A 48,043-nucleotide genomic window follows, 5' to 3' on the forward strand; every position below is an offset into this window, starting at 1 on the left:
CGGCGGCGGGGGTGGGCGCGCGCGGGCGGCGGCGCGGTTGGCAGACCGGCGTCGGCGGCCGGGGCCGTCGCGCTCGGGGCGCGGTGCGCCGTGGGCGCCACGCCGGGGGCCTGCGTGCTCATCTGCGTCCTCCTGGTCCGGTTCACGTGGACCGGGGACGACGGGCCGGTCGACGGCGGAGCCGTCGCCGAGCCTCGGCACGCACCCAGGTGCGCGCCGCGTGCTTCCTCCCATCCGGACTTTCACCGTCGGTCCTGGAGTTCCACCAGGTCAACCGGCACCCGAGGGTGCGCGGCTCGCGGACTGTCACCGCCGGTTCGGACTTACACCGACCCCGGAGCACGTGCTTGCTACGCGGGCATAGTACCCCGCCGGGCGCGTGCCCCGCCCCGGCCGGCCGTCAGAGCTGGAAGAAGACCGTCTCGCGCTCGCCCTGGACGCGGATGTCGAAGCGGTAGCCGGTGCCGTCGCGCTGGGCGAGGAGCGTGTGGCGGCGGGCCGGGTCGACCGTCGCGAGCACCGCGTCGGTGGCGTTGAGGGGCTCGTCGGGGAAGTAGATGCGGGTGACGGTGCGGTCGAGCATGCCGCGGGCGAAGACGCTGACGTCGAGGTGCGGCGCCTCGCGGGGGCCGGCGGGGTCGTCGAGCTCGCCGGCGGGCAGCGGGCCCGGCCGGACGGTGTGGATCCGCCAGCGGTTGCCCTCCTCCCGGGTGTCGGAGCGGCCGAAGCCGGTGAAGCCCGGGATCGTGCTCGGCCGGGCCCCGCGAGGGTCGTCGGGGTGGTCGAACCGGCCGTCCGGGTCCGCCTGCCAGGTCTCGACCATGGCGTCGGCGATCGGCTCGCCGTCGCCGTCGAGGACGCGCCCGGTGATCCAGAACGCCCCGGGGGTGCCCTCGGGGACCACCAGGCGGCCCCAATACCCCCAGTCCAGGCCGATCTTGAGGTACGGGCCGACGGTCTGGGAGGGCGTCAGGCCGAGGCGCTCACGCATGGTCGGCCTCCTCGAAGACGCTGGCCCGCGGGCCGCGCAGGACGATGTCGAACTCGAACGCCAACGCCCAGTACTCCTCGGTGGCCTGGTAGTCGAACCGGGAGACCATCCGCCGGCGGGCCGTCTCGTCGCGCACGGCGTTGTAGATGGGGTCCTGGAAGAACAGCGGGTCGTCCGGGAAGTACATCTGCGTGACGAGGCGCTGGGTGAACGCCCGGCCGAGCAGCGAGAAGTGGATGTGGGCCGGGCGCCACGCGTTGGGGTGGTTCTTCCAGGGGTAGGCGCCGGGCTTGACGGTGAGGAACCGGTAGCGGCCGTCCGCGTCGGTCAGGGTGCGGCCGAGGCCCCGGAAGTTCGGGTCCAGCGGGGCGGGCCAGGTGTCCCACGCGTGCGCGTAGCGCCCGGCGGCGTTCGCCTGCCAGATCTCGATCAGGGTCCCCGGCACCGGGCGGCCGTCCTCCTCGAGCACCCGGCCGTGGACGATGATGCGCTGGCCGAGCGGCTCGCCCGGGCCGCCGTGCGCGCGGGTGAGGTCGTTCTCGCCGGCGTGCACCGTCACGCCGGCGAACACCGGTGCGGTGAGCTCGGTGAGCCGCTGCGGCAGCAGCACCAGCGGCTGCGTGGGGTGGCGCAGCGCCGTCGAGCGGTACTCGGGGCTGTCCAGCGGCGGGTGCACGCCGCGCGGGAGCGGGTACGTCGGCACCGCCACGCCGCCGCGGGTGATCGCCCCCGGCAGGCGGAGGTCCTGGAGTCCGTCCATCGCGCCCTCCCGTCCCGCGCCGCGGCGGACCTGGGCGGCGGCTCCCGGTCCGCGCCGCGGTGGGCGTGGGAGGGTCTCGCCGTCGGCCTCCCCCGCGCCGCTCGGACCGTAACCCCGCGCCGTCCGGGGCGTCAACGACACCGCCCGGGGCCGCGGGAGCCGGGTCCGGGCGCGCACCGTGCGACCGGAGAGCGCACGGGCGGTCGGACTGGTCAGCGCACGGGTGGTCCGACGGGTCGCCGCACGGGCGGTGCGGCAACAGTTCCATAACGGACCACGCCGTGCTTGACGTGTGACCTAGGTCCCTCTTAGGTTCTGCATGCGAACCACAGTTCCACATGAGAACACCGGATCGACGACGATCGGCCGGGTCCTGCAGCACCGTCGACGCAGGCCCCCGATCGACGGGTCAGCACCCCCGGCCCGTGACGTGCCCGCTTCACCGACGAGACGCACACGCCCGACACCGTAGACCAGCCCGACACCGCACCACGCAGAACCGCCCAGCGACGAGCAGCACCAGCGAACGCGGACGCCGTCCGCACGCGCACCGGGCACGGCGCCTCGCGGGGCGCGCCCGAGAGCGGCCCTCGCGTGACGGCGGCCCCGCCGTCGTCCCCGCCTCCCCCTCCCCTCTGACAGAAGGACGAACACATGAGAACCCGACGCCTCCCCCTCACGCTGGCCGTGGCCGGCGCGCTCATGCTCACCGCCGCCTGCGGCGGCGGCTCCGGCGACGGCGCCAGCCCCTCCGCCGGCGCGAGCGGCAGCAGCGCCGCGGGCGAGATGACGCCCGTCAAGGTCGGGGTGCTGCCCATCGTCGACACGGCCGCGATCTGGCTCGGCAAGGACAAGGGCATCTTCGAGCAGCACGGCCTGGACGTCACCCTCGAGGTGGCCCAGGGCGGCGCGGCCGTGGTGCCCGCCGTCGTCAGCGGGGACTACCAGTTCGGCTTCTCCAACGTCACCTCCCTCATCGTCGCGGCGAGCCAGGGGCTGCCACTGGAGATCGTGGCGCCGGGCAACTTCTCCACCGGCGACACCAAGGCCGACATCGGCGCCGTCGTCTCCAAGGACGCCAGCATCACCTCCCCGGCCGACCTGGCCGGCAAGACCGTCGCCGTCAACACGCTGAACAACATCGGCACCGTGACGGTCAGCGAGGTCGTCGAGAAGGCCGGCGGCGACCCCTCGACGATCAAGTTCGTCGAGATGGGCTTCCCGGACATGCCCGCCGCCATCTCCAGCGGCCAGGTCGACGCCGCCTGGGTGCTCGAGCCCTTCCTCACCATCGCCAAGAACCAGGGCGCGCACGTCGTCACCTCGAACTTCGCCGAGGTCGACCCCAACATGCAGATCGCGGCGTACTTCACCACCAAGCAGTACGCCCAGAAGGAGCCGGAGACCACCAAGGCGTTCAGCGACGCGATGAAGGAGTCGCTCGACTACGCCGAGGCCCACCCGGACGAGGCCCGCGCGATCCTCAGCAGCTACACCGAGATCGACCCCGAGGTGCAGAAGGCGATGACCATGCCGAAGTTCTCCAGCGAGAACAACACCGACAGCCTCCAGCAGATGGCCGACCTGGCCCTCAAGTACAAGGTCATCGACAAGAAGGTCGACACCTCGGAGCTGCTCCCGTGAGTGCCGTGACCGCTGCTGGTCCCGCAACCCGGGCGGCGGCTCCCGCCCGGCGGCGTCCGCGCCGCCGGGCCGGGAAGGCCCTGCTCGGCCTGGCGGGCATCGTCACGGTGGTGGTGCTCATCGAGCTGCTGCCGCGTCTGGGGGTGGTGGACCCGCGGTTCCTGCCCCCGTTCTCGGAGATGTTCTCCGCCCTGGTCGAGCGGGTGCAGACCCCGGAGTTTTGGACCGCGTTCCGCCAGACCCTGACCACGTGGGCCATCGGCCTGGCCATCGCCATGGTCGCCGGGGTGGTGGTGGGCATCGTGATCGGGTCGGTGCCGTTCCTGCGCGAAGCGACCGCCTCGACGATCGAGTTCCTCCGCCCGATCCCGTCGGTGGCGCTGATCCCGCTGGCGGTGCTGCTCTACGGCACCGGCATGCAGGCCACGCTGCTGCTGGTCGTCTACGCCTCGTTCTGGCAGGTGCTGGTCCAGGTGCTCTACGGCGTCCAGGACGTCGACCCGGTCGCCCGGGACACCGCCCGCTCCTACCGGTTCCGCACCCTGACCCAGGCGCGCACGGTGACCTGGCCGACCGCGCTGCCCTACGTCGTCACCGGCTTCCGCCTGGCCGCGACCGTGGCGCTGATCCTGACCATCACCGGCGAGCTGATCATCGGCACCCCGGGCCTGGGCAAGCTGCTCGCCGTGGCCCAGCAGTCCGGCGCGGTGGCCTCGATGTACGCCCTGGTCATCGTCACCGGCCTGCTCGGGGTCGCGGTGAACCTCTTCGCCCGCCTCGTCGAGCGGCGCATCCTGCGCTGGCACCCCTCCGTCCGTCGGGAGACCGCCTCATGACCGCCACCCCCGCGACCACGACCGCGCCGGCCGCCACCACCGCCCCGCGCCGCCGCCGCGGCGGCTCCCTGCTGCGCCGGTTCCTCATGGCCGTCGGCCTGCCGATCATCCTGCTCGCCATCTGGTGGGTGGCCTCGGCCGGCTCCGAGAGCTTCTTCTTCCCGCCGCTGCAGGAGATCCTGGCCACCTTCCCGACCACCTGGTTCGAGGGGCGGATCACCGCCGAGGTGCTCCCGTCCCTGTACCGCCTGGTCATCGGCTACCTCATCGCCCTGGTCCTGGGTGTCGGGGTGGGCACCGCGATCGGCCTGTCCCCGCGGCTGCGGGCCTTCGCCGAGCCGGCGCTGGAGTTCTTCCGGGCGATCCCGCCGCCGGTGATGATCCCGATCATCATGCTGTTCCTGGGCATCTTCACCACCATGAAGGTCTTCGTCATCGCCACCGGGGCGGTGTGGCCGATCCTGCTCAACACCGTCGAGGGGGTCCGCGGCGTCGACGACGTCCTGCGCGACACCTCATCCGTCTACCGGCTGCGCCCGGCCACCAAGCTGCGCACCCTGGTGCTGCGCGGGGCCTCCCCGCAGATCGTCACCGGCGCCCGCCAGGCGCTGTCCATCGCGATCATCCTCATGGTCATCTCCGAGATGTTCGCCGCGTCCAACGGCCTCGGCTTCACCATCGTGCAGTTCCAGCGGTCCTTCGCGATCCCCGAGATGTGGACCGGCATCATCCTGCTCGGCCTCGTCGGCGTGATCCTGTCCCTGATCTTCCGCGCCATCGAGCGCCCCGTGCTGGCCTGGTACACGGGCCTGCGCCAGTCCCAGCGAGGAGGCAACTGATGTCCACCGCCACCCCCACCAACCGGCCCGCCCCCGGGTCGACCATGCTCGACGTCGCCGGCCTGAAGAAGGTCTACGAGTCCGCCACCGGCTCCACCGAGGCCATCCGCGACCTGACCTTCCAGGTCCGCGCCGGGGAGATGGTCTGCATCGTCGGCCCCTCCGGCGCCGGCAAGACCACCCTGCTGCGCTGCATCTCCGGCCTGCTCCCGCCCACCTCGGGCACCGTCTCCCTGGAGGGGCAGAAGGTCTCCGGCCCGCCCAAGGGCATGGCCGTGGTCTTCCAGGAGTACGCCCGCTCCCTCTTCCCCTGGCTCACCGTCGAGCAGAACGTCGAGCTGCCGCTGAAGGAGAAGGGCATCGGCAAGGCCGAGCGCCGCCGCCTGGTCGACAACGCCCTGGAGGCCGTCGGCCTGGCCGACGTGCCCAGGTCCTACCCCTGGCAGCTGAGCGGCGGCATGCAGCAGCGCGTGGCCATCGCCCGCGCGGTCGCCTACGAGCCGCACATCCTCCTCATGGACGAGCCCTTCGCCGCCGTCGACGCCCAGACCCGCGCCGACCTCGAGGACCTCGTCCGGGCCCTGTGGCACCGCCTCGGGGTCACCGTCCTGTTCGTCACCCACGACATCGACGAGTCCATCTACCTCGGCCAGCGCGTCCTCGTCCTCTCTGGGCGCCCGACCGTCATCCTCGAGGACGTCGCCGTCAACCTCCCCGACACCCGCGACCAGCTCACCACCCGCAACGACCCCGAGTTCGCCCGCCTGCGCGCCCACGTCTACGACCTTGTCCAGAAGGCCAAGCGCGGCTACCGGCCCGAGGACGCCGTGGCACCGGCGGTGACGGGCGGCCGGGACCTGCCCCCCACCGCCGGCGACGGCCCGTGGGTGAACGCGGGGCTCTGATGATCGACGAGCGGACGCAGGTGGTAATCGTCGGCGCCGGCCCCGCCGGGCTGCTGCTCAGCCACCTGCTGCACCAGGAGGGCATCGGCACCATCCTCGTCGAGTCCCGCGACCGGGAGTACGTCCAGGCGCGGGTGCGCGCCGGCGTCATCGAGCACGGCGCGGCCGACATCCTGCGCCGGGCCGGCGTCGGGGAGCGGATGGACCGCGAGGGCCTGGTGCACGAGGGCATCGAGCTGCGCTTCGACGGCGTGGGCCACCGGATCCCCATGACGGAGCTGACCGGGCGGCACATCACCGTCTACGGCCAGCAGGAGGTGGTCCACGACCTGGCCGAGCGGCGCCTGGCCGACGGCGGGGACGTGCGGTTCGCGTGCGGGCCGGCGGCGATCCACGACATCGACTCGGCCGAGCCGTCGGTGACCTACACCGTCGACGGCGTCGAGCACCGGATCGTCGCGGACTTCGTCGTCGCCTGCGACGGCGCCCACGGGGCCGGGCGCCCGGCGCTGGGCGAGGCCGTCACCCCGTTCGAGAAGGTCTACCCGTTCGGGTGGCTGGGCATCCTCGCCCACGCCGCCCCGCGCATCCACGAGCTCATCTACGCCAACCACGCCCGCGGGTTCGCGCTGTACTCGATGCGCTCGGAGTCGGTGACCCGGCTGTACCTCCAGGTGCCGTCCACCGACCGGCTGGAGGACTGGCCGGACGACCGGATCTGGGAGGAGCTCGCGCTGCGGTTCAGCCTCGACGGCGAGCCGTGGGAGCCGACCCAGGGGGAGATCTTCGAGCGGTCCATCGCGCCGCTGCGCAGCTATGTCGGCGAGCCGATGCAGCGCGGGCGGCTGTTCCTGGCCGGCGACGCCGCCCACACGGTGCCCCCCACCGGCGCCAAGGGCATGAACCTGGCCATCCGTGACGTCGACCTCCTGGCCCGGGCGCTGACCGAGCAGGTCCGCACCGGCAACGAGGAGGCGCTGCGGCGGTACACCGACGACGCCCTGCGGGCGGTGTGGCGGGCGGAGTACTTCTCCTGGTGGATGACGACCATGCTGCACCGGTTCGACGGCGACACCCCGTTCGACCGGCGGGTCCAGACCGCGCAGCTGCGCAGCGTCGCCACCTCGCGGGCGCACGCGACCGCACTGTCAGAGAACTACGTGGGATGACGATGAACATGACGGCCCGGCGCCTGCAGGCCAGCCCCGACGACGCGGCCGACGAGACGCCCGAGCGCTCGACCGGGTACGTCCAGTCCCTCGACCGGGGCCTGGCGGTCATCCGGGCGTTCGACGCCGAGCACGCCCAGCTGACGCTGAGCGACGTGGCCCGGCGCACCGGGCTCACCCGGGCGGCCGCGCGGCGGTTCCTGCACACGCTGGTGGAGATCGGCTACGTCGAGGCCGACGGGCGCCTGTTCAGCCTGCGGCCGCGGGTGCTGGAGCTGGGGTATGCGTACCTGTCCTCCATCTCCCTGCCGGAGCTGTGCCGGATGCACCTGCAGCGCCTGGCCGCCGAGGTCGGGGAGTCCGTGTCGGTGTCGGTGCTCGACGGCACGGAGGTGGTGTACGTCGCGCGGGTGGCGAGCAACCGGATCATGAGCGTCGACCTCGGCGTCGGCGCCCGGCTGCCGGCCTACGCGACCTCGATGGGGCGGGTGCTGCTCGCCGGGCTGCCCGAGGATGAGGTGGACGCCCACCTCGGCGAGATGCGCCCGCTGACGCGCTACACGCTCATCGACCGCGAGGACCTCCTCGCCGAGCTGGCCCGGGTGCGCTCCCAGGGCTGGGCGCTGGTGGACGAGGAGCTCGAGGAGGGGCTGCGCTCGATCGCGGCCCCGATCCGGGACCGCTCGGGTCGCGTGGTGGCGGCCTGCAACATGTCGACGGCGGCCCGGCGCGGACCGGCCTCGGCGCTGGTCAGCGACCTGCTCCCGCACCTGCTCGCCACCGCCGCGGCCATCTCCGACGACCTGTCGGCGCTGCGGTGACCCGGCCCGGCGGCGGAGGGGGCGAGGCGGCGGGCGCCGCCGGGCGCGGCACGGCACCCGAGGGCGTGCCCGGACCCGGCGCCCCCGCCGGGGCCGGGCCATCCGCCCCCGCCGGGCCCGGGCCATCCGCTCCCGCCCCCGCCGGGCCCGGGCCATCCGCTCCCGCCCCCGCCGGGCTCGGGTTGCTCGTCGTCGCGACCGTGCTCATCGGGCTCAACCTGCGCGGCCCGATCGTCGGCATCCCGCCCCTCATCGACGAGATCAGCGCCGACCTGGGCCTGACCGCGACGACGGCGGGGCTGATCACGTCGCTACCTCTGGTGTGCTTCGCGGTCGGCTCACCGTTCGTGGCGCTGCTCGCGCGCCGCTTCGGCCTGGAGCGCACGCTGCTGGTGGCCCTCCTGCTGCTCGGGGCCGCGATCGCCCTGCGGCCGTGGGACGGGCTGGCCCCGCTGCTGACCGGCACGGTGGTCGTGGGTGCCGCGATCACGGTGGGCAACGTGCTGGTCCCCGTGCTCGTCCGCCGGGACGGCGGCCGGCACGTCAAGAGCATCATGGCCGCCTCGACCAGCTCGTACGGCGTCGGCGGGGCCCTCGCCGCCGCGGTGGCGGTCCCCATGGCCGCCCAGATCGGCTGGCGCGGGGCGACGGCGTCGCTGGCGGTCCTCGTCGCCGTCGCGCTGGTGGTGTGGCTGGTGCACATGCGCAGCCGGCGCACCCGCGCCCGGGCCCAGCCCCCCGTCCCAAGGGGCACGCCGCCGGCGCCCGCCGCGGGGACCGGGCCCGCGTCGTCGTCGGCCCACCGCCCCTCCGCGTGGACCCAGGCCAGCGCCTGGTGGCTCGCCGCGTTCTTCGGGCTGCAGGCGACCCTCTTCTACAGCGTCAGCGCGTGGCTGCCGCCGCTGCTGGTGCAGTCGGCGTCGACGAGCGCGGCCACCGGGGGCACCGCCGTATCCCTCTTCCACCTGCTCGGCATCGCCGGGACGCTGGCGGTGCCCGCCATGATCCGCTGGTTCACCGACGCCCGCCGGGTCGGCGTCGTCATCGCCATCGGCTGGCTGGTGCTGCTCGTCGGGGTCCTGGTCCTCCCCCACCTGTGGCTGCCGTGGGTCCTCGTGGGCGGCATCGCGCAAGGCGCGGGCATCGGCCTCGGCCTCACCCTCGTGGCGGAGCGGCCGGTGGACGCCGACTACGGCCGGTCCGTCTCTGCGATGGTGCAGGGCGCCGGGTACGCGCTCGCCGCGCTCGGCCCGATCGTCATCGGGTGGGCGCACAGCGCCACGGACAGCTGGGTGGTGCCGCTGACGATCCTTGTCGGGCTTGCGATCGGCCTGGGCGTGAGCGGCCTGCGTGCCGGCGAGGACCGGCCCATCGGCGGGCCCGCGCACGGCTGAGCCGCCGAGGGCCACGCACCTCCGAGGCCCGTGGTGCCCCGGCCGCTGCCGGGCACCACGGGCCCTGACGGTGGCCGCCCGCCTCAGGCGGTGACGGTGGCCGGCTCCTCACCCCGCGCGGCGGCGACGTGCTCGTCGAACTCCGCGGCGATCTCGGCGTCGTGGTGGTGCGTGCGGAGCGATACGACCACGGCCACGAGAAGGTTGAGGGCGAAGCCAGGCAGGATTTCGTAGACGTCGAAGATGCCACCGTGGAGGTTGACCCAGACGGGAACCGTGACCGCGCCCGCGATCATCCCGGCCAGCGCGCCGGCCGTGGTCAGGCGGCGCCAGTACAGCGCCAGCAGGATGGTCGGGCCAAAGGCGGCGCCGAAGCCCGCCCAGGCAAAGGACACGAGGCCGAGGATGGTGTCGTTCTGGGTCCAGGCCATGGCGCCCGCGATGACGGCGATGAGCAGCACGCCGGCCCGGCCGAGCAGCACCTGCTGACGGTCCGACACAGTGCGCCGGGTGATCATCGAGTACAGGTCCTCCACCAGCGCCGACGCGGTGACGAGCAGCTGGGAGGAGACGGTGCTCATGATCGCGGCCAGCACAGCGGCGAGGATGAACCCGGCGATCAGCGGGTGGAACAGGAGCTGGCCGAGCACGAGGAAGACGGTCTCGGGGTCGGCGAGGCTGAGCTCGGGGTGCTGGCGGAAGTACGCGGCGCCGACGAGCGCCGTGACGATCGCGCCGCCGACCGACAGGGCCATCCAGCCCATGGCGATGCGGCGTCCGGCCGTGGCCTCCCGCGGGGTGCGCAGTGCCATGAACCGCACGATGATGTGCGGCTGCCCGAAGTAGCCCAGCCCCCAGGCCAGCGCGGAGACGACGGTGAGGACGGTGACGCCCTCCCCCACCATGGAGAGCATGCCCGGGTCGATCTCCCGGACGGTGGCGGCGACCTCGCCCGGGCCGCCGGCGGCGAAGAGCCCAACGACTGGCACGGCCAGGAGCGCCAGGAACATCATCACGCCCTGGACGAAGTCGGTGTAGCTGACGGCCAGGAACCCGCCGAACAGGGTGTACAGGATCGTCACGGCCGCAATGAGGATCATGCCGCCGCGGTAGTCGGCGCCGAACGAGCTCGCCATGAACACCCCGCCGGAGACCATGCCGGCGGAGACGTAGAACGTGAAGAAGACCAGGATGATCAGGCCGGAGACGACGCGGATCGCGCGCGTCCGGTCGCGCAGGCGGCTCTCGAGGAAGCTCGGGATGGTGATGGAGTCGGTCGACACCTGGGAGTAGCTCCGCAGCCGCGGCGCGACGATCTTCCAGTTGACCCATGCGCCCACCGTGAGGCCGACGGCGATCCAGCCCTTGACTAGGCCAGCGGCGTAGATCGCGCCGGGGAGACCCATGAGAAGCCAACCGGACATGTCGGAGGCGCCCGCGCTCAGCGCGGCGACCGAGGGTGGCAGGCCTCGGCCGCCGAGCATGTAGTCCGAGAGATCCTTGGTCCGGGCGAAGAAGTACCAGCCGATCGCCAGCATGCCTACGAGGTAGACAAGCACCGCGATGAGGTGGAACGCCTGGTCAGACACTGCAGCAACCATCCTGTCGGGGGTGAGGGCGCCGCTGAAGGTATCCCGTCCACGACGGCGGCACCAGCCGACGTGAAGGCAGGGTTCAGCACTGCTAAAGGCGCCAGCGACAGTGCTGAAGCGTTGCTGAGTCGTGCACCACGGGCGGCGCCCCACGGGAGCGGCATCCTGGCGCGGATCTCCCGGTGCGGGCATCGACCGGAAGACGTGGGTGAGCCCGACGGTCTGTGATGTGGGCCGCATTTTGACGAACCGATGGTGACCTCTTGATCGCCAGATCAAGAAACGGACCCGCACGGGCCCTGCGCGATGCCGTCGCGGCGTCCTCGCGACGCCGTGAACAGTGCCCTCGCGACGTCGTCACGAATGCCCTCGCCCCGGCCCTGCGAGGCAGGGCCGGGGCGAGGCACAGACGCGGCGATCCGCCGGGGCGGTCAGTGCTTGTGCGCCTCCTGCGCCAGCTGCCGCAGCGCGGCGACCTCGGCGTCGGCGTCCTCGGCCTTGTACACCGCCGACCCGGCCACGAACACGTTGGCACCCGCCTCCGCGGCGCGCTCGATCGTCCCGCGGGACACCCCGCCGTCGACCTGGACCCACACGTCGAGGTTCGCCGCCGAGATCGCCTCCCGGGTGCGGGCGATCTTCGGGAGCGTGCCGTCGATGAAGGCCTGACCGCCGAAGCCGGGCTCGACGGTCATCACGAGGATCATGTCGAACTCGGGCAGCAGGTCCAGGAAGGGCTCGATCGGGGTCGCTGGCCGCAGCGCGATGCCGGCGCGTGCCCCCTTGGCCCGCAGCTCGCGCGCGAGCTTGACCGGAGCGGTGGCGGCCTCGGCGTGGAACGTGACGGAAGCGCACCCTGCCTCGGCGTAGGCCGGCGCCCATCGGTCCGGGTCCTCGATCATGAGGTGGGCGTCGACGGGGATCGGGGTGACCTTGAGGATGCCCTCCACCACCGGCAGCCCCATCGTGAGGTTCGGGACGAAGTGGTTGTCCATCACGTCCACGTGGGCGTAGTCCGCGCCGGCGATCTTGGCGAGCTCGCCACGCAGGTCGGAGAAGTCGGAGTTGAGGATGCTGGGCGAGATGACGATGCTCACCGGGCCAGGGTAACCGGACGTCGTTCACCTGCTCCGGCGCGCGACGGCGCCCGGCCGTGGCGCGCCTTCCCCTTCGGTGGCGCGGACGTGGTCCGCCTTCGCCTCGCAGGCGGCGCCACAGTCCGCCGGCTCGCACCACGTGCCATGACGCCCTCATCGCCTCCTGGCCACCGGATCTCGATCAAACCCGGCGCGGCACGCCTGGCACCGGAGCAACCACCACAGTGCAGCCCGTGCCCGCAATGGCCACCGCATCGGAGGGTGGCACGGGAGACAACCTGCCGGGTGGCGGACCGCTCAGGTCCGGCACGTTACCGGCGGCGCCGCCGGGTCCGTCGCCGACCACGAACTTCGACGGGCGAGCTCTCTCACCGCCCGTGCCAACCTCCGGCGACCCGCCGAGGCTGTGGGACATCGGGATCCCACCGGACCAGAGCGCCTCGCCACCGTTCTGACATCCGCCCCTTCACAGAGTCGACCGACCCACGACCGACGCCGACCGCCCTATCACCGAAGTGCGGCCCCTGTGACCTGACGGTCACGGGGCTGCGCAAGTTGGCAGCGGGTACGCCGAGCAGTGCCGCCGTCGACACCGGGTGCGCCATGCCTTGGCCGATGCCGATGCCGATGCGCCATCTGGGCACTCGGACCGTGGGGCAGCTGGGAGCCTCGGGCCTCAGCGGGTCTTGCGGAGCAGCGCGAGGAACATCGCGTCGGTGCCGTGCAGGTGGGGCCAGAGCTGGACGTAGGGCCCGTCGCCGAGCCCCGGCAGGGGCGTGGCCGTCACCGACTGCATCGTTGTCGTGGCGTCGAGGACCTCGATGTCGTCGCGGCGGCGGACCACGTCCTCCACGACGACGTGCGTCTCGGCCACGTGGGGGGAGCAGGTCACGTATGCGACCACTCCCCCGGTGCGCGTGGCGTCGAGCGCGGAGCTGAGCAGGTCGCGCTGCAGGTTGCCGAGCCCGGCCAGATCCTCGGGGGTGCGCCGCCAGCGGGACTCCGGGCGACGGCGCAGCGCCCCGAGCCCGGTGCACGGGGCGTCCACCATGACGCGGTCGAACCGGCCCGGATGGTCGGTGCCGAGGTCCCGGCCGTCGCCGGTGCGTACCTCGACGGTGCCACGGGGCACCGCCGCCACCGACCGGCGGACCAGCCGGGCTCGGTGCGGGGCCACCTCGTTGGCCAGCAGGTGGGCACCGCGCTCGTGGGCGAGCGCGCCGAGGAGGGCCGCCTTGCCTCCCGGGCCGGCACAGAGGTCGAGCCAGGACGCGTCGGCCGGGGCACCCTCGCCGTCCGGGGCAGCGCCCAGGGGCGCGGCCGCCAGGGCCAGAGCGACGAGCTGGGACCCCTCGTCCTGGGCGCCGGCGGCGGCCGCCCGCACGGCGGGCAGGTCGGCCGGGTCCCCTCCGCGAAGGACCAGCGCGCACGGGGACCAGCGCCCGGCACGCGGCGCCGTGCCGGTGTGCCGCTCCGTCTCGGCGACGAGCTCGTCGACGCTCACGAGGCCCGGGCGGGCGACGAGCGTGACGTGCGGAGCGGTGTTGTCGGCCGCGAGGAGCTCGCCGAGCTCGTCGGCCGGGCGGCCGTTGGCGACCAAGGACTGGCGCAGCGCCCGGGCGATCCACGCCGGGTGCGACTCGGTGGCGGCCAGCCGCGCAACCGCGTCCGCTCCGCGCGGGTCGGCGGCGTCGCCGATCGCCTCAAGCCACTCCTCGAGGGGGCGCCGGGCCACCGCACGCAGCACGGCGTTGACCAGGCCCGCCGGGCCGGGACCCGTCACCGCCCGGGCGAGGGCGACGCTCTCGGAGACGGCGGCATGGCTCGGGACCCGCATGCCGAGGATCTGGTGGGCGCCGAGCCGGAGCACGTCGAGCACCGGGGCGTCGAGGCTCTCCAGCGGGCGGCCGTTGGTGCACAGCGCGAGCACGGCGTCGTAGCGGCCGCGCAGGCGCAGCGTCCCGTAGGCGAGCTCAGTGGCGAAGGCGGCGTCCCGCCCGCTGATGCCGCGCTCGCGCAGCAACCCCGGCAGGACCAGGTTGGCGTAGGCATCGGACTCGGCGACCTGGCGCAGGACGTCGAAGGCGGCCTGACGAGCCGCGTCCGGGCCGCGGCGGCGCGGAGCACGGCCGGTGCTGCCGGTCGCCGGCCGCGGCTGGCGCGGGCCGCCGGCGGACCGGGCGTCCCGGCGCCCGCCGGCAGTGCCATCGCGGCGCTGCCCGCCGTCGGAGCCCGGCTCTCGACGCTGGCCGCCGCCGTCGGCGCTCCGCTCGCGGCGCTGCCCGCCACGGTCGGAGCCGCCGTCGCGGCGCTGTCCCCCGTCGGGGCGACGCTCGCTCATTCCGCCTGCCCCAGCCGCGCGCCGGGAGCCGGGTGGGCGCCGCGCGCCCAGGCCTCGGCCGGCATCCAGCTCTTGCCCGCGGGGGCCACCTCGCCGAGAGCGACGGCGTGGGAGCCGGTCCCGACGAGCACCTCGTGCTTGCCGGCCCGGATCTCGCCGGGTTGCAGGTCGACCACCTCCGGCCGCGACGTCACCGGCCGGAGCTTGAGCCGGGCGCCCGTCGGCGTCGTCGTCCACGCCCCCGGGGCGGGGGTGCAGCCGCGGACGAGCCGGTCCACCGCCAGCGCCGGGTCCGCCCAGCGCACGTGGGCGTCCTCCACCTCGAGCTTGGGGGCGAGGCTGACGCCGTCGGCGGGCTGTGCCTGGGGCCGGGCCGAGCCGTCGGCGATGGCGTCGAGCACCTGGAGCAGCAGCTGCGCGCCGGAGTCGGCGAGGCGGCCGAGCAGGTCACCCGCGGTGTCGCGCGGGCGCACCGTCTCGGTGAGGGTGCCGTAGACCGGGCCGGTGTCCAGGCCGGCCTCGAGCTGGAAGACGCTGGCCCCGGTGACCTCGTCGCCGGCGATCAGCGCGCGCTGGACCGGCGCGGCGCCGCGCCACGCCGGCAGCAGGGAGAAGTGCAGGTTGACCCACCCGTGCCGGGGGACGGCGAGCAGGTCGGCGGGCACGAGGCCGCCGTAGGCGACGATCGGGGCGGCGTCGATGGCGAGGCCGGCGATCTGCTCGGCCACGCCGTCGTCGCGCAGGGACCGCGGCGTCAGCACGGGAATGCCCTCCGCCCGGGCGAGGTCGGCGACCGGGCTGGCGGCGAGGGTCCGGCCCCGGCCCTTGCGGGTGTCGGGGCGCGTGAGCACCGCCACGACCTCGTGGTCGGAGGCGAGCAGGGTACGCAGGGAGGGCAGCGCCACCTCGGGGGTGCCGGCGAACAGCAGACGCATGGTGACCGAGTCTATGCGTCGGCTCTGGTCCGGCCGGGACGGCGACCGGCCCCTCCGCCTCCGGGGCGCCGGACCCGCCCGCGCACGGGGCCACCCGCCCGCGCACGAAGCCACCCGCGCGGGTCGCGCCCACCAGCTGAGCCTGGCCCCGAGTGCGACTACGGGCGGCCGCTGCCCACGCGCGCGACGCGGCGGAGCGGCAGGCCGAGGCTGCGCAGGTCCTCCCGGAGCCGGTCGGCGCCGGTGAACCGCAGGGCGGCGATGCCGACGGCCTCCGCGCCGCGCACGTTGGCCGGTGAGTCGTCGATGAAGACCGTGCGGGCGGGGTCGAGGGCGTACCGGGCGATGAGGATCTCGAAGATCGCTGGGTCCGGCTTGACCACTCCCTCCTCACCCGAGACGACGACGCTGTCCAGGCGGCCGATCGCCGGAGCGGCCGGGCGGGCGTGCACGAACGTCTCCGCCGACCAGTTGGTCAGCCCCAGGAGCGGCACGCGGGCGGCGGCGAGCTCGTCGATGATCTCCGCGGTGCCGGGCACGGGTCCGGTCAGGCTGCCGGCGAAGTTCTCGCAGTAGCGGGCGAAGGTCGCGGCGTGCTCGGGGTGGCTCGCGGCCACGCGCTCGCGCGCCGCCGCGTGGCTCAGGCCGCCGTCCATCGCAAGGTTGACGCCGGGGAAGTCGATGGCCTCCGCGAACTCGGCCCAGGCAGACCGATCGAGGCGGTCGGCGAGGGCCATGTAGGGATCCCAGCCGACGACGACTCCCCCGAGGTCGAAGACCACCGTCGTGGGTGCGTCGCCGTCGGGGCGGTGGGCGTCGAGCGGGTTCCGGGCGGCGTCAACGTCAGTCACGGCGTCATCATCGCCCACGTGCCACGGACAGGGTGGGACGTCGGGCGAGGGTCACCACAGGTCGGGCGGGTCGACCTGCACCCGGACGGCCCCGGCCTCCTTCCGGGCGCTGCGGGCGGCGGCGGCATGGGCCAGGGCGCGGCACAGCGCGGTGCCGCGCCGCCGCTCGACGCGCAGCACGGCGCGCACCTCCGTCTCCGGCGGCGTGGCCGCTACGGCGCGTGCCGTGCCGCGGGTCCGTGCCCCGCTGCGGCGGCCGCCCGCACGCTCGTCGGCCTCCGGTGCGGCGTCGCCGGGGCGCCGGGGGACGACCTCCACTGGGCCGAGGACCTCCAGCCCCTCGAGCGGCTCGAGGTGACCGAGGAATGACCGCACGGCCGCCGGCGGCCCCTGCACCGCGGCCATCCGCACGGCGGGCGGGAAGGCCAGCTCGGTCCGCTCGGCGAGCTCCCGCTCGGCGAAGCCGGCGGGGTCCCAGCGCACGAGCGCCTGGGCGGGGACCGGCGCGGGCTGGCCGAGCAGCATGACCCGCCCGCCGTCGGAGGCGCCCCGCACCAGCGCCGCGGCCCCGAGCCAGCGGCGCAAAGCCTCGGCGGACGCCCACAGCTCGGGCCGGGAGGTGCTGACCGCCCCGTCGAGGAGGAGTGCGGCGACGTACCCGCCCTGGGCGACCGGCTCCGCCCCCGGCGTGGCGACCACCAGGCGCGGTCGGTCGTCCACGGTCTCGACGACGCCGTGGCTGGCGGTGGTGCCGGAGACGACGACGGGCACCGACGGGAAGGCCCGGCCGAGCTCCTCGGCGGTGCGGTTGGAGCCGACACGGCCGGCGCGCAGCGCGGTGGCCCCGCAGGTGGGGCACGCCCAGTCGGTCGCGTGCCGCCCACACCAGGAGCAGGTCGGTGCGGCGCCGGCGCGCTCCAGGCGCAGCGGCCCGTGGCAGGCGCGGCAGCGGGCTGGTTCGCGGCACCGCGCGCAGGCCACGACGGGGACGTAGCCGCCCCGGGCGACCTGGACCAGCACTGGGCCGGATTCCAGGGCGTTCTTGGCGAGGCGCCAGGCCGGGTGCGGGATGCGGGCGGCGGCCGCGGCGCCCTCCCGCGCGAGGTCAACCTCCGTGGGCGCCTCGACGCGGGGGGTCGCCGCCCGCAGCGCCTCGCGGGGTGCCTGGACGGGATGGGCCCAGCGCGTGTCGACGAGCAGCTGCGCCTCGACCGTGCGGGCGAACCCGCCGACCAGCAGGGCCGCCCGCTCCTGCTCGGCCCGCAGCGCGAGCACCTGGCGGGCGTGGGGGTAGGGCGCGTGGGGCTCGGCGAGCCGGTCGTCGCCGTCGTCGAAGATCACGCACAGCCCGAGGTCCTGGACCGGGGCGAACGCCGCCGCGCGAGTGCCCACGACGACGCGCGCGTCGCCCAGCAGCGCGCGGAGGAAGGCGCGGTAACGCTTGGAGGGGCCGTCGTCGGCGACCAGGCGCACGACCGGCTCGTCCGGCAGCACCGCCGCCAGAGCGTCGACGACCTGGGTGACGTGGCGGGTGGTGGGGACGACGACAAGGACCCCGCGGCCGGAGGCACGGGCTGCCTGCGCGGCCTCCGCCACGGCCAGCGGCCAGGCGGCGATGGGCGCGGGACCGTCGGCCGCCGCCGGGACGGGCGCGGGTGCGGCGGAGTGATGACCGGGCAGCGCGGTCCACACCGCGCGCGGGCTCTCCCCCGCCGCCAGGTGCCGCAGGAAGGCCGGGCCGCCGGTGTAGGCCCGCCAGGCCCATCCCTCCGGCGCGGGCACCGTCGGCGCCTCGCCGGCGCCGTGCTTGTCCAGGACCGCCTTCTCCGTGGTGGCGTGCCGCGGGGGCACCGCGAGGCGCACGACGTCCATGAGCGTGCCGGCGTACCGGTCCGCGACCGCGCGGCACAGCGCGAGCACGGTCGGCGTGAGCACGGGCACGGCGGAGACGGCGCGGCGTAGCGGCGCCAGCGTCGCGTGGTGGTCCGTGTCCGCACGCCGCTCGACCACGAACGCGGAGCGGTCCCGGCCGGCGAAGCGGACCTGCACGCGGGTGCCCGGCAGCGCCGTCGCCGCCATGGCCGGCGGCACGAGGTAGTCGAAGGTGTGGTCCAGGTGCGGCAGGGGCACGTCCACCACGACGCGCGCGACCGGGTCGGTGACACCGGCGCCGTCGACGGCGACCGGAGCGGCCGCGGGCAGATCGAGCAGCGCCCCCTGCTGGGGGCGGGAGCTGCTCGGCGGGGTCATGTCCTCATCTCATCACGCGCCGCCGACACGCTGCGCCAAGGCCGTGCGTAGACGGCCGGCGGCCCGGCGCACCGGGACACCGGCGGGAGGGGACGCGCCGGGACACCGGCGCGAAGAGCCGGCGCGACGCACCCGCGTGCAGCACCGGCGCGACGGGTACCCGCCGCCGTGCCGCCGTTGGCCCGGTGGGCGTCAGCCGACGACGGCGCGCAGGTCGGCGACGCGGTCGGTGCGCTCCCAGGTGAACTCGGGCAGCTCGCGGCCGAAGTGCCCGTAGGCGGAGGTGTGCCGGAAGATCGGGCGCAGCAGGTCCAGGTCGCGGATGATCGCGGCCGGGCGCAGGTCGAACACCTCGCGGATGGCCATCTGGATGTGCTCCACCGGCACCGTCTCGGTGCCGAAGGTCTCCACGTACAGCCCCACCGGGTGCGCCTTGCCGATCGCGTAGGCCACCTGCACCTCGCAGCGGCGCGCCAGCCCCGCGGCCACGACGTTCTTGGCCACCCACCGCATCGCGTACGCGGCGGAGCGGTCCACCTTCGAGGGGTCCTTGCCGGAGAACGCCCCGCCGCCGTGGCGGGCCATGCCGCCGTAGGTGTCGACGATGATCTTCCGCCCGGTCAGCCCGGCGTCACCCATCGGCCCGCCGACCTCGAACTTGCCGGTGGGGTTGACCAGCAGGTCGAACCCGTCGGCGCGCAGGTCCACCCCGGCCTCCTCCAGCACCGGGGCGACCACCTCGCGGGCGACCTGCCCGTGCAGCAGGTCCTGGCGCACCCACCCGTCGTGCTGGGTGGAGACCACCACGGTGTCCAGGCTCACCGGCCGGTCGCCGTCGTAGCCGATGGTCACCTGGGTCTTCCCGTCCGGGCGCAACCCGGCGACGATGCCCTCCTTGCGCACCTTCGCCAGCCGCTCGGCCAGCCGGTGCGCCAGGTAGATCGGCAGCGGCATCAGCTGCGGGGTGTCGTCGCAGGCGTAGCCGAACATCAGGCCCTGGTCCCCCGCGCCCTGGATGTCCAGCGCGTCGTAGGCGGCGGAGTCCTCCCGGCCCTCGACGGACTTGCTCACCCCGGCCGAGATGTCCGGCGACTGCTGGCCGATGGAGATCGACACCCCGCACGAGCGCCCGTCGAAGCCGATGTTGGAGGAGGTGTACCCGATCCGGGTGACCTCGTCGCGCACGATCTGCGGGATCTCCACGTACGCGTCGGTGGTCACCTCGCCCACCACGTGCACCAGGCCGGTGGTCACCATCGTCTCCACCGCCACCCGGGCGGTGGGGTCCTGTTCGAGGATCGCGTCGAGGATGCTGTCCGAGATGCGGTCGCAGACCTTGTCCGGATGCCCCTCGGTCACCGACTCCGAGGTGAACTGGCGCTGTGCAGAAGTCACCGGTCGATCGTAGTCGCCATACGCAGCCGGTCCGCGACGGCGTCCAGCAGGGCGTCGGCGACCACCGCCTTGCTGCCCTCCGCGCTGGCGAGGACCTCGCCGGCGGCGTCGAGCACGGTGACGGAGTTGGGCACGTCGCCGAAGCCCACGGCGGAGCCGACCTCGTTGACGGCGAGCAGGTCGGCGCCCTTGCGGCGGGCCTTGGCACGGCCGTGCTCGAGCACGTCGCCCTCGCTGTCACCGGTCTCGGCGGCGAAGCCGACGACGACCTGGCCGGGCCGCAGCCGCTCGGCGGCGAGCTCGGCGAGGATGTCGGGGTTCTTCACCAGCTCGATGGGGGCCGGGCCCGCGGCGGTCTTCTTGATCTTGTGGGCGGCGCTGGTCGCCGGCCGGAAGTCGGCGACGGCGGCGGCCATGACGACGACGTCGGCGCGGGTGGCCGCGGCGCGGACGGCGTCGCGCAGCTGCGCGGTGGTCTCCACCTCGCGTACCTCGATGGCCGGCGCGTCCGGGAGCAGCGCCTTGTCGACGTTGGCGGCCACGAGGACGACCCGGGCCCCGCGCCGGGCGGCGGCGGCGGCGATCGCCACCCCCTGCCGGCCGCTGGAGCGGTTGCCGAGGAATCGCACGGGATCGAGCGGCTCGCGGGTGCCGCCCGCGGAGACGACGACCAGGCGGCCGGCGAGGTCGCCGGCGGCCGGTGCCCCGCCGTCGTGCGTGCCGGCGTCCGGTACGGCGCCGTCGTGCGTGGCGGCGGCCGGTGCGGCGCCGTCGTGCGGGACGGCGCCGGCGTGCGTGGTGGCGTCGGCGTGCGCGGTGGCATCGACGGACACCGGCGCACCGCCCGGCGCGCGCCCGACCAGCGCCAGCGCGGCGTCGACGATCGCAGGGGGCTCGGGCAGGCGTCCGGGGCCCGTGTCGGCGCCGGTGAGGCGGCCGGAGTCGGGGTCGAGCACGTGGATGCCGCGGCCGCGCAGGGTCGCGACGTTGGCCTGGGTGGCGGGGTTGAGCCACATCTCGGTGTGCATCGCGGGAGCCAGCAGCACCGGGCAGGTCACGGTGAGGAGGGTGGTGCTCAGCAGGTCGTCGGCGAGGCCGGCGGCCGCCTTGGCGAGGAGGTTCGCCGTCGCCGGGGCCACGACGAGCAGGTCCGCGCCACGGCCGAGGGCCACGTGGTCGACGTGCTCGGCGTCGTCGAAGACGCCGGTGCGCACCGGCTCCCCGGACAGCGCCTCCCAGGTGGGCCGGCCGACCATGCGCAGGGCGGACTCGGTGGGGACGACCCGCACGTGGTGCCCGGCCTCGCGCAGCAGGCGCAGCACGTAGGCGGCCTTGTAGGCGGCGATCCCGCCGGTGACCCCCAGGACGATGCGCAACGCGCCGCCCGTCCCCTGCGGGGGCGTGGCGGCGCGTGTGCCGGGACTCTCCGTCATGCCGACGAGGCTAGTCCTCAATCCGGGTGAGGGTGAGCATGCCTTCGTTGACCTCGCGCAGCGCGATGGACAGCGGCTTGTCCTCCTGCGCGGCCGGCACGAGCGGGCCGACGAACTCGAGGAGGCCCTCCTGGAGCTGGGCGTTGTAGGTGTTGATCTGCCGGGCGCGCTTCGCGGCGTAGATCGCCAGGGCGTACTTGGAGTCGACCTTCTCGAGCAGCTCGTCGATCGGCGGGTCGGTGATGCCCTCGGGGGCGGCGACGGTTCCGTACATGCGTGACCTTCTTAGGGCTCGATGGTTCGGTGACGCGCCGGCGTGGGCGCATACAGCCTTCTATGCTACCTGCTCCTGCAACCCCATGAGGCGCATCAGCTCGTCCGTGGCACGTGTCACGTCGTCGTTGACGACGACGTGGTCGAACTCGGTGACGGCGTCGAGCTCCTGGCGCGCGGTGGCCAGGCGCCGCTCGCGCTCCTCGGGCCCCTCGGTGCCGCGGCCGACCAGGCGGTGCACGAGCTCGTCGAACGTGGGCGGGGCGAGGAAGACGAACTGGGCCTCGGGCATCGCCACGCGCACCTGCCGGGCGCCCTGCAGGTCGAGCTCGAGGAGGACCGGGCGGCCGGCGCCGAGCTGGCGCTCGACCGGCTCGCGGGGGGTGCCGTAGCGGTGCACCCCGTGCACGACCGCCCACTCGAGCATCTGCCCGGTGGCGACCAGCTCGTCGAAGCGCTCGGGCGTGACGAAGTGGTAGTGCACGCCCTCGACCTCACCGGGCCGCTGCGGGCGGGTGGTGCAGGAGACCGAGATCCACAGGTCGGGCCGACGACGGCGCATCTCCGCGCTCACCGTGCCCTTGCCGACCGCCGTGGGCCCGGACAGCACCGTAAGGCGGGCGGGCGTGGTGGTCGGCGGCGGGCTGGCGGGGGCGGGGTCGGTCATGGTTGCCCATCCTGCCAGGGCGGCACCGCGGGGCGGAAAACGGCCGGAGACCGTCTGTGGCTGGGGTGGGGGCGGGCGGTCAGCCGAAGCGCTCGACCAGCGAGGCGGCCTGGTGCGGGCCCAGGCCGCGCACGCGCCGGGCCTCGGAGATCCCGATCTCGGCCATGAGGGAGCGTGCCGTGGCCTTGCCCACACCGGGCAGCGCCTCGAGCAGGGAGACGACCTTGAGCTTGGCGAGGGCGTCGTCGGTGCGCGCCGCCTCGAGGACCTCGGAGAGCCGCACCTGGGAGTACTTGAGCTTGCTCTTGACCTCGGCGCGGGTCGCGCGCGCGGCGGCGGCCTTTGCCAGGGCGGCGGCACGCTGTTCGGGGGTCAACGGCGGCAGGGCCACGTCGGTCACCTCGTCTGGAGCAGGGAGGGCGGTGGGGACTCGCAAGGGGACTCGCTATCTCTCCACGGTACCGGCAAGCTCCGCCGCTGGTGAGGGAACCGTGACAGCCGCCGCCCCCGCTCCGCGCGTCGTCACGGGACCCCCGGCGCGGCCTCCCCCGGCACCTGCTGGGCCGCATCGCCCTGCACGTCGTGCGCCGTCTCGCCGATCACCCGCGGCATCTCCTCGAGCACCTCCTGCGCACGGCGCACCGCTTCCTCGAGGCCCCGGCTGTGCGCGCCGCGCCAGAACGGCCGCCCGCACCGGGCGCAGCGGGCGAACTCGTCGTAGGTGCGCCGGGTCCCGGCCGGCAGCAGCTCCCCCAGCTCCGCCTTCGTCGTGGCCTCGAGCGGGCCGCCGCAGACCAGGCAGCGCGTCCAGGGCGCGAGCGGCGGGGCGAAGCGCCGCAGCACCTCGGCCGTCTGGGGCTCGACGGCGGTGGCCCGCACGAAGGCCGCGTGGCGGGGCGGGACGGACAGGGCCCGGCGGCGCAGCAGCTCCCGGTCGCGGGTGAGCAGCACGCGGTCCTCGGCCAGTGCCGTGGCGGCCAGGTCGTCGTCGGCGGCGTCGCGGGCGTAGGCGACGTCGAGGCCGAGCAGGCGCAGCCGCCGCGCCAGCGAACCGAGGTGGACGTCCAGGACGAAGCGCGGCGGGGAGGTGGGCGCCGGCTGCGGCGCCGGCACCGCCGGCACGAGGAGCCGGGCGCCGACGGCGCGCGCCGCCGGGTCCACCGGGTCGTCGTCCAGCACGAGCTGTCCGACCTCGGTCAGGGGCACGCCGAGCGCCTGGACGACGTGCCCCACCGTCACCGCCGGGTCCGCCGGCACGGTGAGCGCGGGGCGGCGCCGCGGGGGCGGCAGGTGGAAGCGCAGCGCGGGCGCGACCTCCACCCGGAGCGTCCCCGCGGGGAGGTCCCTCGCCGGGGCCTCGCCCGCTGGGACGTCGCTCGCTGGGACGCCCCCCGCTGGGACGTCGCCCGCGGGGATGTCCGGGACGGGGCCGCGGCCGCCGGCCACGTCAGCCCGCCAGGGCCGCCCGGGCCTGGTCGACCGCCTGGGCCAGGGCGCCGCGCAGCGCCGCGGCGTCCGGCCCGCCGCGCAGCACGCCGCGGGAGGTGGAGGCGAGCACCTGCGAGCGGGCCTCGCCGAAGACCTCCGCGAGCTCGGCCGCGCCGGCGCCCTGGGCGCCCACGCCAGGGGCCAGGAGCGGGCCGTGGACGGCGGCGAGGTCGAGGTTGAGGTCGCGCACCGCCGCCCCGACGGTCGCGCCGACCACCAGGCCGACGGACCCTAGCGGGGCGCCGTCGTCGGCGGCGTTCTCGGCGCGCGCGCCGGCCACCATCTGCCCCGCCACCGAGCCCTCCACGCCGAAGGCGTGCTGGACCTGGGCGCCCTCGGGGTTGGAGGTCAGCGCCAGGACGAAGACCCCGCGCCCGCCGGCCCCGGCCGCGTCCAGCGCGGGGCGCAGCGACTCGAAACCGAGATACGGCGAGAGCGTCACGGCGTCGGCGGCGAGCGGGGCGCCGTCGCGCAGATAGGCGTCGGCGTAGCCGGCCATGGTGGAGCCGATGTCGCCGCGCTTGACGTCGAGCACGCTGAGCGTGCCGGCATCGCGGGCGGCGGCGAGGACCTCCTCCAGGACGGCGATCCCCCGCGAGCCGTGCCGCTCGAAGAACGCCGACTGCGGCTTGAGCGCGGCCACCCGGCCGCCGAGCGCCTCGACGACGCCGAGGCTGAAGCGGCGCAGCCCGTCGACGTCGTCCGCAAGGCCCCACTGGGCGAGCAGCGCGGGGTGGGGGTCGATCCCGACGCACACCGGGCCGTGCTGCGTCATGGCGGCGGCGAGCCGGGTCCCGAAGGGGGCGGGCGCGCCGGCGGCGTCCGCCGGACCGCTCGCCTTGGCGGCGCCGGGAGCCGGCCCGGGGCCGGGAGCCGGCGCGGCTCCCGGACCCGTCGCGCTGCTCACGCCAGCCCCGCCGCCGCGGGCGCCGCCGCCGCGGCTCCGGCTGGCGCCGCCGCGTGCCGGGCGTGCCGGCGGGCGAGGCGGTCGCCGTCGTGCTCCTGCAGGCTGCGCACCGTGTACGCCCCCGCGGTGACCGCCTCGATGGCTTGAACCGCCGCACCGAACTGCTGGACGGTGGTGATGATCGCCTTGTCCGCGGCGGTGGTGGCGGTGCGGATGTCGTAGCCGTCGGCGCGGGCGCCCTGCCCGTTGGGCGTGTTGACGACCATGTCGATGTCCCCGTCGGTGATGAGGTCGATGACCGTCGGCTCGCCGTTCGGGCCGCGCCCGTCGGAGGCCTTGCGCACCACCCGCGCGTGGACGCCGTGGCGGCGCAGCACCGCGGCGGTGCCCTCGGTGGCGAGGATCTCGTAGCCGAGCTCGACCAGGCGGGTGACCGGGAAGACGAGCGAGCGCTTGTCCCGGTCCGCCACGGAGACGAACACCCGCCCCGAGGTCGGCAGGCCGCCGAAGGCCGCCGTCTGGGACTTCGCGAACGCCAGCGGGAACGTGGTGTCGAAGCCCATGACCTCGCCCGTCGAGCGCATCTCCGGGCCCAGGACCGTGTCGACGATCGACCCGGAGGCGGTGGCGAACCGCTTGAACGGCAGCACCGCCTCCTTGACGGCCAGCGGGGCGTCGAGGTCGATCACCGTCGCGTCCTGCTCGGGCAGCACGCCCCGCTCGCGCAGCGAGGCCACCGTCTCCCCCGCCATGATCAGCGCCGCGGCCTTGGCCAGCGGCACCCCGGTGGCCTTGGCCACGAACGGCACGGTGCGGGAGGCGCGCGGGTTGGCCTCGATGACGTACAGGACGTCGGAGACGAGCGCGAACTGGATGTTGATGAGCCCGCGCACCCCCACCCCGGCGGCGATGGCCTCGGTGGAGCGGCGGATGCGCGCGATCTCCTTGTGCGACAGGGTCACCGGCGGCAGCACGCAGGCGGAGTCGCCCGAGTGGATGCCGGCCTCCTCGATGTGCTCCATGACGCCGCCGAGGTAGAGCTCGGTGCCGTCGTAGAGGGCGTCGACGTCGATCTCGATGGCGTCGTCGAGGAACCGGTCGATGAGCAGCGGGGCCACGCGGCGCGAGGCATCGGTGGCGCCGGCGTGCCCGCCCAGGGAGGAGCGGGCGACGTAGTCGCGCAGCCCGTCCTCGTCGTAGACGATCTCCATGCCGCGCCCGCCCAGGACGTAGCTGGGCCGCACGAGCACCGGGAAGCCGATCCGGTTGGCGACGGCGAACGCCTGCTCCGCCGTCGTCGCCGTGCCGTAGGCGGGGGCGGGCAGGCCCGCCCGGTCCAGGACGGCGCCGAACGCGCCGCGGTCCTCGGCGGCGTCGATCGCCTCGGGCGGGGTGCCCAGGATCGGCACCCCGGCGTCGGCCAGGCGCTGGGCGAGGGAGAGCGGGGTCTGCCCGCCGAGCTGCACGACGACGCCGGCCACCGGCCCGGCGGCGAGCTCGGCGTGGTAGACCTCCAGGACGTCCTCGAAGGTCAGCGGCTCGAAGTAGAGCCGGTCGGAGATGTCGTAGTCGGTGGAGACGGTCTCCGGGTTGCAGTTGACCATCACCGTGTCGTACCGCTCGGCCAGCGCCAGGGTGGCGTGCACGCAGGAGTAGTCGAACTCGATGCCCTGGCCGATGCGGTTGGGCCCGGAGCCGAGGATGATCACGGCCTCGCGCTCGCGCGGGGCCACCTCGGTCTCGGTGTCGTAGGCGGAGTAGTGGTACGGGGTCCGGGCGGCGAACTCTGCGGCGCAGGTGTCGACGGTCTTGTAGACCGGGCGCAGCCCGTAGGCGTGGCGCACCTCGCGCACGACCTCCTCGCCCAGCCCGCGCAGCCGGCCGATCTGGGCGTCGGAGAAGCCGTGCCGCTTGGCCAGGCGCAGCACGCCCTGGGTGAGGGCGTCGGCCTCGCGCACCTGGGCGGCGACCTCCTCGATGAGGACGAGCTGGTCGAGGAACCACGGGTCGATCGCGGTCGCCTCGTACAGCTGCTCCACCGTCGCCCCGCCGCGCAGGGCCTGCTGGACGTCGACCAGGCGGTGCTCGGTGGGCGTGCGCACCGACTCCAGCAGCGCGGCGACCTGGGCGGCGTCGGGCACGGGGCCGTCCCAGTGGAAGACGCTGCCGGTCTTGTCGATCGAGCGCATGGCCTTCTGCAGCGCCTCGGTGAAGTTCCGCCCCAGCGCCATCGCCTCGCCCACCGACTTCATGGTGGTGGTCAGGGTGGGGTCGGCGGCGGGGAACTTCTCGAACGCGAACCGCGGGACCTTGACGACGACGTAGTCCAGCGTCGGCTCGAAGGAGGCCGGGGTGGAGCCGGTGATGTCGTTGGGGATCTCGTCGAGGGTGTATCCCACGGCCAGGCGCGCGGCGATCTTCGCGATCGGGAAGCCGGTGGCCTTCGACGCCAGCGCGGAGGAGCGCGAGACGCGCGGGTTCATCTCGATGACGACGACGCGGCCGGTGGTGGGCTCGACGGCGAACTGGACGTTGCAGCCGCCGGTGTCCACGCCGACCTCGCGGATGATCGCGATGCCGACGTCGCGCAGCTTCTGGTACTCGCGGTCGGTCAGCGTCAGCGCCGGGGCGACGGTGATGGAGTCGCCGGTGTGCACCCCGACGGGGTCGACGTTCTCGATGGAGCACACGACGACGACGTTGTCCGCCTTGTCGCGCATGAGCTCGAGCTCGAACTCCTTCCAGCCGAGGATGGACTCCTCCAGGAGCACCTCGGTGGTCGGCGAGTAGTGCAGGCCCGCGCCGGCGATGCGGTCGAGGTCCGCGGCGTCGTAGGCCATGCCCGAGCCCAAGCCGCCCATGGTGAACGAGGGGCGCACCACCAGCGGGAAGCCGAGCTCGGCCGCGATCGCGTGGGCCTCCTCGAGGGAGTGGGCGATCGCGGAGCGGGCGCTCTCGGCGCCGCAGCGCTCGACGACGTCCTTGAAGGCCTGGCGGTCCTCGGCGGCGTTGATCGCGTCGATGGAGGCGCCGATCAGCTCGACGCCGTACTCCTCGAGCACGCCGTTCTCGTACAGCGCCAGGGCGGTGTTGAGCGCGGTCTGCCCGCCCAGGGTGGGCAGCAGGGCGTCGGGGCGCTCCTTGGCGATGATCGTCGCGACGACCTCGGGGGTGATGGGCTCGACGTAGGTGGCGTCGGCCAGCTCGGGGTCGGTCATGATCGTGGCCGGGTTGGAGTTGACGAGGATGACCCGCAGGCCCTCCTCGCGCAGCACGCGCACGGCCTGGGTGCCGGAGTAGTCGAACTCCGCGGCCTGGCCGATCACGATCGGGCCGGAGCCGATGACCATGACGCTGGAGATGTCGGTGCGCCGGGGCATCAGCGGGCCTCGCTCTCGTCGGTGGGGATGATGGTGGTGGCGGGTCCGGCGGCGGCGGGGGCGCCGGAGCCGGCCAGCGGCGGGGCGTCCGGGTCGCCGGTGCGCTGGCGCCGGTGGGTGAGCATGAGCCGGACGAACCGGTCGAAGAGGTGCTCGGCGTCGTGCGGGCCGGCGGCCGCCTCGGGGTGGTACTGCACCGAGAACGCGGGGATGTCCAGGGCGCGCAGCCCCTCCACGACGTTGTCGTTGAGGGCCACGTGGGACACCTCGACCCGGCCGTACCGGCCGTCCTCGTAGGGGGCGGTCGAGGGCGCGGACACCGGGGCGTCGACGGCGAAGCCGTGGTTGTGGGCGGTGATCTCCACCTTGCCGGTGGTGCGGTCCAGGACCGGCTGGTTGACCCCGCGGTGGCCGTACTCGAGCTTGTAGGTGCCGTAGCCCAGGGCCCGCCCGAGCAGCTGGTTGCCGAAGCAGATGCCGAAGAAGGGCAGCCCCGCGTCCAGGACGCCGCGCAGCAGGTCGACCTCGTGGGTGGCGGCCTCGGGGTCGCCGGGGCCGTTGGAGAAGAACACCCCGTCCGGCTCGTGGGCGAGGACCTCGGCGAGGGTGGTGCGCTGGGGCACCACGTGCACCCGCACCCCGCGGGCGGCGAGCTGCTGCGGCGTGCGGGCCTTGATACCCAGGTCGACGGCGACGACGGTCGCCACCGGCTCCTGGCCGGCGAACTCCCCCGCCGGCTCGACCACGTAGGCCTCCTCGGTGGAGACCTCCCGGGCCAGGTCCGCGCCGAGCATCTGCGGGGACTCGCGCACGACGTCGAGGAGGACCTCCATCGCCTGGTCGGTGAGGTGGTCGGCGCCGGCGGGCAGCGCGGCGCCGGAGAAGATCCCGGCCCGCATGACGCCCCGCTCGCACAGGTGGCGGGTCAGGGCGCGGGTGTCGACGTCGCAGATGCCGACGACGTCCTGGTCGGCGAGCTCGTCCTCGAGCTCGCGGGTGGCGCGCCAGCTCGACGCGCGGCGGGCGGGGTCGCGCACGACGTACCCGGCGACCCAGATCCGGGAGGACTCCGGGTCCTCCTCGTTCACGCCGGTGTTGCCGATGTGCGGGGCCGTCATGACGACGATCTGGCGGTGGTAGGAGGGGTCGGTGAGGGTCTCCTGGTAGCCGGTCATGCCGGTGGAGAAGACGATCTCGCCCACCGTCCGGCCGGTGGCGGCGTACGCGCTGCCGCGCAGCACGTACCCGTCCTCGAGCACGAGCAGCGCGGGCTCGCGCACCGCCCGGCGCGGGCCGGAGCCCGTCCGGGTCGCCGGGGTGTTCGTGGTGGGCGCGCTCATGCGCCGACCTCCTCACGCGCCACGGGGGCGCCGTCGAGCACGGTGGCGCGTCCCCGCAGGAACGTCGCCATGACCTGGCCGGGGAGCTCCCGCCCGGCGAACGGGGTGTTGGCCGACCGGGTGGCCTGCGCCGCCGGGTCGACGACCCGGCGCGCGGCCGGGTCCACGAGGGTGAGGTTGGCCGGCTCCCCGACGGCCAGGGGGCGGCCGTGGTCGCTCACCCGGCCGATGGCGGCGGGCGCCGTGGAGAGCACGCGGGCGACGTCGGCCCACGTCATGCGGCCGGTGTCGACCATGACCTGCTGGACCACCGGCAGCGCCGTCTCCAGCCCGGTCATGCCGAAGGCGCCGGCGGCCCACTCGCAGTCCTTGTCCTCCGCCGCGTGCGGGGCGTGGTCGGTGGCGACGATGTCGATCGTGCCGTCCTCCAGGCCCGCGCGCACCGCCTCGACGTCCTCGGCGGTGCGCAGGGGCGGGTTGACCTTGAAGCGCGGGTCGTAGGAGCGGGCGAGCTCGTCGGTCAGCAGCAGGTGGTGCGGGGTGACCTCGGCGGTGACCGCGATGCCGCGGGACTTGGCCCAGCGGATGATGTCGACCGAGCCGGCGGTGGACAGGTGGCACACGTGCAGGCGGGAGCCGACGTGCTCGGCCAGCAGGACGTCGCGGGCGATGATCGACTCCTCGGCCACGGCCGGCCAGCCGGCCAGGCCCAGCTCGGCGGAGACCACACCCTCGTGCATCTGGGCGCCCTCGGTCAGCCGCGGCTCCTGGGCGTGCTGGGCGATGACGCCGTCGAAGCTCTTGACGTACTCCAGGGCCCGGCGCATGAGCACCGGGTCGGCCACGCACCTGCCGTCGTCGGAGAAGACCCGCACCCGGGCGGCGGAGGCGGCCATGGCGCCGAGCTCGGCGAGCATCTCCCCCTGCAGGCCGACGGAGACGGCGCCCACGGGGTGCACGTCGACCCAGCCGGCCTGGCGGCCGAGGTTCCACACCTGCTCCACGACGCCGGCGGTGTCGGCGACCGGGGTGGTGTTGGCCATGGCGTGGACGGCGGTGAAGCCGCCCAGGGCCGCGGCGCGGGTGCCGGTCTCGACCGTCTCGGTGTCCTCGCGGCCGGGCTCGCGCAGGTGGGTGTGCAGGTCGACGAGGCCGGGCAGGGCGACGAGCCCGTCGGCCTCGACCGTGACGACGTCGGCGGACTCGCGGGCCATCCGGGCGGCGTCGGCGCCGACGGCGGCGATGACGCCGCCGGCGAGGAACAGGTCGGTCGGCTCCGCGCCCAGGGGCCGGACGCCGCGGAGGAGGTGGTCGGTCACTGGGCGGTCCCTTCGGTGGTGCGGGTGGTGGCGTCGGCCAGGGCGGCGGGCTCGGTCGCGGCCGGGGCGGCGGGCACGGCCGCGGCACCCGGCTCCGCGTGGGCTGCGGGCGCGGCGTGGCCCGCCCCCTCCTCGCCGGCCAGCAGCAGGTAGAGCACCGCCATGCGCACGCTCACGCCGTTGGCGACCTGCTCGACGACGACCGAGCGGGGCGAGTCGGCGGCCTCGGCGCTGATCTCCAGGCCCCGGTTCATCGGCCCGGGGTGCATGACGACGGCGTGGCCGGGCAGCGCGCGCAGGCGGGCGCCGTCCAGGCCGTAGCGACGGTGGTACTCCAGCGGGGAGGGGAAGAACCCGCCGCCGGCGGAGGACATCCGCTCGCGCTGGACGCGCAGCATCATCACCGCGTCGGGTGCGTCGGCGGCGATGGCCTCGTCGAGGTCGTAGCGCATCGTGCACGGCCAGCCCTCCATGCCCACGGGCAGCAGGGTGGGCGGGGCGACGAGGGTGACCTGGGCGCCCAGGGTGGTGAGCAGGTCGACGTCGGATCGGGCCACCCGGGAGTGGAGGACGTCCCCGACGATCGTCACGCGGGCACCGGCGAGGTCGGTGCCGGTCGGGGCCGCCGCGCCGCCGCCGTGCAGGTGGCGCCGGAGGGTGAAGGCGTCGAGCAGCGCCTGGGTGGGGTGCTGGTGGGTGCCGTCGCCGGCGTTGAGCACCGGGACGTCGATCCAGCCGGCGTGCGCCAGGCGGTAGGGCGCCCCGGAGGCCTGGTGGCGGATGACCACGCCGTCGGCGCCCATGGCCTGCAGCGTCTGGGCGGTGTCCTTGAGGGACTCGCCCTTGGAGACCGAGGAGCCCTTGGCGGAGAAGTTGATGACGTCCGCGCTGAGCCGCTTGGCGGCGGCCTCGAAGGAGATGCGGGTGCGGGTGGAGTCCTCGAAGAAGAGGTTGACCACGGTGCGCCCGCGCAGCGTCGGCAGCTTCTTGATGGTGCGCTGCTGGGTCGCGGCCATGGCCTCGGCGGTGTCGAGGATGTCGACGGCCTCGGCGTGGCTGAGGTCCGCGGCGGAGAGCAGGTGCCTCATCGCTGCGCCTCCGCGCCGGCCGCGGTGCCCGTCCCGCCGGCGCGACCGGCGCCGGCCGGGCTGGGGGTGCCGTCGGAGATGGTCACGGAGTCGGGGACCCGGTCGGTCTCGGCGAGCTGGACGCGCACCCGCTCGGCGCGCGCGGTGGGCAGGTTCTTGCCGACGAAGTCGGCCCGGATCGGCAGCTCGCGGTGGCCGCGGTCGACGAGGACGGCGAGCTGGACCGCGCGCGGGCGGCCCAGGTCGTTGAGCGCGTCCAGCGCCGCGCGGATGGTGCGGCCGGAGAAGAGCACGTCGTCGACCAGGACCACGACCTTGTCGTCGATCCCCCCGTCGGGCAGCGTGGTCAGCCCGAGGGTGCGGGTGGGCTGGCCGCGCAGGTCGTCGCGGTACATCGTGATGTCGAGCGCCCCGACGGGGAGGGACTCGCGCCCCTCGGTGGCGGCCATCCGGGCCGCGATGCGCTCGGCGAGCGGGACTCCCCGGGTGGGGATCCCCAGCAGGACGACGTCGTCGCTGCCGTGGTTGCGCTCGAGGATCTCGTGGGCGATGCGGGTCAGGGACCGCGCGACGTCCGAGTCGGAGAGCACCTGGCGCGCGGCGCCGGGGCTCGTGGGCATGGTGGCCACGGGGGACCTCCTTCCCCGCCTCACAGGACGGGCCTTAAAGGATGTCTGACGGCGGCGATCGTACCTCCGGCGCGGGTGCCCTCCCCGGCGGCGTCCCAGTTCTGAGACGAGGTGTGACGGGCCTCACTGCCGGCCGGCCTGGGAGGTCAGGCGCACGGACCGCGCGGCGACCACGTGCCGCGCGGCACCCGGCGCCGCCCACGTGCCGCGCGGCGCCCGCCGGCGCCGCAGCGGCCCCGCCGGCCGGCTCAGCGCTCAGTCGAGCAGCGTCGGCTTGAGCTCCAGCAGGCGCCCGAGGAGGCCGTTGACGAACGACGGCGACTCGTCGGTGGACAGCTCGGCGGCGAGGGCGACGGCCTCGTCGACGGCGACGGCGTCGGGCACCTCGTCGTTGTAGAGCAGCTCCCACGTGCCCAGGCGCAGGATGCACCGGTCGACCACCGGCATCCGCTCGAGCGTCCAGCCCTGGGAGTAGGTGGTGAGCAGCTCGTCGATCTCGCTGCGGTGGGCGGCAACGCCCTTGACGATCTCGCCGGCGTAGGCCGGGAACGGGCCCTGCGCGACGGTCACCTGCTCGCGCTGGCCGAGCAGGTCGAGCAGGTCCTCCGCGGAGGTGCGGCCCTTCTGGTCAGCCTCGAAGAGGACGTCCAGCGCCCGCCGACGGGCCTTGCTGCGTGCGGACACCGAGGTCCTTCCTGGTTGCGAGGGGTGACCGGCGGGCCGGTCGGGAACGGGCGCCGCCGCCGGCTGACCCGCCGGCCTCGCGGTGCGGGAGCGGGTCGGCCAGCGGCGGCCAGGTGGTGCTGTGGCGCCTCGCCGGGCGCCTGGTGACGAGCCGGCGGGTCAGCTGGCGCGGCCGAGGTACTCCCCGGTGCGCGTGTCCACCTTGACCTTGGTGTTGTTGTCGAGGAAGAGCGGGACCTGGATCTCGTAGCCGGTCTCGAGGGTGGCGGGCTTGGTGCCCGCGGAGGAGCGGTCGCCCTGCAGGCCGGGCTCGGTGTAGGTGATCTCCAGGACCACCGAGGCGGGCAGCTCGACGGAGAGGACCTGCCCGTCGTGCATCGCGACGATGGCCTCCTGGTTCTCGAGCAGGAAGTTCGCCGCGTCGCCCACGGTCTCCGCCGCGATCGGCAGCTGCTCGTAGGTGGAGGAGTCCATGAAGACGAAGTCGGTGCCGTCCTTGTACAGGTACTGCATGTCGCGGCGGTCCACCGTGGCGGTCTCGACCTTCACGCCCGCGTTGAAGGTCTTGTCGATGCTCTTGCCGGACAGGACGTTCTTGAGCTTGGTGCGGACGAAGGCCGGGCCCTTGCCGGGCTTGACGTGCTGGAACTCCACGACGGACCAGAGCTGTCCGTCGATGTTGAGCACCATGCCGTTCTTCAGGTCGTTGGTCGAAGCCACTTGAGGAGCCGTCCTTCGTCGGGAACTGGGAGGTCGGTCCGACCGGCAGGTCGCGGCCGGCGGTCCAGAGCGCCCGTCAGGATACCCCGGTCAGGGCCCAGACGCCGAGGAGGCCGCACGCCGCCGCCCACGCGTAGCTCGCCAGCGTGCCGATGATGAACCGCTCTGCGGCGGGGCTGCGCTTGTCCGGATGCGCCTCGCGCAGCTCGGGGTAGCGGCCGAGGCCCTTGACGGCGAGGACGACGGCGACGGCCTCGGGGAAGCCGGCGAGGATCGCGCCGGTGATGGTCAGTCGCTCCAGCATGCCGATCCAGGTGCCGCCGCGCAGCAGCCCGGGCACGGCGGGCCCCGGCTCGACCCGGCGCAGCACGTAGCCGACCAGCAGGCGGCCGAGGAAGACCGAGAGGACCAGCACCACGGCGATGGCGACGGCGGACGGCAGCAGCCGGCCCGTGTCGAACGTCACGTCGCGCTCCCCTCGTCCTCGCCGCGCGCCGCGCCGGCCGCCCGCTCGATCAGGGCGGCCGCCAGCGGGCGGACACCCAGCTCCTCCTCCAGCAGGGCCGACCGTACCCGCTGGCTGACCGCCTGCTCGGAGATGCCCAGGCGTGCCGCGACGTCTTTCTGCCGGACGTCCGGCTGGAGCAGGTCGGCCACCTCCCAGCCGGCGGCGGACCGGCGCCGGACGACGGAGGCGAGCAGCTGCACGAGGGCGGTCGCCTGCCGGGCGGCCTCCGTGTCCTCGCCGGCGACGACGACGGGGGCCGGCACCCCGCGGCCGCGCGCGCGCTCGACGGCGTTGCGGGCGTGGACGAACGCCGGACCCGAGCTCGCCCGGGACGTCTCGGCCAGCGGCTCGTTGACCGCCCCGGCGCCGATGCCCACGGCCCACTCCCCCAGCCGCATGAGATGCAGCGCCAGGTCCAGCGCCGCCTCCGGGGTGGTGAGGACGGTCTGGACCTCGTCGCCGACCGTGCGCTCCAGCGGCAGGGCGACGGCGCCGCGCGCCGGCGGCCGGGCCGCCCACGGGGCGAGCGTGGCGAGAAGCTCGGCCACCTTGTCGCCGTGGGCGGTGCTGGCGTGCTGGTCGGCCGTCACGACGAACATGGATCAAGGCTAGATCCTTAAGAGCACCGAATCAAGGCCTAGGCATTGAGTGCCGGTGATCAAGGCCCGCCGGATCCTTCAGTCGGCCGCCGACAGGGCCGCCAGCACCGCCTCGGCGACCTGCTCGACCGTCCTGTCGGACGTGTCGATCATCGTCGTGGCGACCGCCTCGTAGGCCGGACGGCGCTGGGCCGCCATGGAGGAGAAGAGGGCGCGGGGGCTGCCCAGCGTGACCGACCGGGGGGCGTTGAGCCCGACGCGGGGCATGCCCGCGGCCAGGGAGACGTCGAGGAAGACGACCGTGCCGCCGTCGGCCCGGTACCGCGCCAGGGCCGGCGCGGCGTGCTCGACGGCGCCGCTGCCGAGGGCGAGCACGCCGGGCGCGGTCAGCGCCTCGGCCACCGCGGCGTCCTCGAGGTCGCGGAACCGCTCCTCGCCGACGTCGACGAACAGCTCGCCCACGCCGCGCCCGGCCCGCTCGGCCAGCAGGGCGTCGGTGTCGGTCAGCGCGACGCCGAGCCACTCGGCGACCAGCGCGCCGACCGTGCTCTTGCCCGATCCGGGCGGCCCGACGAGGACGAGCAGCGGCCGGGTACCGGGCCTCGCCGTCGTCGCGGCGGGCTCAGACTCCGACGCGGTCGTCGCAGCGGGGTGAGGCGCCGAGGCGGGCTCGCCCGGATCGGTCGTCGCGGGGGGCGCGGGCTCGGGGGTGCCGGTCATCCCCGCACCGTACGTCACCGCCCGCTCACCCGGGCGTAGGCCTCCTCGAGCAGCTCGCGGTCCGGCGCGCGCAGGATGGTCGGGCGGGCGACGTCCTCCAGCACGACGAAGCGCAGCGCGTTGCCGCGCACCTTCTTGTCGTGGGCCATGGCGTCGTAGAGCTCCGGCCAGCGGTCGCCGCGGTAGGAGACCGGCAGGTGCAGCATGCCGAGGATGTCGCGGTGGCGGCGCACGACGTCGGCGTCGAGCATGCCGGCGGCGCGGGCGAGCTCGGCGGCGAAGACCATGCCGACGGCGACGGCGTCGCCGTGGCGCCAGCGGTAGTCCTCGGTGCGCTCGATGGCGTGGCCGAGGGTGTGGCCGTAGTTGAGGATCTCCCGCAGCCCGGCCTCGCGCAGGTCCTCCCCCACCACCCGGGCCTTGACGGCCACGGCGCGCTCGACGAGCTCGCGCAGCGCGGCCGAGCGCGGGTCCTGGGCGCCGGCGCCGCCGTTGGCCTCGACGATGCGCAGGATCTGCTCGTCGGCGATGAAGCCGGCCTTGACGACCTCGGCCAGGCCCGAGCGCAGCTGCTCGGGCGGCAGGGTGGGCAGGGTGTCGAGGTCGCACACCACCCCGGCCGGCGGGTAGAAGGCCCCGACGAGGTTCTTGCCCTCGGCGGTGTTGATGCCTGTCTTGCCGCCGACGGCGGCGTCGACCATGCCCAGCAGCGTGGTGGGCACGTTGACGAGGCGGACCCCGCGCAGCCAGGTGGCGGCGACGAACCCGGCGACGTCCGTGGTGGCTCCGCCGCCCAGGGCCACGACGGCGTCCTCGCGGCCGAAGCGCTGCTCGCCCAGCAACGCCCAGCAGGCGGCGACGGTGTCGATGGTCTTGGCCTGCTCGGCGTCGGGGATCTCGTGCAGCACCGCGGTGCGCCCCTCGCGGGTCAGGGTGGCGCGCAGCCGCTCGGCCGCCGCGGTCAGGGAGGCGGGGTGGACGACGAGCACGCGGGTGGCGGCCTCGCCCACCAGCTCGAGCACGCTCTCCTCCAGGCCGTGCCCGACGACGACGTCGTAGCCGGCCGTGCCCGACACATGCACGCGCGAGGCGGGGCCGTGCTCGGCGACGGCCTCACGGACCTGGGCGGGGTCGACGATGACGTCCCCGCGCCCCGACAGGGCCAGCAGGATCTCCTCGGCGATCTCCTGGGGCCGGCGGTCCGTGGTGACCACGTGCATCGTGGCCACGCCCTCGTAGATGGGCCGGCGCTCGGTCATGAGGGCGTTGAACTTGCCCACGGGGTCGCCCATGAGGAGCGGGCGCACGCCGGACAGGCCCACGCGCGGCAGCGCCTGGGCGACGTCGACGTCGAGGAAGACCACCTCGTGCCCGCGCAGGGCCTCCTGGGTGCCGGGGTGGAGGACGGCGCCGCCGCCGAGGGCGATGACGCCCGGGTGGTCCTTGAGGACCTCGGAGACCACCTCGTGCTCGAGCTGGCGGAACTCCGGCTCGCCGCGGGCGAGGAAGAGGTCGGGGATGGACATGCCGGCGACCCGCTCGACCTCGTGGTCGGTGTCGAGGAAGTCGACGCCGAGGACCCGGGCGATGAGCGTGCCGATGGTGGTCTTGCCCGCACCGGGCGGGCCGACCAGGACGACGTGCGGACGTGCGGTAGCCACCCGTGCACGGTACCTCTGTGCCCGCATGCCGGGACGCGGCGTCTCGCGTCCCGGCATGCCGGGGCTCAGCGCATGTGCTCGGGGATGGCCTCGAGGTAGCCGCGCAGGTTGCGCGCGGCCTCGGCGACGGAGTCGCCGCCGACCTTCTCCAGCAGGGCCTGGGCGAGCACCAGGGCCACCATGGCCTCGGCGACCACGGCGCCGGGCGGGACCGCGCACACGTCGGAGCGCTGGTGGATGGCCTGGGCGACCTCGCCGGTGGTGACGTCGACGGTCGCCAGGGCGCGGGGCACGGTGGAGATCGGCTTGAGGGCGGCGCGCACCCGGAGGACCTCGCCGTTGCTCATCCCGCCCTCGGTGCCGCCGGCGCGGTTGGTGCGGCGGTGCAGGTGGCCGTCGTCGCCGGGGACGATCTCGTCGTGGGCGGCGGAGCCGCGGCGGGCCGCGGTGCGGAAGCCGTCGCCGATCTCCACGCCCTTGACGGCCTGGATGCCCATGACGGCGCCGGCAAGGCGCGCGTCGAGGCGGCGGTCGCCCGAGACGTGGGAGCCCAGGCCCGGGGGCAGGTTGTAGGCGAGGACCTCGACCACTCCCCCGAGCGTGTCGCCGTCCTTCTGGCACCGGTCGATCTCGGCCACCATGGCGGCGGAGCTGGTGGGGTCGAAGCAGCGCACCGGGTCGGCGTCGAGCGCGGCGACGTCGTCGGGGCCGGGCAGCGGGGCGTCGTCGGGCACGGCGAGCGGGCCGATGCCCACGACGTGCGCGACGAGCCGGACGCCGGCGACCTGCTCGAGCAGCGCCGCCGCGACGGTGCCCAGGGCGACGCGGGTGGCGGTCTCGCGGGCGCTGGCCCGCTCGAGGATCGGCCGGGCGTCGTCGAGGTGGTACTTCTGCATGCCGACCAGGTCGGCGTGTCCCGGGCGCGGGCGGGTCAGCGGCCTGTTGCGGGCGATCTCCCGCTCGTCGCCGGTGCCGGCGTCGACGAGCAGGGCCTCGCGCGGCACGGGGTCCGGCGACATGACGGTCTGCCACTTGGGCCACTCGGTGTTGCCGATCTCGATGGCGACGGGGCCGCCCATGGTCCGGCCGTGGCGCACGCCGCCGAGCAGGCGCACCTCGTCCTGCTCGAACTTCATCCGGGAGCCGCGACCGTGGCCGAGACGACGGCGCGCGAGGGCGGCCTGCACGTCGGCGGAGGTGACGGCCACACCGGCGGGCACGCCCTCGAGGATCCCGACGAGGGCCTGGCCGTGCGACTCACCTGCGGTCAACCATCTGAGCATGCGTGCGATCCTGCCATGGCGCGGCGCGGTGCTGCCGGGGCGTCCACGCGGGACGGGGGTGACGCGTGCCTCAGCCCGCGAGCGGCACCTCGGCGGCGGCCAGGGCCGTCGTGACCGCCGCCCCGAGCACCATCCAGGGGCCGAAGGCGATCGCCGAGGTGCGGCTCGCCCGCCGGGTCACCAGCAGGACCAGCGCGATCACGCCGCCGAGGAGAAACGCGGCCAGGGCGCCCGCCAGCACGTGCGGCCAGCCGAACCACCCCAGCCAGAGGCCCAGCAGCCCGCCGAGCTTGACGTCCCCGAGCCCCAGCCCGCCCGAGCGCAGGAGGGCGAGGATGAAGTACCCGACCAGGGACACGAGCGCGGCGGCGACGCCGCGGCCGAGCACCGCCCAGGCGTCTCCGGTCGCGGCCGCCGCGCCGAGCAGGACCAGCACCCCGACGGTGCCGGCGAGCACGATCCGGTCCGGCAGCCGGTGGGTGCGCCAGTCGATGACGGTCAGGACGGTGCCCACCAGGGTGAGGTACGCCCCGGCCAGGGCCACGGCCCAGCCCTGCCCGGCCAGCCCCCAGCAGGCCAGGACGGCGAGCACGGCGCCGACGGCGATCGTGGGCCGTCCGGCGGTGGCCAGGTCCTCCCTCAGGGGCGGCGTGTGCCAGTCCGCGTCGGCACCGTCGGCCGCAGGCACGCCTTCACCCCCCGGGCCCTCGGCCGCGGGCACGGCGTCCGCCCCCACAGCCGGGGGCCCGCCCGCCCCGTCCCGCTCGCCCGTCATCGGGCCGGCAGGTCGAAGGGCGGCGGGGCGTCGGGCACGGCGCCCCCGTCGCGGCGTCGCGCCAGCTCGCCGAGCAGGCCCGCCCGCATCGCCTCGACGTCGGGCGCGCGGCCGGTCATGAGCTGCACCTGCGCCGCGGCCTGGTGGAGCAGCATGCCCCAGCCCGGCGCGACGAGGCCGCCCGCGTCGGTCCACACCCGCACCAGCGGGCTGGGCCAGGGCTCGTAGACGACGTCGAGCAGGACCCGGCCGGCCAGGGCGTCCGGCCGGGCGGATCGCTGCAGCAGCTCGGCGAGGGCCAGCGCGACCGGGTCCGCCACGCCCTGCGGGACCGTGGAGACGACGACGTCCGCCTCGAGCAGCGTCGCGGCGACCGCCTCGGGCGCCGACCAGGGCACGTTCTGGGTCGTCACCCCCATCCGGTGCGCCGCGGCCGCGGCCGACCCGGGGCCGGCGAAGGAGCGGGCCACCATGGTGGGGCGGGTGCAGCCGAGCTCGGCCAGCGCGGCCAGCGCGGACGACGCCGTGGCCCGGGCGCCCAGCACCACGGCCCGCTCGGCCCGCCACCCGGCCGGGGCCACCTCCCGGACGGTGGCGACGATGCCGTGCACGTCGGTGTTGAACCCCACGAGCAGACCGGCCCCGCCCTGCCCGGGCTGGAGCACGAGGGTGTTGACGGCCCCGGTCACCTCGGCGAGCGGGTCGATGACGTCGAGCAGCGGCATGACGGCCTGCTTGAGCGGCATCGTCAGCGACAGCCCCGCCCAGGCAGGGTCGAGCTGGGCGACGACGGCGGGCAGCTCGGCGGCGGTGACGTCCTGGAGCCCGTAGCCCCAGCCGGACAGGCCGAGCTGGGCGTACGCGCTGCGGTGCAGCGCCGGCGAGAGCGAGTGGGCCACGGGGTGGCCCAGCACCGCGGCGCGCCGCTCGATGCCCGGTGCGCGCAGGTCCTGCCCGCCCAGTGCCTCCGTTGCCACGTGCACGCCTCCTCCTTCAGCCGCCGGCCGCCGACGGTGCCAGGTCTACCAGCCCGCGACGTCGCCGTGGCGGCGCCGTCCACACCGTCGCGCCGGCCGCCACGGCCCGCACCGCGCCGCCGGGACCGACGCGGCGCCGCCGCCGGGGCCGCCCCGTCCCGGCGACGGCGCACCCGCGCCGACCTACTGCGGGTTCTCCGCCATGTACTTGCGGAACTCGGCCACGTTGGCGTTGTGCTCGTCCAGCGTCGCGGCGAACTTGGTCTCGCCGGTCTCGAGGTTGACGGTGACGAAGTACAGCCAGTCCCCCGGCGGCGGGTTGATGACGGCGTCGAGGGCCGCCTCGCCCGGGGCACCGATGGCCGTCGGCGGCAGGCCGGGGTGCAGGTAGGTGTTGTAGGGGTTGTCGTTGTCGAGGTCCGCCCGCGTGGGCACCCCGCCGACCTTCCCCACCCCGTACAGCACCGTGGAGTCCATCTGCAGCAGCCCGCCCACCTGGGCGGTGTCGTGGATGCGGTTCTCGATGACCCGGGCCACCTGGCCGTAGTACTGCGGCAGGTTCACCTCCCGCTCGACGATGGAGGCCTCGGTGAGCACCCGCTGGCGCTCGGCGGCGGGCACGCCGAGCTTGTCGAGGCGGGAGACGGTCAGCGTGACCATGCTGCGCAGCATGCTGGCGGCGTCGTCGCCGGGCTCGAAGGTGTACGTGGCGGCGGCGAGCCAGCCCTCGGGGTTGCCGCCGGCCTCGGCGGGCAGCCCGATGGCGGCCGGGTCCTTCGCGGCCGCCTCGACCTCCTCCATCGGCAGGCCCGAGACGCTGGCGATGCGCTCGTAGACCTGCTGGGCGTGGAAGCCCTCGGGCACGGTGACGGTGATCTCGGCCTTGTTGGCCGGGTCGAGCAGGGCGGCGACGGCGTCGCGCGCGGCCATCTGCTTCTTCAGGTTGTAGCTGCCGGCCTGGATGCGGGCGGCGTTGACGTTGTCGTTGTACGCGTCGGTGAAGGCCCGCACGGAGGCGACGACGTCGGCCTCCTCGAGCACCGTGCCCATGTCGTGGCCGGTGGATCCCTGCGGGATGGAGACGAGCACCTCGCCGGTGCCGGGGCCGGGGTAGTCCTCCGGCCCGCCGCCGACGGAGAGCAGCGAGGAAACCTTCGGCACGGCCCAGACGGACAGCGCGGCGAGGGCCGCGACCACGACGAACAGCACCACGGCGCTGCGCCGGCGACGCCGCCGGCGGCGCGCCTCGCGCGCCAGGCGCTGCTCGCGCCGGGCTCGCCGGACCGCGGCCGCGTCCAGCTCGGGCTCGGCGTCCGTGAAGAGGTCGTTCACTCGCTCTCCTTGCTCGCGGGGGGCGGGTCGGGCACGACCAGCTCACCGGCGGGGGCGCCGGTGCGCCGTTCGACCTCGAGCGCCTGCTCGACGATCATCACCGCGGCGACCTGGTCCACGACCTCCCGGTGCCGACGCCCGGGGCGTCCGGAGGCACGCAGCGCCTGGTGCGCGCTGACGGTGGTGAGGCGTTCGTCGACCAGCCGCACGGGGAGCGGGGCCAGGGCCTCGGCGACCCGGACAGCGTACCCGCGCGCGGCGTCGGCCGACCTGCCCTCCTTCCCCGACAGGCTGCGCGGCAACCCGACGACGACTTCCATGGCCTCGTGCTCGCGCACGAGCGCGACGATCTCCGCGAGGTCCGAGCCGTCCTTGGCGCGTGCCACCGTGCGCACGGGGGTGGCGAGGATCCCGCTGGGGTCGCTCCGGGCGACACCGATGCGGACGGTACCGACATCGATGCCGAGCCGCACGCCGTGGCGGGGCCGCGTCTCGGCGGCCCCGCCCGCGACCGCGCCGGCGCCGGGGGGCTCGCTCATGCGCCCAGCAGCGTCGCGACCTCGGCGCGCACCCCGTCGAGCGCGGCGCCGAGCGCGGCGACGTCGGTGCCGCCGCCCTGGGCGACGTCGTCCTTGCCGCCCCCGCCGCCGCCGAGGGTCTTCGCGGCGCCGCGCACCAGGGCACCGGCGCGCACGCCGGCCTGGCGGGCGGCGGCGTTGGTGGCGACGACGACGACCGGGCGCTCCTTGGCCACGCCGCCCACCGCGATGACCGCGGGGGCGGACTCGCCGAGGCGGGCGCGCACGTCGAGGGCGAGCGTGCGCAGGTCGTCCGCGGCGGCCACCTCGCCGGCGTCGTGGGTGACGACGCGGCCGGTGCCGACCTGGGTGGCGCCGTCGGCCACCGTGCCGGCGGCGGCGAGCAGCTGCTTCTGGCGCAGGGCCGCGAGCTCCTTCTCGGCCGCCTTGAGCTTGGTCATGAGGGAGTCGACCCGCTCGGGCAGCTCCTCAGGCCGCCCACCGAGCAGGCTGGTGACCTGGCTGACCAGGGCGTGCTCCCGGGCGTGGTAGCCGTAGGCGCCGGCCCCGACCAGGGCGTCGACGCGGCGCACGCCGGAGCCGATGGAGGACTCCCCCAGCACCGTGACGAGGCCGAGGGTGCCGGTCTGGGGCACGTGGGTGCCGCCGCACAGCTCCTTGGACCAGTCGCCGCCGATGGAGACCACCCGCACGTTGCGGCCGTACTTCTCGCCGAACAGGGCCATGGCGCCGGCGGCCTTGGCGTCGTCGATGTCCATGATCTCGTCGGTGACGTCGAGGTTGTCGGCCAGGCGCTCGTTGACCCGCCCCTCGACGTCGCCGAGCACGGAGGCGGGCACCGCGGAGCCGTGGCGGAAGTCGAACCGCAGGCGCGAGGGCGCGTTCTCCGACCCGGCCTGGGTGGCCTGGTCGCCGAGGAACTCGTGCAGCGCCTTGTGCACCATGTGGGTGGCGGTGTGCGCGCGGGCGATGGCCTTGCGCCGGGCGGTGTCGATGGCGGCCACGCCGCGCTCGTCGAGGGTCAGGGTGCCCTCGGTGAGCTGGCCGCGGTGCACCGACAGGCCCTTGATCGGCGCCTGGACGTCGGCGACGTCGACGATCGCGCCGCCCTCGAAGGTGATGGTGCCCTGGTCGGCGAGCTGGCCGCCGGCCTCGGCGTAGAACGGGGTGCGGTCGAGGACGACCTCGACGTCGGCCGGGGCGGTTGCGCTGGGCGCGGGGACGCCGTCGACCAGCAGGCCGACGACGCGCGCCTCGGCGGTGGTGTCGGTGTAGCCGAGGAACTGCACCGGCCCGCCGAGGCGGTTCTGCAGGTCGGTGTACAGCGAGGTGTCGACGTGCCCGGTCTTCTTGGCCAGGGCGTCGGCGCGGGCGCGCTGCCGCTGCTCGTCCATGAGGGACCGGAAGCCGGTCTCGTCCACGCTCACGCCGTGCTCGGCGGCCATCTCCAGGGTCAGGTCGATGGGGAAGCCGTAGGTGTCGTGCAGGGCGAAGGCGTCGGCGCCGGAGAGCACCGGCTTGGCGGTCCCGGCCGAGGACTTCGCCCGGTTCACCGCGGTGTCGAGGATGGTCGTGCCGGCGGTGAGGGTGCGCCGGAAGGCCTCCTCCTCCTCGTACGCGACCTGGGAGATGCGGTCGAAGTCGGTCTCGAGCTCGGGGTAGGAGCCCTTCATCGCGTCCTTCGAGGCCGGCAGCAGCACCGGCAGGGACGGCTCCTCCACGCCGAGCAGACGCATGGAGCGCACGGCGCGGCGGATGAGGCGGCGCAGCACGTAGCCGCGCCCGTCGTTGCCGGGGCGCACGCCGTCGGCGATGAGCATCATGGCGGAGCGGACGTGGTCGGCGACCACGCGCATGCGCACGTCGTCGGGGTTCGCCGAGCTCGCGCCGCGGGTGTAGCTGCGGCCGGACAGCGCCTCCGCGGCCTCGATGACCGGGAAGACCTCGTCGGTCTCGTACATGTTGGCCCGGTCCTGCAGGATGAACGCGAGGCGCTCGACGCCCAGGCCGGTGTCGATGGCCTTCTGCTCGAGCTCGTGCAGCAGGGGGTAGTCCTTGCCCGCGCCCTCGCCGCGCAGGTACTGGTCGAAGACCAGGTTCCAGATCTCGACGAAGCGGTCGCCCTGGGTGTCGGCCTCCGGGCCGCCGTCGGGGCCGTAGGCGGGGCCGCGGTCGTAGTGGATCTCGGAGGTGGGGCCGGCCGGGCCGGGCTGGCCGGTGTCCCAGAAGTTCTCCTCGCGGGTCTGGAACTGCAGCCGCTCGGCGGGGAGGCCGATCTTGTTGAGCCAGATGTCCTTCGCCTCGGCGTCCTGGTCCCACACGGTGATCCACAGGCGCTCGGGCTCCAGGCCGTAGCCGCCGTCGGCCGGGGAGCTGGTCAGCAGCTCCCACGCCATCGTGATGGCCCCCTCCTTGAAGTAGTCGCCGAAGGAGAAGTTGCCGGCCATCTGGAAGAAGGTGCCGTGCCGGGTGGTCTTGCCGACCTCTTCGATGTCGTTGGTGCGGATGCACTTCTGCACCGACGCCGCCCGCGGCCACGGGGCCTGCTGGGTCCCGACGATGTAGGGGATGAAGGGAACCATGCCCGCGATCGTGAACAGGATCGAGGGGTCGGGCGAGACCAGCGGCACGCTCGGGGCGATGTGGTGGTCCTGCTTGGCGAAGTAGTCCAGCCAGCGGGTGCGGATCTCAGCGGTGCGCATGGTTCCTCGGGGTCGGGGCGGGTGGTCGGCGGGCGCGGGCGGGCGCCGGCGTCCAGGACGCAGGGTGGTCTCAGTAGAACGAGTACGGCAGGTCGTCTGATTCCTCGTCCGCGGCGTGGCGGCCGCGACGGCGGGCCACCTCGGTGCGGGCGGCGGCGACGGCGTCGTCGTCGGGCAGCAGGGCGGCGCGCAGCTCGGCCTCCCGCTCCCGGAACGCGGCGGCGAAGTCCGCGGGCAGGGCCCGCAGCCGGTCGCGCAGGCCCGGGGCGCGCGCGACCATCAGGGCCGTGACGGCGACGGCGCCCACGGTCACGGCGAGGAGCAGCCGCGGGCGCATCTCAGCGGGCCTTCCGGCCGCCGAGCACGGAGCGCACGGCGTAGGAGAAGGCGGAGAGCTTGATGAGCGGGCCGCCGACGGTGGCGGCGACCAGCGTGGTCAGGGCCGAGACGTCCTCGCTGACGCGGGCGGCGGAGGTGGTGATGGTGTCGACCTTCACCAGCTGGCCGTTGGCCTCGCGGATCGTCTGCGCGGCCTCGTCGATGGCCGGCAGCGTGTGCGTGGTGAGCTCGCGGACGGTGCCCCGGGCCTCGTCGAGGACCCGGCCGAGCTTGACCAGCGGGACGGCGAGGACGACGACGAGCGCGACGAACGCCAGCGCGGCGATGAGGCCGGCGATGTCACCGACGGACATGAACTCTCCTAACGGACGGGGACGGACCGGGCGCGCGTCGGGCGCAGCGCCCGGCCCGTCACAGGTGAGGCTACCGGTTCGACGGCGACGCCCCGGGCACCGGCACAGGCCGGCTGCCCGGGGCGCAGCGCATCGCGGACGTCGGGGACGTCAGCGGGAGTAGTACTCGACGACGAACTGCTCGTTGCAGGTCACCGGCACCTCGGCACGCTTCGGGCGGCGGACCAGCTCGGCGCGCAGCTTGGCGATGTCGACGTCGATGTAGGCCGGCACGTTCGGCAGCACGTCGCGGTGCGCGCCGGCGGCGGCGATCTGGAACGGCACCATGGCCTGGCTCTTCGGCTTGACCTGGATGACCTGGCCCGGCTTCACGCGGAAGGAGGGGCGGTCGACGAGCTTGCCGTCCACGAGGATGTGGCGGTGCACGACGTCCTGGCGGGCCTGGGCGATGGTGCGGGCGAACCCGGCGCGCAGGACCAGGGCGTCCAGGCGCATCTCGAGCAGCTCGACCAGCGACTCACCGGTCAGGTACGGCTCGCGGCGGGCCTCCTCGAAGTAGCGGACCAGCTGGGCCTCGCGGATGCCGTACTGGGCGCGCAGGCGCTGCTTCTCCTTGAGGCGGACGGCGTAGTCGGACTCGGTGCGGCGGCGGGCGCGGCCGTGCTCGCCGGGCCCGTACGGGCGCTTCTCGAAGTACTTGACGGCCTTGGGGGTCAGCGGGATCCCCAGGGCGCGGGAAAGGCGCACCTGACGGCGCGTGCGGCTCACTGCCATGTTTCGTCCTGTCGTGGTTGTGTGACGTCACACCGTGCGGGCAGGTTCGCCCGTGCGGCGTGGGGTCGGCCTCGATGGGCCAGGACCCCAGGTGGCTGCCGGGGCCTGAGGGCCCGCGTGGCAACCGGAAGAGACTACCACTACCGCCCGGCGAGGATCTGCCGGATCCGGGCCAGCCGGGCTGTGATGTCCCGCTCGTGGCCGTAGCCGGTGGGCCGGTAGTAGGTGGTGCCGGCCAGCTCGTCCGGGGCGTACTGCTGGGCGGCGATGCCGTGCGGGTAGTCGTGGGCGTAGCGGTAGCCCTGCCCGTGACCGTGCTGCTTGGCGCCGGCGTAGTGGGCGTCGCGCAGGTGGGCCGGCACGGGCCCGGCCTTGCCCGCCTTGACGTCGGCGATCGCGGCGTCGATGGCGGTGTAGGCGGCGTTGGACTTCGGCGCGGTGGCCACGTGCACGACCGCCTCGGCCAGGATGATGCGGGCCTCGGGCATGCCGATGAGGGCCACCGCCTGCGCGGCCGCCACCGCAGTCTGCAGGGCCGACGGGTCCGCCATGCCGACGTCCTCGGCGGCGGCGATGACGATGCGGCGGGCGATGAACCGCGGGTCCTCCCCCGCCACGACCATCCGGGCGAGGTAGTGCAGGGCCGCGTCGACGTCGGAGCCGCGCATGGACTTGATGAACGCGCTGGTGACGTCGTAGTGCTGGTCGCCGGCGCGGTCGTAGCGCACCGCGGCGACGTCGATGGCCCGCTCGACGGCCTCGAGGGTGATCTCCGGCTCGTCGGCGGACTCCGCCGCCCCGGCGGCGGCCTCGAGGATGGTCAGGGCCTTGCGGGCGTCGGCGCCGGCCAGGCGCACGAGGTGGTCCTCGGCGTCGCCGGCCAGGGTGAGGGAGCCGCCGAAGCCGCGCTCGTCGGTCAGGGCCCGGTGCACCAGCGCCCGCACGTGCCGCTCCTCGAGCGGGCGCAGGGTGAGCAGCAGGGAGCGCGAGAGCAGGGGCGAGACGACGGAGAAGCTCGGGTTCTCGGTGGTGGCGGCGACGAGGGTGACCCACCGGTTCTCCACGCTCGGCAGCAGGGCGTCCTGCTGGGTCTTGGAGAAGCGGTGCACCTCGTCGATGAACAGCACCGTCTCGGCGCCGGAGGTCACCAGGCGCCGGCGGGCCTCCTCGACGACGGCGCGGACGTCCTTGACGCCGGCGGTGACGGCGGAGAGCTCGACGAACCGGCGCCCGGAGGCGTGCGCGACGAGGTAGGCCAGGGTGGTCTTGCCGGTGCCGGGCGGGCCCCAGAGGATCACCGAGGAGGGGCCGGCGCGGCGGCGCTCGTGCTCGGTCGGCTCGACCAGCCGGCGCAGCGGCGAGCCGGTCTCGAGCAGGTGCTCCTGGCCGAGGACCTCCGCCAGGCTGGCGGGGCGCATGCGCACGGCGAGCGGCGCCGTCGCCCCGACGGCGGGCCCGCCCGCCTCGTCCGCCCCCGCGGCCTCGAACAGATCCACCCCCCGAGCCTACGGCGCCCCGCGAGAGGTCAAGTCCGGCGCGACACGTCACCTGCGTCACGAGGCGTCAGCTCGGTCGCGAGGCGTCAACTCGGCCACGAGGCGTCAACTGTGAAGTCTCAGGACATCGGTGACGGTTGTGTCTCAAGACATCGGTGACGGTATGTCTCGCGCTCGTGGTGACACTTCGGCTGCCGTCATTGGCCGATGGGTGAGTCGAGGGAGATCAGCAGCAGG

At 74.7% G+C, this 48,043-nt stretch carries 43 protein-coding genes and 1 riboswitch; of the genes, 7 read left to right on the forward strand and 36 right to left on the reverse strand.

Translation table 11 applies throughout. The annotated features are described in order from the left end of the window. Positions 1–217: 217 nt before the first annotated feature. Positions 218–346: riboswitch (FMN riboswitch) on the reverse strand. A gap of 54 nt (positions 347–400) precedes the next feature. Both pcaG and pcaH read right to left on the reverse strand, forming a co-directional pair. Beyond that, entirely contained in the window at positions 401–991 is a 591-nt protein-coding gene (pcaG, locus tag GD970_RS15850) for a protocatechuate 3,4-dioxygenase subunit alpha (protein WP_152203876.1), read from the reverse strand. Continuing rightward, positions 984–1,751 (reverse strand): protocatechuate 3,4-dioxygenase subunit beta, encoded by a 768-nt coding sequence (pcaH, locus tag GD970_RS15855; RefSeq protein WP_152203877.1) that lies wholly within the window; start codon positions 1,749–1,751, stop codon positions 984–986. Before pcaH ends, pcaG begins: the two co-directional genes overlap by 8 nt. Before the next feature lie 654 nt (positions 1,752–2,405). Here pcaH and GD970_RS15860 point away from each other — a divergent pair. The 7 genes from GD970_RS15860 (at position 2,406) to GD970_RS15895 (ending at position 9,359) form a co-directional block, all read left to right on the forward strand. Beyond that, positions 2,406–3,395: an ABC transporter substrate-binding protein gene (locus tag GD970_RS15860; RefSeq protein ID WP_152203878.1), complete on the forward strand. Its 990-nt coding sequence runs from the start codon at positions 2,406–2,408 to the stop codon at positions 3,393–3,395. Positions 3,396–3,400: 5 nt separating this feature from the next. After that, entirely contained in the window at positions 3,401–4,231 is an 831-nt protein-coding gene (locus GD970_RS15865) for an ABC transporter permease (protein ID WP_193314967.1), read from the forward strand. Beyond that, positions 4,228–5,070 (forward strand): ABC transporter permease, encoded by an 843-nt coding sequence (locus GD970_RS15870; RefSeq protein ID WP_152203880.1) that lies wholly within the window; start codon positions 4,228–4,230, stop codon positions 5,068–5,070. Before GD970_RS15865 ends, GD970_RS15870 begins: the two co-directional genes overlap by 4 nt. After that, positions 5,070–5,975, forward strand: coding sequence for an ABC transporter ATP-binding protein (locus tag GD970_RS15875; RefSeq protein ID WP_226925391.1), 906 nt, complete (start codon positions 5,070–5,072; stop codon positions 5,973–5,975). Before GD970_RS15870 ends, GD970_RS15875 begins: the two co-directional genes overlap by 1 nt. After that, positions 5,975–7,144: a 4-hydroxybenzoate 3-monooxygenase gene (locus GD970_RS15880; RefSeq protein WP_152203881.1), complete on the forward strand. Its 1,170-nt coding sequence runs from the start codon at positions 5,975–5,977 to the stop codon at positions 7,142–7,144. Before GD970_RS15875 ends, GD970_RS15880 begins: the two co-directional genes overlap by 1 nt. 2 nt (positions 7,145–7,146) lie before the next feature. Beyond that, positions 7,147–7,965: an IclR family transcriptional regulator domain-containing protein gene (locus GD970_RS15885; RefSeq protein ID WP_226925397.1), complete on the forward strand. Its 819-nt coding sequence runs from the start codon at positions 7,147–7,149 to the stop codon at positions 7,963–7,965. 182 nt (positions 7,966–8,147) lie between these two features. Further along, complete coding sequence (locus GD970_RS15895; protein ID WP_152203882.1) at positions 8,148–9,359, forward strand: MFS transporter; 1,212 nt, start codon at positions 8,148–8,150, stop codon at positions 9,357–9,359. Between the two features lie 83 nt (positions 9,360–9,442). Here the strand turns inward: GD970_RS15895 and putP are convergent, their stop codons facing one another. From putP to GD970_RS16065, 34 genes are all read right to left on the reverse strand, one after another. Further along, a complete protein-coding gene (putP, locus tag GD970_RS15900; protein WP_152203883.1) occupies positions 9,443–10,948 on the reverse strand; it encodes a sodium/proline symporter PutP in 1,506 nt (501 codons plus the stop codon). A 434-nt stretch (positions 10,949–11,382) separates the two neighbouring features. Further along, the gene (gene rpe, locus GD970_RS15905; RefSeq protein ID WP_152203884.1) at positions 11,383–12,048 is read right to left on the reverse strand and encodes a ribulose-phosphate 3-epimerase; all 666 of its coding nucleotides are present in this window, start codon (positions 12,046–12,048) and stop codon (positions 11,383–11,385) included. Between the two features lie 676 nt (positions 12,049–12,724). Further along, a complete protein-coding gene (locus GD970_RS15910) occupies positions 12,725–14,389 on the reverse strand; it encodes an RsmB/NOP family class I SAM-dependent RNA methyltransferase (protein WP_152203885.1) in 1,665 nt (554 codons plus the stop codon). Next, a complete protein-coding gene (fmt, locus tag GD970_RS15915; RefSeq protein ID WP_152203886.1) occupies positions 14,386–15,324 on the reverse strand; it encodes a methionyl-tRNA formyltransferase in 939 nt (312 codons plus the stop codon). The genes GD970_RS15910 and fmt overlap by 4 nt, the downstream gene beginning before the upstream one ends. 158 nt (positions 15,325–15,482) lie before the next feature. Then, positions 15,483–16,175: an HAD-IA family hydrolase gene (locus GD970_RS15920; RefSeq protein WP_226925392.1), complete on the reverse strand. Its 693-nt coding sequence runs from the start codon at positions 16,173–16,175 to the stop codon at positions 15,483–15,485. A 51-nt stretch (positions 16,176–16,226) separates the two neighbouring features. Further along, positions 16,227–18,425, reverse strand: a complete 2,199-nt coding sequence (locus tag GD970_RS15925; protein WP_152203887.1) for a primosomal protein N' — start codon at positions 18,423–18,425, stop codon at positions 16,227–16,229. 192 nt (positions 18,426–18,617) lie between these two features. Further along, positions 18,618–19,820, reverse strand: a complete 1,203-nt coding sequence (gene metK / locus GD970_RS15930; RefSeq protein ID WP_152203888.1) for a methionine adenosyltransferase — start codon at positions 19,818–19,820, stop codon at positions 18,618–18,620. Beyond that, positions 19,817–21,196 (reverse strand): bifunctional phosphopantothenoylcysteine decarboxylase/phosphopantothenate synthase, encoded by a 1,380-nt coding sequence (locus GD970_RS15935; RefSeq protein ID WP_152203913.1) that lies wholly within the window; start codon positions 21,194–21,196, stop codon positions 19,817–19,819. Before GD970_RS15935 ends, metK begins: the two co-directional genes overlap by 4 nt. A gap of 67 nt (positions 21,197–21,263) precedes the next feature. After that, on the reverse strand, positions 21,264–21,527 hold the full coding sequence (rpoZ, locus tag GD970_RS15940; protein ID WP_152203889.1) for a DNA-directed RNA polymerase subunit omega: 264 nt from the start codon (positions 21,525–21,527) through the stop codon (positions 21,264–21,266). Positions 21,528–21,587: 60 nt separating this feature from the next. Then, a complete protein-coding gene (gmk, locus tag GD970_RS15945; protein WP_152203890.1) occupies positions 21,588–22,193 on the reverse strand; it encodes a guanylate kinase in 606 nt (201 codons plus the stop codon). 79 nt (positions 22,194–22,272) lie between these two features. After that, positions 22,273–22,584 carry an integration host factor, actinobacterial type gene (gene mihF, locus GD970_RS15950; RefSeq protein ID WP_152203891.1) on the reverse strand — a complete coding sequence of 104 codons (312 nt, stop codon included), beginning with the start codon at positions 22,582–22,584 and terminating at the stop codon, positions 22,273–22,275. 131 nt (positions 22,585–22,715) lie between these two features. Next, the gene (locus GD970_RS15955; protein ID WP_152203892.1) at positions 22,716–23,513 is read right to left on the reverse strand and encodes a Mut7-C RNAse domain-containing protein; all 798 of its coding nucleotides are present in this window, start codon (positions 23,511–23,513) and stop codon (positions 22,716–22,718) included. 127 nt (positions 23,514–23,640) lie between these two features. After that, entirely contained in the window at positions 23,641–24,588 is a 948-nt protein-coding gene (gene pyrF / locus GD970_RS15960; protein ID WP_226925394.1) for an orotidine-5'-phosphate decarboxylase, read from the reverse strand. Next, positions 24,585–27,968: a carbamoyl-phosphate synthase large subunit gene (gene carB / locus GD970_RS15965; RefSeq protein WP_152203893.1), complete on the reverse strand. Its 3,384-nt coding sequence runs from the start codon at positions 27,966–27,968 to the stop codon at positions 24,585–24,587. The genes pyrF and carB overlap by 4 nt, the downstream gene beginning before the upstream one ends. Next, positions 27,968–29,308, reverse strand: a complete 1,341-nt coding sequence (gene carA, locus GD970_RS15970) for a glutamine-hydrolyzing carbamoyl-phosphate synthase small subunit (protein WP_152203894.1) — start codon at positions 29,306–29,308, stop codon at positions 27,968–27,970. The genes carB and carA overlap by 1 nt, the downstream gene beginning before the upstream one ends. After that, on the reverse strand, positions 29,305–30,627 hold the full coding sequence (locus tag GD970_RS15975; protein ID WP_152203895.1) for a dihydroorotase: 1,323 nt from the start codon (positions 30,625–30,627) through the stop codon (positions 29,305–29,307). Before GD970_RS15975 ends, carA begins: the two co-directional genes overlap by 4 nt. After that, complete coding sequence (locus GD970_RS15980) at positions 30,624–31,715, reverse strand: aspartate carbamoyltransferase catalytic subunit (RefSeq protein ID WP_152203896.1); 1,092 nt, start codon at positions 31,713–31,715, stop codon at positions 30,624–30,626. Before GD970_RS15980 ends, GD970_RS15975 begins: the two co-directional genes overlap by 4 nt. Further along, positions 31,712–32,335 (reverse strand): bifunctional pyr operon transcriptional regulator/uracil phosphoribosyltransferase PyrR, encoded by a 624-nt coding sequence (gene pyrR, locus GD970_RS15985; protein ID WP_152203915.1) that lies wholly within the window; start codon positions 32,333–32,335, stop codon positions 31,712–31,714. The genes GD970_RS15980 and pyrR overlap by 4 nt, the downstream gene beginning before the upstream one ends. Before the next feature lie 264 nt (positions 32,336–32,599). Beyond that, positions 32,600–33,028 carry a transcription antitermination factor NusB gene (nusB, locus tag GD970_RS15990; RefSeq protein ID WP_152203897.1) on the reverse strand — a complete coding sequence of 143 codons (429 nt, stop codon included), beginning with the start codon at positions 33,026–33,028 and terminating at the stop codon, positions 32,600–32,602. A gap of 159 nt (positions 33,029–33,187) precedes the next feature. Next, positions 33,188–33,748, reverse strand: a complete 561-nt coding sequence (gene efp / locus GD970_RS15995) for an elongation factor P (RefSeq protein WP_152203898.1) — start codon at positions 33,746–33,748, stop codon at positions 33,188–33,190. A 76-nt stretch (positions 33,749–33,824) separates the two neighbouring features. Further along, positions 33,825–34,214 (reverse strand): hypothetical protein, encoded by a 390-nt coding sequence (locus tag GD970_RS16000; RefSeq protein WP_226925395.1) that lies wholly within the window; start codon positions 34,212–34,214, stop codon positions 33,825–33,827. After that, complete coding sequence (locus GD970_RS16005; protein WP_152203899.1) at positions 34,211–34,855, reverse strand: hypothetical protein; 645 nt, start codon at positions 34,853–34,855, stop codon at positions 34,211–34,213. The genes GD970_RS16000 and GD970_RS16005 overlap by 4 nt, the downstream gene beginning before the upstream one ends. A gap of 78 nt (positions 34,856–34,933) precedes the next feature. Next, on the reverse strand, positions 34,934–35,575 hold the full coding sequence (locus tag GD970_RS16010; protein ID WP_152203900.1) for a shikimate kinase: 642 nt from the start codon (positions 35,573–35,575) through the stop codon (positions 34,934–34,936). A 14-nt stretch (positions 35,576–35,589) separates the two neighbouring features. Continuing rightward, positions 35,590–37,236 carry a 3-dehydroquinate synthase gene (gene aroB, locus GD970_RS22615; protein WP_319593470.1) on the reverse strand — a complete coding sequence of 549 codons (1,647 nt, stop codon included), beginning with the start codon at positions 37,234–37,236 and terminating at the stop codon, positions 35,590–35,592. A 65-nt stretch (positions 37,237–37,301) separates the two neighbouring features. Next, positions 37,302–38,519 carry a chorismate synthase gene (gene aroC / locus GD970_RS16020; RefSeq protein ID WP_152203902.1) on the reverse strand — a complete coding sequence of 406 codons (1,218 nt, stop codon included), beginning with the start codon at positions 38,517–38,519 and terminating at the stop codon, positions 37,302–37,304. Positions 38,520–38,589: 70 nt separating this feature from the next. Beyond that, complete coding sequence (locus GD970_RS16025) at positions 38,590–39,207, reverse strand: prepilin peptidase (protein ID WP_211489841.1); 618 nt, start codon at positions 39,205–39,207, stop codon at positions 38,590–38,592. A gap of 83 nt (positions 39,208–39,290) precedes the next feature. Next, positions 39,291–40,277 carry a shikimate dehydrogenase gene (locus GD970_RS16030; protein WP_226925396.1) on the reverse strand — a complete coding sequence of 329 codons (987 nt, stop codon included), beginning with the start codon at positions 40,275–40,277 and terminating at the stop codon, positions 39,291–39,293. Positions 40,278–40,454: 177 nt separating this feature from the next. After that, the gene (gene mltG, locus GD970_RS16035) at positions 40,455–41,603 is read right to left on the reverse strand and encodes an endolytic transglycosylase MltG (RefSeq protein WP_211489840.1); all 1,149 of its coding nucleotides are present in this window, start codon (positions 41,601–41,603) and stop codon (positions 40,455–40,457) included. Beyond that, positions 41,600–42,142, reverse strand: coding sequence for a Holliday junction resolvase RuvX (gene ruvX / locus GD970_RS16040; RefSeq protein ID WP_152203904.1), 543 nt, complete (start codon positions 42,140–42,142; stop codon positions 41,600–41,602). The genes mltG and ruvX overlap by 4 nt, the downstream gene beginning before the upstream one ends. Further along, entirely contained in the window at positions 42,139–44,844 is a 2,706-nt protein-coding gene (gene alaS / locus GD970_RS16045) for an alanine--tRNA ligase (protein WP_152203905.1), read from the reverse strand. The genes ruvX and alaS overlap by 4 nt, the downstream gene beginning before the upstream one ends. A gap of 70 nt (positions 44,845–44,914) precedes the next feature. Then, positions 44,915–45,181 carry a hypothetical protein gene (locus GD970_RS16050; protein ID WP_152203906.1) on the reverse strand — a complete coding sequence of 89 codons (267 nt, stop codon included), beginning with the start codon at positions 45,179–45,181 and terminating at the stop codon, positions 44,915–44,917. Position 45,182: 1 nt separating this feature from the next. Next, positions 45,183–45,536: a DUF948 domain-containing protein gene (locus GD970_RS16055; RefSeq protein WP_152203907.1), complete on the reverse strand. Its 354-nt coding sequence runs from the start codon at positions 45,534–45,536 to the stop codon at positions 45,183–45,185. 150 nt (positions 45,537–45,686) lie between these two features. Next, a complete protein-coding gene (gene rpsD / locus GD970_RS16060; RefSeq protein WP_152203908.1) occupies positions 45,687–46,310 on the reverse strand; it encodes a 30S ribosomal protein S4 in 624 nt (207 codons plus the stop codon). Between the two features lie 140 nt (positions 46,311–46,450). After that, a complete protein-coding gene (locus GD970_RS16065) occupies positions 46,451–47,806 on the reverse strand; it encodes a replication-associated recombination protein A (protein WP_152203909.1) in 1,356 nt (451 codons plus the stop codon). Positions 47,807–48,043 lie beyond the last annotated feature (237 nt).

The sequence above is a fragment of the Georgenia thermotolerans genome, from assembly GCF_009193185.1.
Taxonomy (GTDB): Bacteria; Actinomycetota; Actinomycetes; order Actinomycetales; family Actinomycetaceae; genus Georgenia; species Georgenia thermotolerans.

Coding starts and splice junctions, on each gene's coding strand:
- pcaG (WP_152203876.1), bottom strand. CDS start 991: ATGCGTGAGCGCCTCGGCCTGACGCCCTCCCAGACCGTCGGCCCGTAC.
- pcaH (WP_152203877.1), bottom strand. CDS start 1,751: ATGGACGGACTCCAGGACCTCCGCCTGCCGGGGGCGATCACCCGCGGC.
- GD970_RS15860 (WP_152203878.1), top strand. CDS start 2,406: ATGAGAACCCGACGCCTCCCCCTCACGCTGGCCGTGGCCGGCGCGCTC.
- GD970_RS15870 (WP_152203880.1), top strand. CDS start 4,228: ATGACCGCCACCCCCGCGACCACGACCGCGCCGGCCGCCACCACCGCC.
- GD970_RS15875 (WP_226925391.1), top strand. CDS start 5,070: ATGTCCACCGCCACCCCCACCAACCGGCCCGCCCCCGGGTCGACCATG.
- GD970_RS15880 (WP_152203881.1), top strand. CDS start 5,975: ATGATCGACGAGCGGACGCAGGTGGTAATCGTCGGCGCCGGCCCCGCC.
- GD970_RS15885 (WP_226925397.1), top strand. CDS start 7,147: ATGAACATGACGGCCCGGCGCCTGCAGGCCAGCCCCGACGACGCGGCC.
- GD970_RS15910 (WP_152203885.1), bottom strand. CDS start 14,389: ATGAGCGAGCGTCGCCCCGACGGGGGACAGCGCCGCGACGGCGGCTCC.
- fmt (WP_152203886.1), bottom strand. CDS start 15,324: ATGCGTCTGCTGTTCGCCGGCACCCCCGAGGTGGCGCTGCCCTCCCTG.
- GD970_RS15925 (WP_152203887.1), bottom strand. CDS start 18,425: ATGACCCCGCCGAGCAGCTCCCGCCCCCAGCAGGGGGCGCTGCTCGAT.
- rpoZ (WP_152203889.1), bottom strand. CDS start 21,527: ATGTACGGAACCGTCGCCGCCCCCGAGGGCATCACCGACCCGCCGATC.
- gmk (WP_152203890.1), bottom strand. CDS start 22,193: ATGACCGACCCCGCCCCCGCCAGCCCGCCGCCGACCACCACGCCCGCC.
- carB (WP_152203893.1), bottom strand. CDS start 27,968: ATGCCCCGGCGCACCGACATCTCCAGCGTCATGGTCATCGGCTCCGGC.
- carA (WP_152203894.1), bottom strand. CDS start 29,308: ATGAGCGCGCCCACCACGAACACCCCGGCGACCCGGACGGGCTCCGGC.
- GD970_RS15980 (WP_152203896.1), bottom strand. CDS start 31,715: ATGAGGCACCTGCTCTCCGCCGCGGACCTCAGCCACGCCGAGGCCGTC.
- pyrR (WP_152203915.1), bottom strand. CDS start 32,335: ATGCCCACGAGCCCCGGCGCCGCGCGCCAGGTGCTCTCCGACTCGGAC.
- GD970_RS16005 (WP_152203899.1), bottom strand. CDS start 34,855: ATGTTCGTCGTGACGGCCGACCAGCACGCCAGCACCGCCCACGGCGAC.
- GD970_RS16010 (WP_152203900.1), bottom strand. CDS start 35,575: ATGACCGGCACCCCCGAGCCCGCGCCCCCCGCGACGACCGATCCGGGC.
- aroC (WP_152203902.1), bottom strand. CDS start 38,519: ATGCTCAGATGGTTGACCGCAGGTGAGTCGCACGGCCAGGCCCTCGTC.
- ruvX (WP_152203904.1), bottom strand. CDS start 42,142: ATGAGCGAGCCCCCCGGCGCCGGCGCGGTCGCGGGCGGGGCCGCCGAG.
- alaS (WP_152203905.1), bottom strand. CDS start 44,844: ATGCGCACCGCTGAGATCCGCACCCGCTGGCTGGACTACTTCGCCAAG.
- GD970_RS16050 (WP_152203906.1), bottom strand. CDS start 45,181: ATGCGCCCGCGGCTGCTCCTCGCCGTGACCGTGGGCGCCGTCGCCGTC.
- GD970_RS16055 (WP_152203907.1), bottom strand. CDS start 45,536: ATGTCCGTCGGTGACATCGCCGGCCTCATCGCCGCGCTGGCGTTCGTC.
- rpsD (WP_152203908.1), bottom strand. CDS start 46,310: ATGGCAGTGAGCCGCACGCGCCGTCAGGTGCGCCTTTCCCGCGCCCTG.